The 55,330-nt window shown below is 72.0% G+C and carries 52 protein-coding genes, 1 pseudogene and 1 riboswitch; of the genes and pseudogenes, 14 read left to right on the top strand and 39 right to left on the bottom strand.

The features are described from left to right. Window positions 1–147: 147 nt before the first annotated feature. The 6 genes from M878_RS84535 to M878_RS84510 form a co-directional block, all read right to left on the bottom strand. On the bottom strand, window positions 148–837 hold the full coding sequence (locus M878_RS84535) for a GntR family transcriptional regulator (protein ID WP_023552185.1): 690 nt from the start codon (window positions 835–837) through the stop codon (window positions 148–150). 118 nt (window positions 838–955) lie between these two features. Next, window positions 956–1,990, bottom strand: a complete 1,035-nt coding sequence (locus M878_RS84530) for an SGNH/GDSL hydrolase family protein (protein WP_023552184.1) — start codon at window positions 1,988–1,990, stop codon at window positions 956–958. 23 nt (window positions 1,991–2,013) lie between these two features. Further along, the gene (locus M878_RS84525) at window positions 2,014–3,198 is read right to left on the bottom strand and encodes a glycosyltransferase (protein ID WP_023552183.1); all 1,185 of its coding nucleotides are present in this window, start codon (window positions 3,196–3,198) and stop codon (window positions 2,014–2,016) included. Beyond that, entirely contained in the window at window positions 3,195–4,322 is a 1,128-nt protein-coding gene (locus tag M878_RS84520) for a glycosyltransferase family 4 protein (protein ID WP_023552182.1), read from the bottom strand. The genes M878_RS84525 and M878_RS84520 overlap by 4 nt, the downstream gene beginning before the upstream one ends. Before the next feature lie 183 nt (window positions 4,323–4,505). After that, window positions 4,506–5,924: a HEAT repeat domain-containing protein gene (locus tag M878_RS84515; RefSeq protein ID WP_023552181.1), complete on the bottom strand. Its 1,419-nt coding sequence runs from the start codon at window positions 5,922–5,924 to the stop codon at window positions 4,506–4,508. Between the two features lie 298 nt (window positions 5,925–6,222). Continuing rightward, window positions 6,223–6,615, bottom strand: coding sequence for an ankyrin repeat domain-containing protein (locus tag M878_RS84510; protein ID WP_023552180.1), 393 nt, complete (start codon window positions 6,613–6,615; stop codon window positions 6,223–6,225). Between the two features lie 311 nt (window positions 6,616–6,926). Here M878_RS84510 and M878_RS84505 point away from each other — a divergent pair, with 311 nt between their 5' ends. Together M878_RS84505 and M878_RS84500 are read left to right on the top strand one after the other, a co-directional pair. Continuing rightward, window positions 6,927–7,121: a hypothetical protein gene (locus tag M878_RS84505; protein ID WP_031226700.1), complete on the top strand. Its 195-nt coding sequence runs from the start codon at window positions 6,927–6,929 to the stop codon at window positions 7,119–7,121. A gap of 31 nt (window positions 7,122–7,152) precedes the next feature. Continuing rightward, the gene (locus M878_RS84500) at window positions 7,153–8,757 is read left to right on the top strand and encodes a membrane protein (RefSeq protein ID WP_023552177.1); all 1,605 of its coding nucleotides are present in this window, start codon (window positions 7,153–7,155) and stop codon (window positions 8,755–8,757) included. 279 nt (window positions 8,758–9,036) lie between these two features. Here the strand turns inward: M878_RS84500 and M878_RS84495 are convergent, their stop codons facing one another. Next, entirely contained in the window at window positions 9,037–10,542 is a 1,506-nt protein-coding gene (locus M878_RS84495; RefSeq protein WP_031226699.1) for an SCO1417 family PLP biosynthesis transcription factor, read from the bottom strand. Between the two features lie 102 nt (window positions 10,543–10,644). Here M878_RS84495 and yczE point away from each other — a divergent pair, with 102 nt between their 5' ends. The 4 genes from yczE to M878_RS84475 all read left to right on the top strand — a co-directional run bounded on the left by yczE (window position 10,645) and on the right by M878_RS84475 (window position 14,137). Beyond that, window positions 10,645–11,298, top strand: coding sequence for a membrane protein YczE (yczE, locus tag M878_RS84490; RefSeq protein ID WP_023552175.1), 654 nt, complete (start codon window positions 10,645–10,647; stop codon window positions 11,296–11,298). Then, on the top strand, window positions 11,295–12,071 hold the full coding sequence (locus M878_RS84485; RefSeq protein ID WP_023552174.1) for a glycerophosphodiester phosphodiesterase family protein: 777 nt from the start codon (window positions 11,295–11,297) through the stop codon (window positions 12,069–12,071). Before yczE ends, M878_RS84485 begins: the two co-directional genes overlap by 4 nt. 55 nt (window positions 12,072–12,126) lie before the next feature. Then, complete coding sequence (locus tag M878_RS84480) at window positions 12,127–13,473, top strand: MFS transporter (RefSeq protein ID WP_023552173.1); 1,347 nt, start codon at window positions 12,127–12,129, stop codon at window positions 13,471–13,473. Window positions 13,474–13,762: 289 nt separating this feature from the next. Next, complete coding sequence (locus M878_RS84475) at window positions 13,763–14,137, top strand: RNA polymerase-binding protein RbpA (RefSeq protein ID WP_003977404.1); 375 nt, start codon at window positions 13,763–13,765, stop codon at window positions 14,135–14,137. Between the two features lie 99 nt (window positions 14,138–14,236). Here M878_RS84475 and fxsA read toward each other — a convergent pair whose 3' ends face one another. The 4 genes from fxsA to M878_RS84455 all read right to left on the bottom strand — a co-directional run bounded on the left by fxsA (window position 14,237) and on the right by M878_RS84455 (window position 18,511). Beyond that, a complete protein-coding gene (gene fxsA / locus M878_RS84470) occupies window positions 14,237–14,794 on the bottom strand; it encodes an FxsA family membrane protein (protein WP_023552172.1) in 558 nt (185 codons plus the stop codon). A 206-nt stretch (window positions 14,795–15,000) separates the two neighbouring features. Further along, window positions 15,001–15,810 carry a polyprenol monophosphomannose synthase gene (locus M878_RS84465; RefSeq protein ID WP_023552171.1) on the bottom strand — a complete coding sequence of 270 codons (810 nt, stop codon included), beginning with the start codon at window positions 15,808–15,810 and terminating at the stop codon, window positions 15,001–15,003. 555 nt (window positions 15,811–16,365) lie between these two features. Continuing rightward, the gene (locus tag M878_RS84460) at window positions 16,366–17,988 is read right to left on the bottom strand and encodes an amidohydrolase (protein WP_023552170.1); all 1,623 of its coding nucleotides are present in this window, start codon (window positions 17,986–17,988) and stop codon (window positions 16,366–16,368) included. Between the two features lie 82 nt (window positions 17,989–18,070). Then, window positions 18,071–18,511, bottom strand: a complete 441-nt coding sequence (locus M878_RS84455) for an Lrp/AsnC family transcriptional regulator (protein WP_018548954.1) — start codon at window positions 18,509–18,511, stop codon at window positions 18,071–18,073. Between the two features lie 244 nt (window positions 18,512–18,755). Here M878_RS84455 and M878_RS84450 point away from each other — a divergent pair, with 244 nt between their 5' ends. Further along, window positions 18,756–19,193 carry a hypothetical protein gene (locus M878_RS84450; protein ID WP_023552169.1) on the top strand — a complete coding sequence of 146 codons (438 nt, stop codon included), beginning with the start codon at window positions 18,756–18,758 and terminating at the stop codon, window positions 19,191–19,193. A 22-nt stretch (window positions 19,194–19,215) separates the two neighbouring features. On the opposite strand, the gene M878_RS84445 is transcribed toward M878_RS84450, so the two are convergent. From M878_RS84445 to M878_RS84435, 3 genes are all read right to left on the bottom strand, one after another. Continuing rightward, window positions 19,216–20,310: a phosphotransferase family protein gene (locus M878_RS84445; RefSeq protein ID WP_023552168.1), complete on the bottom strand. Its 1,095-nt coding sequence runs from the start codon at window positions 20,308–20,310 to the stop codon at window positions 19,216–19,218. Window positions 20,311–20,343: 33 nt separating this feature from the next. Next, entirely contained in the window at window positions 20,344–21,444 is a 1,101-nt protein-coding gene (locus M878_RS84440) for an Rv3169 family protein (RefSeq protein ID WP_023552167.1), read from the bottom strand. 342 nt (window positions 21,445–21,786) lie between these two features. Next, on the bottom strand, window positions 21,787–22,959 hold the full coding sequence (locus tag M878_RS84435; RefSeq protein ID WP_023552166.1) for an acyl-CoA dehydrogenase family protein: 1,173 nt from the start codon (window positions 22,957–22,959) through the stop codon (window positions 21,787–21,789). 381 nt (window positions 22,960–23,340) lie between these two features. Between M878_RS84435 and M878_RS84430 the strand changes: the two genes are divergently transcribed. Beyond that, complete coding sequence (locus M878_RS84430; RefSeq protein WP_023552165.1) at window positions 23,341–24,573, top strand: glycoside hydrolase family 18 protein; 1,233 nt, start codon at window positions 23,341–23,343, stop codon at window positions 24,571–24,573. A gap of 186 nt (window positions 24,574–24,759) precedes the next feature. Here the strand turns inward: M878_RS84430 and M878_RS84425 are convergent, their stop codons facing one another. From M878_RS84425 to M878_RS84410, 5 genes are all read right to left on the bottom strand, one after another. Then, on the bottom strand, window positions 24,760–25,413 hold the full coding sequence (locus M878_RS84425; protein WP_031226696.1) for a TetR/AcrR family transcriptional regulator: 654 nt from the start codon (window positions 25,411–25,413) through the stop codon (window positions 24,760–24,762). A gap of 92 nt (window positions 25,414–25,505) precedes the next feature. Then, complete coding sequence (locus M878_RS96865; protein ID WP_023552163.1) at window positions 25,506–25,646, bottom strand: SCO1431 family membrane protein; 141 nt, start codon at window positions 25,644–25,646, stop codon at window positions 25,506–25,508. A gap of 165 nt (window positions 25,647–25,811) precedes the next feature. Then, a complete protein-coding gene (locus M878_RS84420; RefSeq protein ID WP_023552162.1) occupies window positions 25,812–27,182 on the bottom strand; it encodes a peptidase C39 family protein in 1,371 nt (456 codons plus the stop codon). Between the two features lie 320 nt (window positions 27,183–27,502). Next, window positions 27,503–29,044: an amino acid permease gene (locus M878_RS84415; RefSeq protein WP_031226695.1), complete on the bottom strand. Its 1,542-nt coding sequence runs from the start codon at window positions 29,042–29,044 to the stop codon at window positions 27,503–27,505. 46 nt (window positions 29,045–29,090) lie between these two features. Further along, window positions 29,091–30,047, bottom strand: a complete 957-nt coding sequence (locus M878_RS84410; RefSeq protein ID WP_023552160.1) for a hypothetical protein — start codon at window positions 30,045–30,047, stop codon at window positions 29,091–29,093. Window positions 30,048–30,244: 197 nt separating this feature from the next. Between M878_RS84410 and M878_RS84405 the strand changes: the two genes are divergently transcribed. Next, the gene (locus M878_RS84405; protein WP_023552159.1) at window positions 30,245–30,928 is read left to right on the top strand and encodes a uridine kinase family protein; all 684 of its coding nucleotides are present in this window, start codon (window positions 30,245–30,247) and stop codon (window positions 30,926–30,928) included. 426 nt (window positions 30,929–31,354) lie between these two features. Beyond that, window positions 31,355–33,217: an AAA family ATPase gene (locus M878_RS84400; protein WP_023552158.1), complete on the top strand. Its 1,863-nt coding sequence runs from the start codon at window positions 31,355–31,357 to the stop codon at window positions 33,215–33,217. Between the two features lie 90 nt (window positions 33,218–33,307). Here the strand turns inward: M878_RS84400 and M878_RS84395 are convergent, their stop codons facing one another. The 9 genes from M878_RS84395 to M878_RS84355 all read right to left on the bottom strand — a co-directional run bounded on the left by M878_RS84395 (window position 33,308) and on the right by M878_RS84355 (window position 40,730). Continuing rightward, window positions 33,308–34,402 (bottom strand): hemolysin family protein, encoded by a 1,095-nt coding sequence (locus M878_RS84395; RefSeq protein WP_023552157.1) that lies wholly within the window; start codon window positions 34,400–34,402, stop codon window positions 33,308–33,310. Beyond that, a complete protein-coding gene (locus M878_RS84390; protein ID WP_023552156.1) occupies window positions 34,399–35,733 on the bottom strand; it encodes a hemolysin family protein in 1,335 nt (444 codons plus the stop codon). Before M878_RS84390 ends, M878_RS84395 begins: the two co-directional genes overlap by 4 nt. A gap of 203 nt (window positions 35,734–35,936) precedes the next feature. Continuing rightward, the gene (locus M878_RS84385) at window positions 35,937–36,392 is read right to left on the bottom strand and encodes a PH domain-containing protein (protein ID WP_023552155.1); all 456 of its coding nucleotides are present in this window, start codon (window positions 36,390–36,392) and stop codon (window positions 35,937–35,939) included. A 14-nt stretch (window positions 36,393–36,406) separates the two neighbouring features. After that, a complete protein-coding gene (gene hisG / locus M878_RS84380; protein ID WP_023552154.1) occupies window positions 36,407–37,264 on the bottom strand; it encodes an ATP phosphoribosyltransferase in 858 nt (285 codons plus the stop codon). Between the two features lie 62 nt (window positions 37,265–37,326). Further along, window positions 37,327–37,599 carry a phosphoribosyl-ATP diphosphatase gene (locus tag M878_RS84375; protein WP_023552153.1) on the bottom strand — a complete coding sequence of 91 codons (273 nt, stop codon included), beginning with the start codon at window positions 37,597–37,599 and terminating at the stop codon, window positions 37,327–37,329. 34 nt (window positions 37,600–37,633) lie between these two features. Further along, window positions 37,634–38,119: a 6,7-dimethyl-8-ribityllumazine synthase gene (gene ribH, locus M878_RS84370; protein ID WP_023552152.1), complete on the bottom strand. Its 486-nt coding sequence runs from the start codon at window positions 38,117–38,119 to the stop codon at window positions 37,634–37,636. A gap of 54 nt (window positions 38,120–38,173) precedes the next feature. Further along, complete coding sequence (locus M878_RS84365; RefSeq protein ID WP_023552151.1) at window positions 38,174–39,481, bottom strand: bifunctional 3,4-dihydroxy-2-butanone-4-phosphate synthase/GTP cyclohydrolase II; 1,308 nt, start codon at window positions 39,479–39,481, stop codon at window positions 38,174–38,176. Beyond that, window positions 39,478–40,125, bottom strand: coding sequence for a nicotinamide mononucleotide transporter family protein (locus M878_RS84360; protein WP_023552150.1), 648 nt, complete (start codon window positions 40,123–40,125; stop codon window positions 39,478–39,480). The genes M878_RS84365 and M878_RS84360 overlap by 4 nt, the downstream gene beginning before the upstream one ends. Next, a complete protein-coding gene (locus M878_RS84355; protein ID WP_023552149.1) occupies window positions 40,122–40,730 on the bottom strand; it encodes a riboflavin synthase in 609 nt (202 codons plus the stop codon). Before M878_RS84355 ends, M878_RS84360 begins: the two co-directional genes overlap by 4 nt. Window positions 40,731–40,892: 162 nt before the next feature. Beyond that, a riboswitch (FMN riboswitch) is annotated at window positions 40,893–41,023 on the bottom strand. Window positions 41,024–41,396: 373 nt separating this feature from the next. Here M878_RS84355 and M878_RS84350 point away from each other — a divergent pair. After that, window positions 41,397–42,140 (top strand): SDR family oxidoreductase, encoded by a 744-nt coding sequence (locus M878_RS84350; RefSeq protein ID WP_023552148.1) that lies wholly within the window; start codon window positions 41,397–41,399, stop codon window positions 42,138–42,140. Between the two features lie 62 nt (window positions 42,141–42,202). On the opposite strand, the gene M878_RS84345 is transcribed toward M878_RS84350, so the two are convergent. Continuing rightward, on the bottom strand, window positions 42,203–43,471 hold the full coding sequence (locus M878_RS84345) for an ROK family transcriptional regulator (RefSeq protein WP_023552147.1): 1,269 nt from the start codon (window positions 43,469–43,471) through the stop codon (window positions 42,203–42,205). Window positions 43,472–43,594: 123 nt separating this feature from the next. On the opposite strand from M878_RS84345, the gene M878_RS84340 reads away from it, so the two are divergent. After that, a complete protein-coding gene (locus M878_RS84340) occupies window positions 43,595–44,809 on the top strand; it encodes an MFS transporter (protein ID WP_023552146.1) in 1,215 nt (404 codons plus the stop codon). On the opposite strand, the pseudogene M878_RS000000100460 reads toward M878_RS84340, so the two are convergent. Continuing rightward, window positions 44,769–44,942: pseudogene (locus M878_RS000000100460) on the bottom strand (acyl-CoA thioesterase); the annotation flags it as partial. The gene M878_RS84340 and the pseudogene M878_RS000000100460 overlap by 41 nt on opposite strands. Window positions 44,943–44,981: 39 nt before the next feature. Further along, the gene (locus M878_RS000000101515; RefSeq protein ID WP_023552145.1) at window positions 44,982–45,641 is read right to left on the bottom strand and encodes a glycoside hydrolase family 6 protein; all 660 of its coding nucleotides are present in this window, start codon (window positions 45,639–45,641) and stop codon (window positions 44,982–44,984) included. 109 nt (window positions 45,642–45,750) lie between these two features. Between M878_RS000000101515 and M878_RS84330 the strand changes: the two genes are divergently transcribed. Next, complete coding sequence (locus M878_RS84330; RefSeq protein ID WP_023552144.1) at window positions 45,751–46,437, top strand: DUF5995 family protein; 687 nt, start codon at window positions 45,751–45,753, stop codon at window positions 46,435–46,437. A 2-nt stretch (window positions 46,438–46,439) separates the two neighbouring features. Here M878_RS84330 and M878_RS84325 read toward each other — a convergent pair whose 3' ends face one another. From M878_RS84325 to M878_RS84315, 3 genes are all read right to left on the bottom strand, one after another. Continuing rightward, window positions 46,440–46,631, bottom strand: a complete 192-nt coding sequence (locus M878_RS84325; RefSeq protein ID WP_023552143.1) for a hypothetical protein — start codon at window positions 46,629–46,631, stop codon at window positions 46,440–46,442. Between the two features lie 76 nt (window positions 46,632–46,707). Further along, on the bottom strand, window positions 46,708–48,405 hold the full coding sequence (locus M878_RS84320; RefSeq protein WP_023552142.1) for a flavin monoamine oxidase family protein: 1,698 nt from the start codon (window positions 48,403–48,405) through the stop codon (window positions 46,708–46,710). Window positions 48,406–48,478: 73 nt separating this feature from the next. Further along, window positions 48,479–49,267 (bottom strand): carbon-nitrogen hydrolase family protein, encoded by a 789-nt coding sequence (locus M878_RS84315; RefSeq protein ID WP_023552141.1) that lies wholly within the window; start codon window positions 49,265–49,267, stop codon window positions 48,479–48,481. Between the two features lie 306 nt (window positions 49,268–49,573). On the opposite strand from M878_RS84315, the gene M878_RS84310 reads away from it, so the two are divergent. Next, entirely contained in the window at window positions 49,574–50,125 is a 552-nt protein-coding gene (locus tag M878_RS84310; protein ID WP_023552140.1) for a hypothetical protein, read from the top strand. 12 nt (window positions 50,126–50,137) lie between these two features. Here M878_RS84310 and M878_RS84305 read toward each other — a convergent pair whose 3' ends face one another. The 5 genes from M878_RS84305 to M878_RS84285 form a co-directional block, all read right to left on the bottom strand. Then, window positions 50,138–50,776, bottom strand: a complete 639-nt coding sequence (locus M878_RS84305) for a DUF4232 domain-containing protein (protein WP_023552139.1) — start codon at window positions 50,774–50,776, stop codon at window positions 50,138–50,140. A 105-nt stretch (window positions 50,777–50,881) separates the two neighbouring features. Further along, on the bottom strand, window positions 50,882–51,262 hold the full coding sequence (locus M878_RS84300; protein WP_023552138.1) for a DUF742 domain-containing protein: 381 nt from the start codon (window positions 51,260–51,262) through the stop codon (window positions 50,882–50,884). Between the two features lie 7 nt (window positions 51,263–51,269). Then, a complete protein-coding gene (locus tag M878_RS84295) occupies window positions 51,270–51,692 on the bottom strand; it encodes a roadblock/LC7 domain-containing protein (protein ID WP_023552137.1) in 423 nt (140 codons plus the stop codon). Then, window positions 51,682–54,144: a sensor histidine kinase gene (locus M878_RS84290; protein WP_023552136.1), complete on the bottom strand. Its 2,463-nt coding sequence runs from the start codon at window positions 54,142–54,144 to the stop codon at window positions 51,682–51,684. Before M878_RS84290 ends, M878_RS84295 begins: the two co-directional genes overlap by 11 nt. Window positions 54,145–54,265: 121 nt before the next feature. Then, window positions 54,266–55,330, bottom strand: a 1,065-nt coding sequence (locus M878_RS84285; protein ID WP_023552135.1) for an HAD-IA family hydrolase, incomplete at its 5' end; no start/stop codon positions are given.

The following is a 55,330-nucleotide window of genomic DNA, read 5'->3' as shown; positions in this document are numbered from 1 at the left end:
AGCTGGGGCGGAACACTGTCCGTCGATGCAGGCGAAGTCACGGTGCACAGACTAGGTCCTCGGTCTGACATCGACCCAAACGAGCGGCTCCGCCGTGTTTGGCCGGCGCAGCCGCGGGTCGTTGTCGCCGGTACGGCACCGCGCCGCTCACGGGGCGACCCGTCGCCGGTACACCTCCACGACCCGCTCCAGCGAGTCCCTGAGGTACATCTCCAGCAGTCGCTCGGCCCCGCGCTTGTCGCCGGCCCGCAGCGCGCCCAGGATCTCGCGGTTGCGGGCGAGGTAGGGCTCGTGCAGCCGGCGCGGGTCGTCGACGACGTGGAAGGCGAGCCGCAGCTCGGCGAAGACGCTGCGCATCAGTTCGTCGGTGCGTTCGCTGCCGGCGAGGGCGACCAGTTCCCGGTGGAAGTGGATGTTGGCGGTGCCCAGCACCTTCCAGTCGTTCTCGGCGGTAGCCGACTCGCCCTCGGCCACCGCCGCGGCCACCCCCTCCAGCCGGTACGGCGGCTCGCCGAGCCCACGGACGACGGCGCACTCGACCAGGGAGCGCGTGCGGTAGATGTCCTCGACGTCCTCGACGGTCAGGACCCGCACGAACACACCGCGGTTGAGTTCATGGACCAGCAGGCGTTCGTGCGTGAGCAGCCGGAACGCCTCGCGCAGGGTGTTGCGGGACACCCCGAGCGCCCCGCCGATGCCGTCCTCCGACAGCCGGGTGCCGGGCGGGAAGTACCCGTCGGCGATACGGGTCCGGAGGATGTCCGACACCCGCTCCGCCGTGCTCGTGCGCCCCAGGAGCGCACGGTCGTGGGCCAGTGCCGCCAACTGCTCTGCCATGCCCGGAATTCAATCGCACGCACCGGGACGAGACAACAAGCATATTGAAGGATCGTTGAACGATTCACGAGTACCGGCCGGCCGGCGGTCTCGGCTGCGGACCTCCGGCCGCCGGACGCTACCCGGTGATCGCGGAGGTCGGCGCCGCCGGCGTCCCGACGCCCGCGCAGGCCGTGTCCGGCACGGTGGACTCGCGGGCCGTGTCCACCTGCGCGGCAGCGCGGACGGAGCCTCCCGTCGCGGCCGCTCGCGCGGGAGCCGGGATCACCGTCGGGTTCGTTCCGGCAGGGCGCCGCTGAGCCTCGGCGTCCTCCCTGGTGCCCTCCGTCAGAGCGGCCAGGGCCGCGGACACCGCTGCCGAGGCACTCACGTCGAGGCGGGCACTGGTGCCCCGGGCCCGGTGGCGCATTTCGTCGGCCGCCAGGCGGAACAGCTGCGGCAGCAGATCGTGGCAGCGCCGGACCACCCAGCCGGTGCCGGCCGTGGCCAGCCACAGCAGGCTCGCCGCCTTGGTCGGCGCGGGGAACTCCGGCTCGGGCGAGGGCGGCAGCCCCGTCGCACGGCCCGCCTCGGTGAGCAGGGCGTGGAAGCGGACGGCGAGCTGCCGGTGCCCGCGCTCGCCCGGGTGCAGCCGGTCCGCGCTCCACAGGGCCCGGTCGGTGATCCAGGTTCCGTCCGCGGCGTGCAGGTGGAGGGCGCCGTAGCGTTCGGACAGCGCGTGGACGATCGTGTTGACGGCCCGTTGCCGGCGGGCCAGCGGGCGAGCCAGGGCGCCCGGCAGGCCCAGCATCGCGCCGGGGTCGGGCAGACAGGCTGTGAGCACGGTGGCGCCCGCGCGCGTGAAGGTCGCGTAGACCTGGTCGAGATGGGCGGCCACCGCCTGGATGTCGAAGGTGCGGCGCAGTGTGTCGTTGACGCCGATCACCACCGAGACCACGTCGGGACGGAGTTCGAGGGCGGCCGGCGTCTGCCGCTCCATGACGTCACGGGTCTGTGCGCCGCTGACCGCGAGGTTGGTGAACCGCACACCGTCGGCGGTGTCGGCGAGGGAGGGCGCGAGCAGCGCGGCCCAGCCCCGCCAGCCGTCCCCGGCGGGGTCGCCCACGCCCTGGGTGAGCGAGTCCCCGAGGGCGACGAAGCGGACGGGTCTCATGCCACGCCCTGCGGCACCGTGCGTCATGCCACGCCCTCCGCCACGGAGCGCCGGACGCCGGTGGGGCGGAGCGGGCGGAGCACCTCGGCATCGTGGGCCGCCAGGAACGATTCCACGGCCGTTCCCCAGCCGAAGCACTCGGCACGCGCGCGGGCCGCCTCGCGCCGCTCGGGTTCGCCGCGATCGAGGAGCATTTCCACGGCGTCGGCGAACGCCTCGCCGCGGTCGGCGGCCGTGGCCCCGGCGGAGCCGATGACCTCGGGCAGCGCGGACGACGCGCTCGCCACGACGGGCGTGCCGCACGCCATGGCCTCCAGGGCGGCGAGCCCGAAGGTCTCGGCGGGCCCGGGCGCGAGGGCGACGTCCGCGGTGGCCTGGAGGGCGCCGAGCGCGGCCCGGTCGGCGACGTGCCCGAGGAACGTCACCGGCAGCCCGAGCTCCCGCGCACGCTGCTCCAGGCGGGCCTTGAGCGGCCCGTCCCCGGCCACCACGAGCACTGCCCGCCGCCCGCGGCGCAGCAGCGCCTCCAAGGCGTCCAGAGCCGTGCCCGGCCGCTTCTCCACGGACAGCCGCGAGCACATGACGAGCAGCGCCTCGCCACCGCGCGCGTGGAGGGTGCGCAGGCCCGGGTCGTGCAGTGCGGGGTGCCGTTCCATCAGGTCGACGCCGAGGGGGGCGCGTACGACGTTGCGCGCGCCGATGCGCACGAACTCGCGCTCGGCGAACTCGGTCGTGCACACCACCCGCGAGTAGACGTGCGCGGTGCGGGTGTTGAGGGCATCGGCGGCCCGGCGGGAGAGGTTCTCGGACAGACCCCAGGTGCGCAGCACGCCGTCGGCGGTCTCGTGGGAGACCATCACGGCGGGCACACGCGCGCGGCGGGCCCAGCGGCCGGTCCAGCGCAGGGTCGTACGGTCGGAGACCTCCAGGCGGTCCGGAGCCAGCTCCTCCAGGAGGGCGGCCACCCGGCGCTTGTCGGTGAGGACGCGGTAGCCGCCGGTGCCGGGCAGCAGCGGGCCGGGCAGGGTGATGACCCGGCCCTGCTCGGTGTCGCGGTCGGTGTGCCGTTCGCCGGGCACGATGAGCACCGGTTCGTGGCCGGCTGCCTGGAAGCCCTTGCCCAGCTCGCGCAGGGCGGTGCGCAGCCCGCCGGAGGCCGGGGCGACGAAGTTGGCGAGCCGGACGATGCGCAGGGACTGGCCGGTCATGCCGCCACCGCCGTCCTGCGGGCCGCGAGGACGTCGCCGTAGTGGGCGATCAGCTGGTCGCCGACGGCGGCCCAGGTGCGGCCCTCGACCATGGTGCGCGCGGCGGTGCCGAACGCGGTCCGCCGCGCCGGGTCGGCGGCCAGTTCGCGGACGGCGTCCGTCACGGCGGTGACGTCGCGCGGCGGGACGAGCAGTCCGGTGCGGCCGTGGGCGACCAGATCGAGCGGGCCGCCGGCGGCGGGTGCGACGACCGGGATCCCGCTGGCCATGGCCTCCTGGACGGTCTGGCAGAACGTCTCGAAGGGGCCGGTGTGCGCGAACACGTCCAGCGAGGCGAAGATCCGCGCGAGGTCGCCTCCGGTGCGGCGGCCGAGGAAGGCGGCGCCGGGCAGAGCCTCGGTGAGGTGGGCGTGGCTGGGCCCGTCGCCGACGATCACGACCTTGACGCCGGGCAGGCCGCAGGCTCCGGCGAGGAGTTCGACGTGTTTCTCGGGGGCGAGCCGGCCGACGTAACCGACGATGACCTCGCCGTTGGGGGCGAGTTCGCGGCGCAGGGCCTCGTCACGGAGATCTGGCCGGAAACGTACGGTGTCCACGCCTCGCGGCCACAGCCGGACCCGGGGCACGCCGTGCGCCTCCAGGTCGCCGAGGGCGGCGCTGGACGGGGCAAGGGTGCGGTCGGCGGCGGCGTGCACGGAGCGGATCCGCCGCCAGGCAGCCGCCTCGCCCGCACCCATGTAGGTGCGGGCGTATCCGGCCAGGTCGGTCTGATAGACGGCGACGGCGGGGATGCCGAGCCTGGCGGCGGCGGCCATGCCGCGGACGCCGAGGACGAAGGGGCTGGCGAGATGGACCAGGTCGGCGCGGTGCTCGACGAGCGCCGCGGCGAGGCGCCGGCTGGGCAGGGCGACGCGGACCTGGGGGTAGCCGGGGAGCGGGAGGGAGGGGATCCGGACGACCGGGCACGGGGCGTCCGTGTCCGGTCCGCTGCCCGGAGCGGGGGCGGGGGCGACGACTATCGGATGGTGACCGCGATCTACGAGGTGCCGGGCGGTCTGGAGCGCGCAGTGAGCCACGCCGTTCACATCGGGGGGAAAGGATTCGGTCACGATGACGACACGCATACGGGTGTTGTCGCCGTGCAGGACGTGGCCGCGTCGACTTCGATCTTTCCGCTCGGGGAACGTCCCATGAGCGTTGGGCTGCACACCCGAGCAGGTCAGACGACGGTCATGACCGCCTGACCTGCGGGACACCCGCTGTTCACCCGGCGGGCGGTCGTCCGCCCGCCGGGTGCGTGCACGGGGTCAGCCGAGGGCGGCGTCGGGTCCGAAGCGGCTGCGGACCGCCGTCTGCACCTCCGCCTCCTCGGCCGGATCGGCCGCCAGGCGGCGCAGGCGCTCCACGACCCGGGCGTCGCCGGTCTCGGCGTGCCGGGCGGCGAGTTCGCGGGTGGTCTCCTCGCAGTCCCACAGGCATTCGACGGCGAAGCCGGTGGCGAAGGAGGGGTCGGTGGCGGCCAGGGCGCGGGCGGCGCGGCCGCGGAGATGGGAAGAGGCCGTCTCGCGGTAGATGTGGCGCAGGACGGGGGCGGCGCAGGCGATGCCGAGGCGGCCGGTGCCGTCGACGAGGGTCCACAGCGTGGGCGCGTCGGGTCCTTCGCCGCGTACGGCCTCACGGAGGGCGCCGAGGACGAGGTCGCGGTCCTGGACGCCGCCGCGGCAGGCGAGCATGCGTCCGGCGGCGGCCCCGAGCACGTCGGGGCGCTGGGCCCAGCGGCGCGCGCGGTCGACGGCGGCGATACTGCGCATCCGTTCGAAGGCGTCGACGGCGGCCTCCACGACGACGGTCGTGCCGTCGATCACGGCGGCTTCGATCAGGTCGAGCGCGTCCGGGTCGTTGCTCTCGGCGAGGTAGCGCAGCGCGGTGCAGCGGGCCCCGTCGATGCCGGTCCGGGCGGCCTGGACGATCTCCGGCCGGTCCTCGGGCCCGGCCACGGCGACCAGACAGCGCGCGGCCGGTACATGGAGGGCGGCGCCGCGCTCGATGCCCTGCTGGGCCCATTCGAAGACGGCGCGCACGCTCCAGCCGGGCCGTGGGCCGGTGGGCCGCATCTGGCGCTGCCAGCGGTCGAAACAGCCGGTCTCCTGTGCGGCACGCACGCGCGTGGCGATCGATGCGCGCGGATCCTCGGCCCACAGGCGCCAGGGCCTCGGCTCGAAGGCGTCGCGTACGGCGACGGCCAGCTCGGCCTCGCCCTCGGGGTCGGTGGCGAAGCGGGCCAGGACGGGCGCGGCGAGAGCGCGCAGGCCCGCGTCGTCGTCCCTGAGGGCCAGCTCGTCCAGGGCCCAGGCCCAGTTGGAGCCATGGGCGGCGTACCTGCGCAGCAGGTCGAGCGCGTCCTGCCTGCCGTAGGAGGCGAGGTGCCCGAGCACGGCCAGCGCGAGGCCGGTGCGGGACTCGTCGGTGTCGAGGACGTCCTCGGGGTCGAAGAGGTGCGCCTCGATCGCGTCCAGCTCGCCGTTCAGGTCCAGGTAGAGCCGGGCGTAGTAGAGGGAGCGGTTCTCCACCTGCCAGTCGTGGCGGGGATCGCGCAGCACACAGTGGTTCAGGGCCGCGAGCGCCTCGGCGCGCGGGGCGGTGAGCGCGTGCAGCGTGCCGTCGCCGCGGCCCCGCTGGAGCAGGCCGAGCAGCGTACCGCTGGGCGCTATGACCGGATCGAACATGGGAAACAGCCTCACATCAAGCGTCGACGCAACCGGAGAACACGCACTACCTGGCCGCGTGACACAACGTCGGAGCGCCCGCCGTCTCTTGCTTGCTGTAGACCATCTCTCTGCCTCTCGTCTGTGGCCCATGCGGACCGCATCACGGCCCGCGCGGCGCGGCAACACCTGCCCAGCCATCGCGTCCGTGAATCACGTCGTCATGATGACCCGCGGTGTGTGCTGCCGCGACCGTATTTCCGGCGGCCCTTTACCGCCTCCCCCGTTTTCCGTGTCGTACCTGCTCAGGACATGCGCGTCAGTGCGCGCCGAACAGCTCCAGGAGTTCCGTCTTGCCGAACATCCGGGCGGTGTCGACGGCCGACGGCGTCCCCGCCGCGGGGTCGGCACCACCCTCCAGGAGTGCCTTGATCACTTCGGTCTCGCCCTTGAAGACCGCGCCCGCGAGCGGGGTCTGGCCCCGGTCGTTGATCTGGTCCGCCGCGGCGCCCCGGGCGAGCAGGGCGCGCACCGCCTCGGCGTGGCCGTGGTAGGCGGCGAGCATCACCAGGGAGTCACCGCGGTCGTTCGTGAGGTTGGCCGGAACGCCGGCGTCGATGTACGCCACCAGCGCTTCGGTCTGCCCCTGCCGGGCCAGATCGAAGATCTTGGTCGCCAGCTCCACGACCTCGGGGTCGGGGGCTTCGCTCATCGGCCGGACCACCTCTCCTGGAAACTTCGGGGACTTCGGGGAGCGTACGGCACCGAGCGGAACACGGCCGTACGAGTGAATCGCCAGCGTACTGGCTCGCGCGGCACATGACCCGATGTGCCCGAGGTAAAGATCAGCATCAGCGGCCGCCAGAGGCAAGACCGCGTCACGACCGGGCCGGAACCACTACGCAAACTGAGTGGAATAGAACGAAATTCACCCAGTTGCACCTTTAATAGTATGGATACATCCTGTGATCCTGGAAGAACTCATGGTGACTGTCCCCCACCTTCGACACCAGGAGGCCCGAAATGATCCTCTCCGTCTCAGGCGTCATGCTGCTCGGCGTCGTCGTCTTCCTCTTCTTTCGCAAGGACGGCCTCAAGGGCACACACGCCTGCACTTCGGCCCTGTTCGGCTTCTACCTGGCCAGCACGGGCATCGCCCCCAGCATCAAGGCCGGCGGCGAGAGCCTGGCGAGCCTCCTCGGCGGCATCAAGTTCTGACCCCGCCCACACGCATCACCAGGAGACAGCAGTGGCCCGGCGTCCCCTCCCCCGCATCCTGAGCAAGGACAGCGCCCAGATCGCCCGGATGCAGATCGCCCGGAGCCGGGAACTGGCCCGGACCGCGGCCGACAGCGCCACCGACGTCCTCCACCCGCTGATCACCGTCACACGCGGGCTGCGCCTGCTGGCTGCGGCCGGGCGGCGCAGATGGGCGGACACGCCCAAAGACAAGCGCGGGCCGCTGCTGTTCCTGGTGGCCTCCCTGATCCTGGCCGTGGCACTGCTGCCGTACGGGCCGCTGCTCGCCGTCATCGCCGTGATGGGGACGGCGGCCTGGCAAGGCCGCGACCGCACCCCGCCGGCCCCCGAAGGGCCCGACGAGTCCCAGACCGAACGGCTCCAGACCCTCTACGAGGCCCTGGTGCCGTACTTCTCCAACCCCGAGGACCCGGCGCCGCTCTACACACACGGCGGGGAGTGGGAGAAGGCCGTTCCCGCCCACGAGTTCGACGACGACGGCCGCGTCGCTCATCTCGTCATCCGCTACCCCGCCTACTTCCCGGACGGCGAGCACGAGGCCCGCGCGCGGATCGAGCAGCTGCTCACCGCGAAGGCCGGGCGGGGCCGCGAGTACCGCTTCGCGTGGGACGAGGAGGGCAACCAGCTCACCGTCACCGTGCTTCCCCCGCTGCCCGCGGACATCCCGGCCCAGCACTTCGTCACCGCGCCCGGCGAGACCGTCCTCGGCTTCACCGACCCGAGCGAGATCCAGCGCACGCTCCCCCTCTCCTACGGAGAGGAAGAGATCGACGTGCCGCCGGTCGTCTGGCGCACCGGCGTCCGCTCCACCGAACCGCACCTGCTGGCCATGGGCCACCCCGGCACCGGCACCTCGACCCTGCTGCGCTCCATCGCCCTGCAGGCCCTCCAGTACGGCGATGTGCTGATCGTCGACGGCGGCGGCACCGGCGAGTACGCCTGTCTGACCGGCCGGAACGGGGTGCTGGCCGTGGAGTGCGCGCTGCCCGGGGCGCTGGCGAGCCTGGAGTGGGCCGCGCAGGAGACCGAGCGGCGGCTCATCGCCATCAACCTGGCCCGGCAGGCGGGCGATCCGCCGCCGGCCGACGCCCGGCGCGCGCTGTGGATCCTGGTGGACCGCCCGTCCGTCTTCACCCACCTCGCTGCGGCGGACGGCCGCAGGGACCCGCAGGAGCTGCTCCAGGTGCCGCTGCGGCACGGGCGCGCGGCGAACGTGACGGTCGTGGTGGCCGAGCAGTTCGACGGCGCGGAAGGGCTCGGCGACGCGGTGCGGCAGCACACACGCGCGCGTGTCGTGCTCGGGCCCGCGACAACCAGGCAGGTGGAGGCGGTGCTCGGGGCTCCGCCGCACACCACGCCGCTGGGGCAGGTGCCGCCGGGGCGGGGGTATGCGCGGCTGGGGGCCGGGCCGGTGCACCGGCTTCAGGTGCCGCGTACGCCGGATCCGTACGACGACGCGACGAGCGACGCGGACCGGCAGGCGGTGCTGGAGTTGCTGCCGGCTCGGGCGGCTCCGGTGGAGGCGGAGCCGCAGCGGACGGATCTGACGAAGCCGACGGTGTCCGCGGAGGCTGGGGTTGCCGAGAGTTCGTGAGGCGCGCGGTGTGCTGGTGCGGGGCGGGTGTTGGGACGCTCGCCGGCGCTCGCCGGGTGCCGCTGTCTGTGGGTCTGGCGCCGCCCCAGTGGCAGGACTGCCCGCGGCTACGGCGGCACCGCAGCTCCCTGAGGGGCGCGGGGCCGTGTTTGATATGCGGCTCCGCGGCGATGAGGGTCCCCGGGTTCGAGCGAAGCCGAGAACCTGTGGGAGCGACCAGCCCACCACGCACCCGCAGTCGCCGGACCGCCACGCGCCCCGAGCTGCTAGGCGCGCCGTCTAAGCCACAAACGTACGCGGCGCCTCAGTCCCCCCCGTACCCCCCGTCTCCACCAGCCGAGCCGCCGCGGCCAGCCGGACCGCCGCCTCCTCCGCCACCGCTCCCCCCACCGTGAACGGAAGCCGCACATAGCCCTCGAAGGCGCCGTCCACACCGAAGCGGGGCCCGGAAGGGACGCGGACGCCGGTTCGCTCGCCGGCTTCGGCGAGCCGGGAGCCGGACAGGCCGCCGGCCCGGACCCACAGGGTCAGCCCGCCCTTCGGGATCTCGAACTCCCAGGTGGGCAGTTCGCGCCGGATCGCCGCCACCAGCGCGTCCCGGTTCTCGCGGGCCTGGGCCCGGCGCAACTCGACCGCCTGCTCCCAACCACCCGTGCTGAAGAGCCAGTTGACGGCGAGCTGCTCCAGCACCGGCGTACCGAGATCGGCGTACGCCCGCGCGGCGACCAGACTGCGGATGACGTCCGGCGCCGCCCGCACCCAGCCGATGCGCATGCCCGCCCAGAACGCCTTGCTGGCCGAGCCGACCGTGATGACGGTCGAGCCGGCCGGGTCGAAGGCGCAGACCCGGCGCGGCATGGCGCCCGCGTACTCCTCGTCCACCCACAGCTCGGTCATCGTCTCGTCGGCGACGAGCACCGTGCCGGCCGAGCGTGCCGCGTCCACCAGCCGGCGCCGCTGGTCCTCGTCGGCGAGCGCACCGGTGGGGTTGTGGAAGTCGGCGACCACGTAGGCGAGCCGGGGTGCGGCCTCGCGCAGGACCTGGCGCCAGCGGTCCATGTCCCAGCCGGACAGGCCCTCGGCCATCGCGACGGGGACCAGACGCGCGCCGGCCTCGCGCATCAGCTGCAGGATGTTGGCGTAGGACGGCGATTCGACGGCGATGCGTTCGCCGCGGCCCGCGAAGAGGTGACAGATCGCGTCGATGGCGCCCATCGCACCGGTCGTCACCATGATCTGCTCGGGCATGGTGGAGATCCCGGCCGCGGTGTAGCGCTCGGCGATCATCGAGCGCAGCGCGGGCAGGCCGGCCGGGTAGTCGCCGTGCGTGTGGGCGTACGGCGGCAGCTCCTCCAGGGCGCCCTGCACGGCGCGGGTGAGCCACGGCTCGGGGGCCGGCAGCGAGGCGCAGCCCAGGTCGATCATCGAGCCAAGGGCCTCGGGAGGCAGGGGTTCGAGGCCCCGGGCGGGCAGCGGGTTGCCCGCCGGTACGGCGGTCCAGCTGCCGGCTCCGCGCCGGGACTCCAGGAAGCCCTCGGTGCGCAGCGCCTCGTACGCGGCCGCGACGGTGGTGCGGCTCACGGAGAGGGCGAGGGCGAGTTCGCGTTCGGCGGGCAGCCGCGCGGCCACCGGGACGCGCCCCTCGAGCACCAGTAGCCGGATGCCGTCGGCGAGGGCGCGATAGGCGGGCGGACGGCGGGTCCCGGGGCCGGCCGGGCGCTCCTGCTGGGAGTTGAGGAGCCGGGCCAGCTGGGCGGCCCCCATCGCTGAGGTCCACTGCGCCATGACGATCAGTCCACCTTCCCCGAATTGGCCATGGATGGCATTCCATCCCAAGCCACAGAGTGACATGCGTCAGGCCACTGTCACCACCCAGGGGGGTACCTCATGTCCGTTCGCAGCCATCTCGTACGACGGCTGATCCAGCTGTACGCCGGGCTCGCGCTCTACGGTGCGAGTGCCGCGCTGCTCCTGCGGGCGGGCCTGGGCATGGAGCCCTGGGGCGTACTGCACCAGGGGCTCGCGGAGCTGACGGGGCTGACCATCGGGGTCGTGTCGATCATCGTCGGAGCGGCGGTGCTGCTGCTGTGGATCCCGCTGCGCCAGCGCCCGGGGCTCGGCACGGTCTCGAACGTCTTCGTCGTCGGCCTCGCGATGGACGGCACGCTCGCGCTCGTCCCGGACGCGCACTCCCTGGCCGTACGCGTGCCGTTGCTGCTCGCGGGTATCGCGCTGAACGGCGTGGCGACCGGCTTGTACATCTCGGCGCGTTTCGGGCCGGGTCCGCGCGACGGGCTCATGACGGGCCTGCACCGGCGCACCGGCCGCTCGATCCGGCTGATCCGGACCGGGATCGAGGTGGCGGTCGTGGTCACCGGCTTCCTGCTGGGGGGCACGATCGGTGTCGGCACCGTGCTGTACGCCGTGTCCATCGGGCCGCTGGCGCAGCTGTTCCTGCGGGTGTTCGCCGTCCCGGCGGCATCGAGCCGCAGCACGGTCGTTGCCGAAGCGACACCGGATCGGGCGATACTGCGTTCGTGAGCCTCACGACACCGCCCAAGCGCCACCCGTACCTCGACCACCCGGGCCCCATAGCCTTCGCCCACCGGGGAGGGGCCGCCGACGGGATCGAGAACACCGTGGCGCAGTTCCGGCGCGCGGTCGACATGGGCTACCGGTACATCGAGACCGATGTGCACGCCACAGCGGACGGCCGGCTCGTCGCCTTCCACGACTCGACCCTGGACCGGGTCACCGACGGCGCGGGCCGCATCGCGGACCTGCCGTGGACGGACGTACGGCAGGCACGCGTGGGCGGCCGTGAACCGGTGCCGCTGTTCGAGGAGTTGCTGGAGACCTTCCCCGAGGTCCGCTGGAACGTCGACGTCAAGGCGGAACCCGCCCTGCGGCCCCTGCTGGACCTGATCGAGCGCACGGACGCCTGGGACCGGGTCTGCGTGGGCTCCTTCTCCGAGGCCCGGGTGCTGCGCGCCCAGCGGCTGGCCGGACCGCGGCTGGCCACCTCGTTCGGCACGCGCGGCGTACTGAGCCTGCGCCTGCGCTCATGGGGGGTGCCGGCCGCCGTGCGCCGGTCCGCCGTCGCCGCGCAGGTGCCCGAGGCCCAGTCGGGCGTCCCGGTGGTCGACCAGCGCTTCGTCCGCGCCGCCCACGCGCGCGGGCTGCAGGTGCACGTGTGGACGATCAACGAACCGGAACGGATGCACCGGCTTCTGGACCTGGGAGTCGATGGCATCATGACCGATCACATCGACACGTTGCGCAAGGTCATGGAAGACCGCGGCGTCTGGGTCTGACCACCCGGCCGCCGGGCCCGAGCCTTCGCAGTTGAACGGGGAAGCGAGGGCACGGGTGGGAACCGACACCGTGCGGACACGGGCGGCGGACGAGACCGCCGGTCTGCGCCGCGAGCAGCGCGGCTGGTACTTCTACGACTGGGCCTGCTCGGTCTATTCGACGAGCGTGTTGACGGTCTTCCTCGGGCCGTATCTCACGGCCGTCGCCGAGCGGGCCGCGGACTCCGACGGCTATGTGCATCCGCTGGGTGTCCCGGTCCGGGCGGGCTCCTTCTTCGCCTACTCGGTGTCCCTGTCGGTGATCCTGGCCGTCGTGGTGATGCCGCTCGTGGGCAGCGCGGCCGACCGGACGGGCCGCAAGAAGCCGCTGCTCGCGGCGGCGGCGTACACCGGGGCCGCCGCGACCACGGGCATGTTCTTCCTGGACGGCGACCGGTATCTGCTCGGCGGGGTGCTGCTGGTGGTGGCCAACGCCGCGCAGTCGGTCGGGATGATGCTCTACAACTCCTATCTGCCGCAGATCGCCCCGCCCGAGCAGCGCGACGCGGTCTCCTCGCGGGGCTGGGCCTTCGGCTACGCGGCGGGCTCCATGGTCCTCGTCGCCGACCTGGTCCTGTACTCGGCGCACGACTCCTTCGGCCTGACCGAGACGGCGGCGGTCCGCATCTGCCTGGCCTCGGCGGGCTTGTGGTGGGGTGCGTTCACGCTCGTGCCGCTGCGCAGGCTGCGCGACCGGCACGCGCGCGTGGAGCGCGCGACGGCACCCGGGCTCCGGCAGCTCGCGGCGACGGTCCGGGACCTGCGCCGGTACCCGCTGACGCTCGGCTTCCTGCTGGCGTACCTCATCTACAACGACGGTATCCAGACGGTGATCTCCCAGGCCTCCGTCTACGGCTCGCAGGAACTGGGCCTCGGGCAGTCGACGCTCATCGTGGCCGTGCTGCTGGTGCAGGTGCTGGCCGTGGCCGGCGCGCTGACGATGGGCCGGCTGGCCCGGACGTACGGCGCCCAGCGCACGATCCTGGGCTCGCTGGTGGCCTGGACGGTCACCTTGGCGGCCGGATACTTCCTCCCCGCGAAGGCGCCGGTGTTCTTCTTCGTGCTGGCCGCCGGGATCGGCCTGGTCCTGGGCGGCAGCCAGGCCCTGTCCCGCTCGCTGTTCTCCCACCTCGTACCGCCCGGCAAGGAGGCCGAATACTTCTCGGCGTACGAGATGAGCGACCGCGGGATGAGCTGGCTCGGGCCGCTGTTGTTCGGCGTGACCTACCAGCTGACCGGGAGCTACCGGTCCGCGATCATCTCGCTGGTGGCCTTCTTCGTCATCGGATTCGCCCTGCTCGCACGGGTCCCGGTGCGGCGGGCGATCGCCGAGGCGGGCAACCCGGTACCCGGGAAGATTTAGCATCGATTTAGCGCTCAACCCGAAAGGGCGGTAGTGTACGCCTTTGGCCTGCCAGGCGTACCGTTACTGCGCGTCAAAGATGCCGAAACGCTGGGTGACATCTGCTAGCAGATGTGACAAACCGGGCGCTGGTGGGTACGACATTTGTCAGCAAGGCTGCGGCTACGACGGCGACGCATGACCCGGAACGGGACACGGAACGGGAATCTTTACCGCCGACCGGACGTTGACCGGATGACGACGACAGCGACACCTGTCCTGTGGGCGACAAGCCCGGGAGGCACGATTCATGAGTGAGCGAGCTCTTCGCGGTACGCGCCTCGTGGTGACCAGCTACGAGACGGACCGCGGTATCGACCTGGCCCCGCGCCAGGCCGTGGAGTACGCATGTGAGAAGGGGCACCGTTTCGAGATGCCCTTCTCCGTCGAGGCGGAGATCCCGCCGGAGTGGGAGTGCAAGGTCTGCGGGGCCCAGGCACTCCTCGTCGACGGCGACGGCCCTGAGGAGAAGAAGGCCAAGCCCGCGCGTACCCACTGGGACATGCTGATGGAGCGGCGCACCCGTGAGGAGCTCGAAGAGGTCCTCGAGGAGCGCCTGGCGGTTCTGCGCTCGGGGGCGATGAACATCGCGGTTCACCCCCGGGACAGCCGCAAGTCGGCCTAGTCCCTGCGGGGCCGGGCCGGGATACAGCGCACGTTCAACAACAGCGGGCGCCGTACGTGATGCACGTACGGCGCCCGCTGTTTGTGTGTCCGAAGCGCCTCAGCGCGTCAGCGGCGGGTACTGCTCCCCCGGCTCCGGCCGGTCGTCCTCCCTGATGACCTCGCCCTGGACGACCTTGCCGTCGGGGCGGTGGATACGGGCCTGCTGGAAGGCGTCGCCGAAGCTGCCCGGGGCCGCCGTGCGCAGCCTCTTGTCCAGGGCGTTCTCGGCGTACCGGCTCACGGCCTTCTGGACCGGCGGGATGAGCAGGAGCAGGCCGGCCACGTCGGAGACCAGACCGGGGATCATCAGCAGCAGGCCGCCGAGCATCATCAGGCCGTTGCCACCGCCGCGCTTGGGCGAACCGCCCTGCTGCAGCGCCTCGTTCAGGCTCTGGAAGGCGCGGCGGCCGGCCCGCTTGATGACCACGGAGCCGGCCACGAAGCCCGCGACGAGCAGCAGAAACACGGCGAACCCGCCGGCCGCGCCCGCGACCAGGGTCAGCAGCCAGATCTCCAGCACCAGCCAGGCGGCGACCCCCAGCGGCAGATACCTGCGCAGCCGGGAGCGCTGGGGCCGGGTGGTGGGGTGCGGAGAGGTCGGAGCGCCAGTCGTCATGCTCCCAGTGTGCCTGGCGGCGGCTCAGCGCGAGATAAGCGGGACAAGGGGACCGATCAGCCCGGGCTGTGCGACGCGCCGAAGCGGGAGCGCCGACGACCGACGACAACGCGCTGAGGGCGCCCCCGCGCCCCCAAGGCAGTGAGGGAGGACGTGCCTGCCCCCGCGTCTGCGACAGGATCCGCCGGACAGGCCCTAGGCCAGCCCTAGGCCTGCTTGGCAGCCCGGCCGCCGCCCAGGCTCTTGAGCTTGGCGATACGCTCCGCGGCGCCCCAGGCGGTGACCCGCCACAGCGCCTCGACGAGGATGTTCTTGCTCATCTTGGAGTCGCCGAGTTCGCGCTCGACGAAGGTGATCGGGACCTCGACCACGTGGAAGCCCGCCTTGACCGCACGGCGGGCCAGGTCGACCTGGAAGCAGTAGCCCTGGGAAGCGACCTCGTCCAGGCCCAGACCCTGCAGGGTCTCACGGCGGAACGCGCGGTAGCCGCCGGTGATGTCGCGCAGCGGCAGGTCGAGGGCGAGCCGGGAGTAGAGGCTGCCGCCGCGGGAGATGAACTCGCGGGACTTGGGCCAGTTCACCACGCGGCCGCCGGGCACCCAGCGGGAGCCGAGCACCAGGTCGGCGCTCTTGAGGGCGGTGAGCAGCCGGGGCAGTTCCTCGGGCTGGTGGGAGCCGTCGGCGTCCATCTCGACCAGCACGCCGTAGCCGTTCTCAAGGCCCCAGCGGAAGCCCGCGAGGTAGGCGGCGCCGAGGCCCTCCTTGCCCTTGCGGTGCATGACCTGGACGTTCTCGTCCTCGGCGGCCAGTTCGTCGGCGAGCTTGCCGGTGCCGTCGGGACTGTTGTCGTCCGCGATCAGTACGTGCGCCTCGGGGACGGCCTTGCGCACTCGGCCCACGATGGTCTTGATGTTCTCCGCCTCGTTATAGGTCGGAATGATCACCAAGGCCGTGCCGAGCGGACCGAACTGCCTCCCCTGGTCGTTGGCCGCCAGGGTCCCGTCGCCGTCGTTCACTGCTGCCCCTTCTGGTCGTACGCAGGGGTCCACCATAGTGGTCGCGTCCTGGCGTCACGCACCCGGTCGTTCGTATCGCGGTGTCGATTCCGCAAGAGAGGGGTAAGAATGCGCTTTTCGGCTCCTTCACGGCGTGCCGTTGTGGTTCCCCCGCCACGGCGGATGGGGGCCCGGCGCCCTTCGGGCCGACCTGGGACCCGCTGGCTGCGGATCGACCGAAAGCCGTTGTCTACTGAGCGCACGGGCCCCACCCGGGTCACACCTTGCCGGGCCGGAACGTTCCCTCGGCGGCGCGGGCGCTGAGCCTGGCTCCCAGTGACGGTGCCCCGGTGCGGCACACCGTCCCTGACCCAGCGGCGCTGCGACGAGTTGCACGAACGCTCCCCGGTCGGGCGTCCGGTGGTGGACTCGGCCGAACCTACCGGCCCTCGGCCGTCGACTGTCAACAGCCCTCTGAGCTGCTACGACGGCCCAGAAACCGGGTTCGTCGGCGAGGATGCGCAGGTCGGGCGGCGGGGCGCCGGCGGCCGATCGCCACCGCGCCCCGCCCGTAGATCACTCGCCCGGCCCTACGAACACCGTCCGTCCGCCCACCACGGTGCGCAGACAGACCGGCAGGTCGTGGTCCGGGGTGAGGTCGGGCAGGCCGGGCGTGCCGGAGCGCGGGTCGGTCGACCAGCGGGCCACCCGGTCGTCGGGGGTCTGGACGACCAGTTCGCCGGTGCGCCAGACGGCGTAGTCGGCGGGTGCGCCCGGCACCAGGACGCCCGCGTCGTCCCGTCCCACGGCCCGCCAGCCGCCGCGCGTGTGCGCCGTGAAGGCGGCCCGCACGGAGACCCGGTGCTCGGGCGTGTGATGGAACGCGGCGGCGCGGACGGTGCCCCACGGGTCGAGCGGGGTGACCGGACTGTCGGAGCCGAAGGCGAGGGGCACGCCCGCGCGCAGCAGGGCCGCGTAGGGGTTGAGGGTACGGGCCCGCTCGGCGCCCAGCCGCTGGGCGTACATGCCGTCCTCTCCGCCCCACAGCGCGTCGAAGGCGGGCTGCACGGAGGCGGTCAGGCCCAGCTCGGCGAAGCCGGCGACCGTCTCGGGGGTCAGCATCTCGGCGTGCTCGACGCGATGGCGGGCGGCGCGGATCCGGGCGAGGCCGAGCTTCTCGGCGGCGGCGCGCACGCCGTCCACGACGGCGCTCACGGCGGCGTCGCCGATGGCGTGGAACCCGGCCTGCAGGCCCGCCTCGGTGCAGGCGACGACATGGGCCGCGACAGCCTCGGCGTCCAGGTAGGCGGTGCCGCAGTGATCGGCGTCGGCGTACGACTCGTGCAGGCAGGCGGTGTGCGAGCCGAGGGCGCCGTCGGCGAAGAGGTCGCCGGCCGCGCCTGCGGCGCCCAGTTCGCGTGCCCTGGCCACGCCTTCATCGGCTCGTTCGGCCCAGTAGCCGACCACTCGGGGGCCGGGCGCCTCGGCGGCGAGCTTCAGCAGACCGGTGAAGTCGTCCTCGGAGGAGATCTGCGGGCCGCCGCACTCGTGCACCGAGCCGATGCCCAGGGAAGCCGCGTGGGCGAGGGCGGTGCGCTGGGCCTCGGCGCGCTGGGCCGGGGTGATCGCGCCGAGCGCGGCCTGGCGTACGGCGTGGTGGGCGTCCTTGGTGAGCGGGGCGTCCGTGCGCGGGACGTCGCCGGCGACCAGGTCCAGCAGGGCGGTGGTGACGACCGCCGAATGCACGTCGATACGGGAGAGGTACAGCGGGCGGCCGCCGGTCGCCTGGTCGAGTTCGGCGCGCGTCGGCGGGCGGCCGCCGGGCCAGCGGGCGGCGTCCCAGCCGTGGCCCAGCAGGACGCGGTCGTCCGGGCGGGCGGCGGCGAAGTCCCGGACCAGAGCGAGGGCCGCGTCCAGCGAGGGGGCGGCGGAGAGGTCCAGGCCGGTCAGGGCGAGACCGGTCGCGGTGGTGTGCACATGGGCGTCGGTGAAGGCCGGGGTGACGAGGGCGCCGTCGAGGTCGATCACCTCGTCCACGCCGTCGGCGAAGGCGTCGGCGGCGCCTTCTGAACCGACCCAGGCGACTTGGCCGCGCTCCACCACCATCGCCGTGGCGAACGGGTCTGCGGGGCTGTGCACCTCTCCTCGGCGCAGGAGGACGGTCTTGGGGGGCTCGGGGTCGGCGGTGCGGTCGCTCATGGCGGACAGTTTCTCTCGCCGCCGGGAGTCGGCCGCGCCCGGGTCGTGCCGAAGAGGCACCCGGGACTGCCCGCAGCGGTGGTCAGATCCGCGGCGGGCGGGCCTCGTACGGTGTCGACAGCACGACCGTGGTACGGGTCGAGACGCCCGCCAGGGATCGCAGCCGGGCCAGCAGTTCCTCCAGCTCGTGCGGAGTCGCCACGCGCACCTTGAGGATGTAGTTCTCGTCGCCGGCGACGCTGTGGCAGGCCTCGATCTCGGGGACTCCGGCGAGGCGGTCCGCGATGTCGTCGGGGGCGCTGGGGTCGAACGGTTTCACCGAGATGAACGCGGTGAGCGGAAGCCCGACGGCCTCGGGGTCGACCACCGCGGCGTAGCCGCGGATGACGCCACGCTGTTCCAGCCGGCGCACCCGCTGGTGCACGGCCGACGTGGACAGGCCCGTGGCCTTGCCCAGGTCTGTGTAGCTCATCCGCCCGTCCTTGACGAGCAGCTGCACGATCTGTCGGTCCAGCTCCTCCATGGCGCCAAAACCTACAGTGCGCTTGATCCCCTGGGATAGCCGAGAGCGCAGGTCATAGCCGGTTCGATACAAAAAGCACCGCATAAGGCCCGCACCGCGCACCTGCATCCGGCATGTGACGAACGACACACACCCCGAGCAGGCTCCGTGATGTTCTCGTGATTACCGCCGAGAGCGGACGGGAAGTGCTTGCTGTGGTCGAGGCCGCAGCGCCTTCACGGCCCAGCCTTAGGGGGAGAATCCCATGCAGAGTGTCCATCACCCTGGTCGATCCACGTCCAAGCGGCAGCAGCAGGCCGTCGAGCCCGAACCAGAGGGTGTCGAACCCGACGTCCTCGATGACGAACTGGACGCCTACGACACCTTCGAGGGGTACCGGGTGATCTGCCCGGACTGCGCGCAGCCGATCGCGCTGCTGGCGGACGAGGAGGTCCTGCCGGAGCACGCGCTGTGCGCCTCGCCCTGGAACCCGTTCGGGCTCACGGTCTGTGCGGGCACAGGCCGTTCGGCCGCCGGGGCCCGCCCCGCGGACGAGTCCGCCGAACCGCAGGAGCAGGACACCGCCCTGCTGCTGACGCTCCCCCAGGGTCTGAACTGGCGGACGCAGCCCTTCTCGCACGTCGGCGGCCCGGGCTCGCGCCCGATGCGTGTACCGGCGATGCGCGGCCAGGCCGCCGCCTGAGCCCCTCCCGACCGGGCCCGGCTCAATCCCAGTACGTGCCCTGCACCATGGCGCGCAGGCTGTCGTGGTGCAGGATCAGCGTGTCCGGGTCCGCCGGGACGGCGGCCTCCCCGAAGTACGCCTGGCGGTAGGCGATGCGCAGCATGACGATCGCGTGCCGCAGGGCGGCGTAGAGGGTGTGGAAGTCCATGTCGCGCGGGGTGTGGCCGGTCAGGCGGGCGTAGCGGGCCTCGACGCGGTCGCGGCGCAGGAGGTCGGGCAGTCCGCGCTGTCCGGAGGCGACCGTGAGGTCGTGGAAGAAGCGGTGCAGATAGATGGCCCAGCCGAGGTCGACCTCGCGCGGGGCGAGCGCCGCCATCTCCCAGTCCAGGACGGCCACGGGGTCGAACCCGTCGTAGACGATGTTGCCGATGCGTGCGTCACCCCAGCTGAGGACGGGTGTGCCGGGATCGCTCGGCCACAGCTGTTCCAGCCGGTCGAAGGCGGCCTCGATGAGGGGTGAGCGGGGCAGTCCGTCGATCACCCAGGCGTAGTAGGCGCGTTGGGCCGTGACGTGCCGGCGCAGGGTGTCCCCGGCACCGGGCGGGGCGAGGAACTCGGCCTCGGTCGGCGGCACTTGGTCGTGCAGGCGGGCCAGCAGTGAGACGGTCGCGGCCTCCAGGTGTGCGCGCTCGGCGTCGCTCGCCGCGTGCAGCCAGCTGCCCTCGTAGGTGTACGGCATGACGTCCGGCGGCACGCGCCCGGCGACCCGCTCCATGACGAAGAACGGCACCCCGAGCGGGCCCGGATCCTCCTCCAGCCACAGCGCGCGGGGCACGGGCACGTCCGTGTGCTCGGCGACCAGCCGCAGGGTGCGGTACTGGCGGGCCATGTCGTACGCGGGGAAGACGGTGTACGCCGCCGGGTCCGCCGCCAGCCGCAACACGCAGGCCTTGCACGGCGCTCCGGGGTGCTCGATGTCGAACAGCAGGGTTTCGCTGGACATGCCGTTGGAGGCCGGGACGGTGACGCCGACGGCCTTGGCGCCGGGCAGCCGGGTGCCGAGCCAGGCGGTGAGGCGGCGCGTCAGCTCTTCGGGGTCGCGGGTGGTGGTGCGGGGACGGGGTGCCGTGGCCATGCGGGGCTCCTCCCTCGGGGTACGACCGAAGTCTCAGGACGCGACCGAGTCGAAGCCGGTGAAGCCGCTCGGGTCGTGCCGGCCGAACGAGCCGTGTTCGAAGATGCCGTGACCGGTCTGCCCGTCGAGCCGGAAGCGGGCGGAGTGGTCGGTGACGCCGTAACCGGCCAGCAGGTGGGGCAGGGTCATGTCGTAGGTACGGCGGTCGGTCCAGCCGGGCCCCCGCCACATGCCGTGCTGCCAGTCGTCCGCCGGCGGATAGCCCGCGCCGAGCGCGAGCGGCGAGGAGGCCAGGATCTCGACGTCCAGTTTCTGCGGGCCCCGGGCGTCCCCCAGATGGATGACCGCCCGTTCCGGGTGGCGGGTGCCGGAGCGGTAGTCGATCTCGGCCTGGGGCCAGCCCAGTTGGCGGTCGGGGCGGCCGGGGCGGACCAAGGTGGCGTCGTTCAGGGAGCGGTAGCCGTCGGCGTCCTCCTGGGCGATGACCATCAGGAAGCGGTCCGCGAAGCGGACCGGGCACCAGATCCAGTGGAAGCCCTCGGTGGGATGGTCGGCGGCGAGCCGCCCGCCGTCCTCGCCCGGCACCGGCCGCACACCCCAGCTGCGGTCCCGGGTGCCGGTCCAGTCGTCCGCGGTGACCCGGAACTCCGCTCCCGCGGCCCGGATCACGCCCTCGGCGGTGCCGGCCTGGACGAAGCGGCGGCCCTCCAGGGTGAGCCGGTCGCCCCGGCGCTGCAGATGGTGCGGCTCCCAGAGGGCCGGGAAGGCGGCCGTCCAGGTGAGGTCGTACGACAGCTGCTCGTCCTCGCAGATCAGGCGCAGTTCGTGGAGCGGCCGCGGGACCTCGATGCGCAGCGGGCCGACGGCGAGCCGCATCCGGTCCTCGCCCAGGGCGTCCGAGGCGCGGACTGCGTGCAGGGTGTCCCCGGTGCGCAGGGTGGCGTAGGCGTCGATCACGCCCAGGTTGGGGTAGACGCCGAGGCCGAGGATGAGCAGGGCGCGGCCGGCGTGGTCGAAGACGTGGAAGATGCAGCGGTCGTAGGCGTTGCGGTCACCGGTCGCCACGTGCTTCATGGACAGCGGTACCTGGTGCACCGGGTACTCGTCGAGCGGTACGGGACGGTCGTCGGCCACAGGCACCCCCTGAGCGATGGTCGGCTGACGGTACGTCAGATGACTTCAGGAGGCCAGAGCACGGTTGGGACGCGCCTGAACTGACGCCCGATTCCGGCAGGCGGTGACCTGTCCGACCCGTTCTGCGTTGCCCAGGTATGACCCCCACGTACTGGGCCACCGGGCGTCAGAGCCGCGTCTTCGTCCCCCGCCCCGCAGAATCGCTTCCGCCGCCCGTGCCGCAGGACCCGCCCATCTACCTCGATCTCATGCGGACCTGGGCCGACCGGGGCCGGACCCTGCCGGGCCGCCACGACCCGGAGTGGATCAGGCTGGCGGCCCCGACGGTCCGCACGGGGCAGTTCAGCGAGCTTCGGGTCCCGCCACGTGACGGGCGATGACCATCCGCTGGATCTGGTTGGTGCCCTCGACGATCTGCAGGACCTTGGCCTCGCGCATATAGCGCTCGGCTGGGAAGTCGGCGGTGTACCCGTATCCGCCGAGTATCTGCACGGCGTCCGTCGTGACCTTCATGGCCGCGTCGGTGCAGTGCAGCTTGGCCATGGCGGCTTGCTTGGCGAAGGGCTTGCCGGCGTCGCGCAGCCGGGCCGCGGCGAGGTAGAGGGCCCGGCCGGCCTCGATCTGGGTGGCCATGTCGGCGATCATGAAGCGCAGCCCCTGGAAGTCGGCGACGGGGTGGCCGAACTGCCGGCGCTGGGTGGCGTAGCCGACCGCCTCGTCCAGCGCGGCCTGGGCGAGGCCGATCGCGCAGGCGGCGATGCCGAGCCGCCCGGAGTCGAGGGCGGACAGGGCGATGAAGAAGCCCTGGCCCTCCTCGCCGATCCGCCGGTCGTCGCCGACGCGGACGCCGTCGAAGTGGACCTGGGCGGTGGGTGAGCCCTTCATGCCCATCTTCTTCTCGGGCGCCGCCCCGCTCAGACCCGGCGCGTCACCGGGGACCAGGAAGGCGGTGATCCCGCGCGGGCCGTCCTCGCCGGTGCGGGCCATGACGGTGTAGAAGTCGGCGATGCCGCCGTGCGTGATCCAGGCCTTGGTGCCGTTGATCACCCAGTCGTCGCCGTCGCGCACGGCCTTCGTCCGCAGGGAGGCCGCGTCGGAGCCGGAGGACGGCTCGGAGAGGCAGTACGCGCCGAGGAGGCCGCCGCCGAGCATGGCGGGCAGATGCTCGACCTGCTGCTGTTTGGTGCCGTAGGTGGCGAGGGCGTAGGAGGCGAGCGTGTGCACGCTGACGCCGAGGCCCACGGTGAGCCGCGCCGCGGCCAGCTCCTCCAGGACCTGGAGGTAGACCTCGTAGGGCTGGTCGCCGCCGCCGTACTCGGAGTCGTACGGCAGGCCGAGCAGGCCGGACTCGGAGAGCAGGGTGAAGACCTCGCGCGGGAAGCGGCCCGCGTCCTCCTCCTCGGCGGTCTTCGGCGCTATCTCGCGCTGCGCGATGTCCCGGACGAGGGCGAGCAGATCCCGCGCCTCCTCCGTCGGCAGCTGACGCTCCACCGGCTGCGGGTCGCGGTCGGACATGGCGTCGGGTCTCCTCCCTGGTCGGGCACCGGCGGTCTGGCCCGTCGGGTGGGGGCGGCTCCGCCTGGTCTTTCCGGTTGGCCGAAGGCGCCCGCTCCCGGGTCTCGGAGGCAGCTGACCAGCGGCTGTGCGCTGTGAGTATGCCCGATCAGCGACCTCCCGTCACCAGTTAACGACCGCTTACTTCAAGAATCCAGCCGGAACCTTCCGAGCCATCGGAATCGCCGCCGGAATCGTCACCGGACCCACCCCCGAAGCAGCCGCCAAAATTGGTCCGAACCATTGACGGAGTGGTCTAGTCCTCCTACTGTGCATGACCAACGCTTTACCGCGTTCATGCCAATCGGCGCGCGTTCCCCTCCCCCCACGAGGAGACACCCGATGCACACTCCCCACCGCTCACGGCTCCGGACGCTCCTGGCCGCCGCGTGTACCACCGCCCTCGGCGCCGGGCTGCTGGCCGGCGCGGGCACGGCCACCGCGGCCGCCCCGGCCACCCCGCAGGTCAAGGCCGGCTCGAAGGTCGTCGGCTACTTCACCGAATGGGGCACCTACGACCGCAAGTACTACGTCAGGAACATCGAGACCTCGGGCTCGGCGGCCAAGCTGACCCACATCAACTACGCCTTCGGCAACGTCACCGGCGGCAAGTGCGCCATGGGCGACTCCTACGCGGCCACCGACCGCGCCTACACCGCCGACGAGTCGGTCGACGGTGCCGCCGACACCTGGGACCAGCCGCTGCGCGGCAACTTCAACCAGTTGCTGAAGCTGAAGAAGAAGCACCCGGGCCTGAAGATCCTCTGGTCCTTCGGCGGCTGGACCTGGTCCAGCGGCTTCGGCGAGGCCGCGAAGAACCCGGCCGCCTTCGCCCAGTCCTGCTACGACCTGGTGAACAGCTCCAAGTGGGCGGGGCTGTTCGACGGCATCGACATCGACTGGGAGTACCCGAACGCCTGCGGCAACACCTGCGACGCCAGCGGCCGGGACGCGTTCCGGAACGTCATGGCCGCGCTGCGGTCGAAGTTCGGCTCCGGCAAGCTGGTCACGGCCGCGATCACGGCGGACGCCTCCAGCGGCGGCAAGATCGACGCGGCGGACTACGCGGGCGCCGCCCAGTACGCCGACTGGTACAACCCGATGACGTACGACTACTTCGGCGCCTGGGACGCGAGCGGCCCGACCGCACCGCACTCCCCGCTGACCTCCTACTCGGGCATCCCGAAGGCCGACTTCGACACCTCGTCGACCATCGCCAAGCTCAAGGGCCTCGGCATCCCGGCGTCCAAGCTGCTGCTCGGCATCGGCTTCTACGGCCGCGGCTGGACCGGGGTCACACAGGCGGCACCCGGCGGCACAGCCACCGGCCCGGCGGCGGGGACGTACGAGCAGGGCATCGACGACTACAAGGTGCTCAAGACCAAGTGCCCGGCGACCGGCACCGTGGGCGGCACGGCCTACGCCAAGTGCGGCAATGACTGGTGGAGTTACGACACCCCGGCGACCATCGCCACGAAGATGACGTACAAGAACCAGCAGGGCCTCGGCGGCACCTTCTTCTGGGAACTGAGCGGCGACACCGCGAACGGTGAGCTGATCAAGGCCGTCAACTAGGGCCTGTCCGGCGCGGAGGAGGGCGGCGAGCGGGAGCGTCGGCAACCGACGACAACGCCGCGCCCTTGGGGCAGCGAGGGAGGGCGTGCCTGCCCCGCGTCTGCGACAGGATCCGCCGGACGGGCCCCAGCCCCCTGGACGGGGGACTTGGGAGCGGGGGACCACGAGCCCCCGCTCCCAGCTGTGTCAGGCGTCCCGGCGAGCCGGCTGCGGCGCCGGGTAGGCCGGGTCCAGTTCCTCGACGGCGCGCAGGGCTCCGCCGAGTGTCTTCACCAGCAGGTCGCGCATGGTGTCGCGGGACAGCTCGGGGTGGTCGATCCAGTCCAGGGTCGCGCCCTCGACGCTGCACAACCAGGAGAGCAGGCCCATCCGGGGCAGCGGAGCGATGTCGCTGCGGCCGTAGGCACCTTCGGCGATCGTGGCGATGATCGCCTCGCGCACGCCGTCCCGGATGGAGTGCACCTCGGCGTCGAAGCCGACACCACCGCTGACGATGGTGCGGTAGGCGGCCTGGTGGTGCTCGGCGTAGCGCAGATAGCCGTCGATGGTGCGGTGGACGCGGTCCACGGCGGGCAGCTCCAGTCCGCTCGCGGCGGAGGTGACCAGATCGGCGACGGAGTCCTGGACGATCGCCAGGTAATAGCCGCGCTTGGACTGGAAGTAGTAGTAGATCAGCCCCTTGGCGACATGCGCCTGGCGGGCGATGTCGTCCATGGACAGCGCGTCGTAGGACGTGTCGGCGAACAACTTCCGCCCGATGGCGATGAGTTCGGCGCGACGTGCCATCGAGCGCTCGGTACCGCGCATCCTGGGACGGACGGCGGCACGCTGATGCGGCATATTCAATTTCGACCCTGTTCCAGGCGGTCGGCGGGACATCCGCAGTATGTCAGAACATGCCGCACACGCGAGCGGTCGCGCGAGCAGTGGAGTCAGAGCAGGCCGAGCTGGGTCACGAGCATCGCGAAGACCGCCACGAGGACCCAGCCCATGACGTGCTCAAGGATCTTCGGGCCGTCTTCCTGAGGGCCGCCGGTGCGGGCGCGGGTGGCGGTGGCCGGATGTGCGGTCATGGTGTTACTCGCAGAGGTCGGACGTACGGAACGCATGGGCGGAACGCATGCACGGATCGGAAGTACGGAGCTGACCCGCATCCGACGTTGTACGGAGTGGGCCCCACCCGTTTGTCCACCTTGCCACCCTCAGCACCTTTTACGGTGATGAGCTTGCTCACACGGTCAGCGCACACCCACCGCCGCGAGCGCCTTGCGCTGGCGCGGGCTCGGGTGGGCCGGGAAGTAGAGGTAGCAGACTCCCCCGGTGCCGGAGACGACCTTGCCGGAGGCGTTGTACCGCTTGGTGCGCAGCCAGATGTTCTCGAACTCCCGCCGCAGATAGACCCGCCGTACCGCGTCGTCGTTCGGCGAGGCCGGGTCGTTGGCGATCACATCGCCGTCCGCCGTGAAGCCGATCACGGTCATCAGATGGCCGGCGGTGCCGTAGCCGGCGCCGGTCAGCTCGGTCTTCAGGAACGACTGGGACGTTATGGCGGGGATGCCCGCAGCGACGAGCGTCTCCAGGTCGGTGAGCGAGGCGAGCCGGGTGACCACACCCTGGAGACCCTGGAACGTGGCCGCGTAGGCCGCGTTGAAGGGCCAGTTGCCGCAGCCCTCGTACTGGTAGTCGTAGGTGAAGCGAGCCGCGTTGTCGACCTGCGGGTCGGCGTAGGAGGGGTCCACCCAGGCGAGTTGCTCGGGGGTGAGCCGGCCGCCCCAGTACTCGACGATCATCTGCGAGGAGGTGGGGCTGCACCAGGCCTCGCCGCCGTTGTCGTACTGCGGGTACTGACCCTTGTGGATCTCCTGCGAGTAGCGCGGGACGGACAGTTCCTGGGCGAGGCCGGGGATGGAGGCGGGCACGGTGAAGCGGTCGGGGACGTCGGAGCCCATCGCGCCGAGCCGCCACACGGTGGGGGTCAGACGGGTGCCGGGTTTGCGGTAGAGGGTGAGGCGCAGCCGGTACGACGTCAGGCGCAGGCCGGTGCTCGCGTCGTCGATGGCGAAGGTGTCGGTCGAGATGGCGCTCTTGCCGTCAGCCTGGCCGTCCACCGAGGTCCGCTTGATGTCCTGGTCACCGGCCGCCCAGCGGCCCATCACGTACCAGGGGGTCTCGGTGCCGTCGGAGTACGTGCCCCGCAGCTCGACCTGGAGCCAGGTGCCGTCGGGGGTGCGCGCGTTCCAGGAGGCGACGACCTCGGTGGCGGGGACGGCGAGGCGGTGCACCGGGGAGGTCCAGACGGCGTACTCCCAGGTGGCGGTGGTGCCGGTGTGCGGGTCGGTGTAGTCGCTGCGGCCGACGGGGGCGCCGATGACCACGCCGGGGCGGGCGCCGGAGGCGGCGCGGGTGCCCTGGGCAGTGCCGAGGCGCCACTCGCGGTACGTGGTCCAGGCGTGGTAGTCGATCGGGCGGGCCTGCGCCGTGGCGGGGTCGTCGGCGTCGGTGGCAGGGCGCTGCGCGGTGGCGGCAGCGGGGGCCGTTCCGCCAGCCACCGCCGCGGCGACGGCGACGGCGAGGACGGTTCTGCGGGACGGCTGCTGGGCTCTGCTCATGGGCGCGAATACCCCCAGGTGTCCGGGTCGGGGCTGGGCTGCTGCACGGTTCCGCGCCAACTATGGAGCAGGCGGCATGGCCCTGCCAGCACTTCGGCGCATGCGGCGCGATGAATATTGGTCTGAGCCACTGTAAGTGCGACTGACGGCGGGTTGCGCTCGTCCGCGCCGGGCGGAGTGCCGCAGGGGCGCGGGGCTGTATCGCTGAGCGGCTCCGCCGCGATGGGGGTCCCCCGGGTTCTAGCGAAGCCGAGAACTTGGGAGAGCGACCAGCCTCCACGCACCCGCACCCGGGCCGGGCACGGCGAGCAATCACCCCGTCAGATGAGATCCATCGCCGCGACCTCGTCGGGGCGGCCATAGCTGATCGGCCCCTGGAAGCGACGGCGGGCCGTGGCGAACCACCACACCGTCGCCACGACCAGGACCGCGGCCAGTGCGATCGGCGCGTAGTTGAAGGAGTCGACGGTGATCGGCGACGCCTGCGGCAGCATGAACAGGACGCTGCTGAGCACGATCCAGATCACCGCGAGCCAGCCGACCGGCCGGCCCCAGCGGCCCAGATGCCATGGCCCGGGCTGGAACTCGTCACCGAGCCGCAGCCGCAGGAAGATCGGCACGGCGTAGGCGAGGAAGAGCCCGACCACGTTGACGCTGACGATGGCGGTGAAGGCGGTGTGGGACCACCAGCCCGGCACGACCAGGGCCAGCGAGCAGGCCACGGCGAGCCACACCGCCTTCACGGGCGTGCGGGTGCGCGGCGAGACCGAGTGCCACCAGCGGGAGCCAGGCATGGCGCCGTCGCGGGAGAACGCGAAGATCTGCCGGGTGTTGCTGGTGAGGTTGGCGAGACCGCAGAAGAGCATCGCGCCGATCACGATGAGCAGCATGGCCTTGGCCGTGCCGAGTCCGAGGCCGTCGATGAGAATCTGGACCGGCGGGGCGTCCGAACCGGCCACCTTGGCGTAGTCGCCAATGCTGTAGACCAATGCCAGCATCAGGATCAGGCCGGTGATCGCCGAATAGCCGATGGCCCGCGTGATCCCCTTGGGCGCGTTGATCGTCGCGTGAACCGTTTCCTCGGACATGTGGAAGCTGCCGTCGAACCCGGTGAACGTCCAGCTCGTGACCAGCAGGCCGAGCATGCCGCCGTAAAGTCCGCTCGTGAAGCCGGTGTTGTTCTCGAAATGGGTCACGAACGACGCCGGCTGATGGTGCTCGGGCATCACTATGAGTGTGCCCACGATCACGACGAGTCCGATCAGCAACCACCACACGGAAATGCGGTTCAGTATGGCGACGAGCTGGACGGTGTAGGTGTTGGCGAGGCCCTGCACGACGATGACCAGGGCCGTGATCAGCACCGTCTGGTGCGCGGTCGGCTGGTAGGAGGGCCACTGCAGATGGATGAAGGCCTGGATGAAGGTGGCGGCCGCATACCCGGTGGCGGCGGTGCCGCCGATCTGGCCGACGAAGTTCAGCCAGCCCGTGAACCAGGACCAGGCACCCTTGTGCCGCTTTGCAAGTTTACCGGCGGAGAAATACAGGGCGCCGCTCGTCGGAAAGGCCGAGGCGACTTCCGCCATGGCCGCACCGATGAGCAGCACCATGACACAGACACCGATCCAGCCGAATACGAGAATGCGGGGGCCGCCCGCGTTCATACCGAATCCGAAGGACGAGAAAATGCCCGAGAGGATATTGATGATGGTGAAGGAGATCGCGAAATTGTCGAACGCCTGGAAGCGCCGGGTGAGTTTTCGCGGATAGCCCATCGCATGCAGGGTCGCGTCGTCGTCGAGCACGACCGCGCCTTCTCCCGCGCGGGCCTTCGCCCGTGGGGTCGACATCCGTTCCGACACAGATCGGCCTTTCTCTCGAGGGGGTGGAAAAAGGGACGAACAGGGTTCAGTCAGGGCGCGGGACGGGCAGGCCGCAGGCACGCCGGGCCCGGGAGAGCTGCTCGGCCGGGTCACCGAAGGCGCTCCAGGGCATGCGCGAGGCGTACGGGCCCATCGCCATGAACACCGCCCGGGCCTCGAACTCGCGCTGGCCCATGACCAGCGCATGCGCCAGGTAGGCCAGGTCGAGCACCGGAGTGAAGCGATAATCGGCCACCGCGGGCAGCCAGTTCTGGTAGATCGCCAGCGCGGTGGAGCGCCACTGCGGCTGTTCCCAGATGCGGTCGGCGAGCAGCTGGGTGGGGTTGTAGCTCTCCACCAGGGCCACCAGGGGCAGCAGCCGGAGGGCGGAGTCGGCGGGCGCCCGCTGGCTGAGGAAGGCGGCCACGTCCCAGGCCGCGTTGACGGAGCCGCCGTACCGCGTGAAGAAGCACGTCAGGAAGCGGTGGTGGCCCTCGCGGTGCCACGGGTCCAGCGACAGGATGTGCGAGAACAGCCGCCAGGGGCCGGGCGGAGCGGTGAGCAGGCCGTGCGGGGCCGGGTCGCGCAGCCGGTGCAGCCGGGCCATGGCGAGCTTGGCGACCCAGGGCGTGGGGTCCTCGGGAGCCATGGCGGCGGCCCGGTCGCAGGCGGTCAGCGCGATCCGCTCCAGCGCCTCGGCGCGCTCGTCGCGCGCGTCGGCGGCCCGCAGCGCGCGCTGCACCGCGACCCGGGCCCACATCAGCGCCGCCTCGGGCGTCGGCTCCTCGGTGAGCCAGCGCTCGACGAGATCGGTGCCGGCCGCCTCGGAGGCGAGGACCAGCGAGCGATGCGCGCGCAGGGCGAAGTCGGAACGCGTCTCGGCGAGCGCCTCGTGCGCGTATCGATAACGTCCGGCGCGCACATCGACGCATACGCTCGCCAGGACACGGTCGTCGGCCGCCGGATGCCACACATAGTGCCCTTCGAATAACTCCGCGGCCATGTCCCCCTACCAGTCCCCGTACGATGCACAGCAGTTGCGCTGGAGGCACCATACTCAGCGGCGGGCAGCCCCGGAACGCCGAATTCGACATATCGGTCAAGGGATTCGCGAATGTTTATCCCTGACATCGACTGGCTGCCAGCCGATGATTCAAACCACGACCTTTCCGGCCCGCCGACCTGCACGGCCCTGCCACTATGGGCCACTACTACACTGTTTCCGGAAAACCGCCCGCATCGACCCACACCTGGGGTACCACCATTCGCGACCTCGCCGCCCGGCTGCGCGGGCTTCCCCCCTCCCTCGGGCCGGTCCGGCTGATCGGTGTCGACGGGCACGCCGGCTCGGGAAAGTCCACCTTCGCCGGGCACCTGGCCGCGGCCCTCGGCGGGGCTCCGGTGCTGCATCTCGACGACATCGCCAGCCACGAGCAGCTCTTCGCGTGGACCGACCGGCTCATGGCCCAGGTGATCCGCCCGCTCGCCCGCGGCGAGAGCGCGCACTACACGCCCTACGACTGGCGCGCCCGCCGGTTCGCCGCCCCGCGCCCGCTGCCGGCCGCACCCGTGGTCCTCGTCGAGGGCGTCGGCGCCGGCCGCCGGGCACTGCGGCCGCATCTGGCCCTGCTGCTGTGGATGGAGTTGTCCCGGGAGGAATCCTGGACGCGTGGGCAGGTGCGGGACGGGGCGGAGCAGCGGGAGTTCTGGGACGGATGGGTCGCGGCGGAGCGCGCGCACTTCTCCTCGGACCCCTCGCGCCCCCATGCCGATCTCCTGGTGCTGCAGACGCCGGCGGGGTACGAGGTGCTTCCGGGGCCAGGGTCAACCCCTGGGTTGGACCAAAGCGTGACCCAGAGTGACGGACCGTCCTCGTTGTGGTGAAGTTGTGAAGACCCTTGTGGGCGAACTTCTCAGAGTGCCCCAACTCGGCTTGACCCGGGGGCCGTACAGGTCTTACGTTCTCAATGTGCGGTGATTCGGAGCCGCCCACAGACGCGAAGCCCCCGGTTGTTCCCCCGTGATCGGGGGCTTCGTTCTGCTCATCCGCACTTTTCCGAGCGTCCCCCGCACCGATCCGCTCACCCTGGGTCACGAAGCGGCGTGCGCCCCGTCTGCTCCCACCTCGTCAAACGGCCTGTGCGGCACCCTTCGGCACGCGGTCGTCGCGCGGGTACGATGCCCTCGGTGCGACCTTCGAGAATGCCTTGCACCGGTAACTCCGGTCCGCGGCACGGTGGTTCGGCCGCGGCGGCAGCCGGGTGATCGCCCGGTGGTGAACCACGGGGGCACGGTCTGTGGGGGGACGGGATGGACTTCGGCACGCAGGGCCCCGAGGCCCCGGCCGACCTGGCCTGGCTGCGGGGGGTGGACGCCTACACGATGGGCGCCTATCCGCAGGCGGAGGAGGAGTTCCGCACCGCGGTGCGGATGGATCCGGGGATGGCGGACGGCTGGCTCGGACTGCACGCGCTGCGGGTCGACACGACGACCTCGCTGCTCAGGATGTTCCGGCATCGCGATCGCTTCGGCGAACAGCGGGCCCGGCACCGCAGGACGCTCAACTCCTGGTACTGGCTGGGCTGGTGGGTGCAGCCGGTGCTGGAGAGCCCGCGTGATCTGTTACTCGCGCACGCCTCGCACTGGCTCGACGGCCGGCACGTACCGGAGCTGGACCGGGCCCTGGCCGGACTCCCGCCCGTGGACACCGACCCCCAGGTCCGCTTTCTGCACGCCTGCCGCGCCTATCTGGTCAAGGACTGGGAGCAGCTGGTACGGCACACCGACCCGCTGCTGGACGACGCCATGCTCGGTATCGAGGCGGGTCTGTTCGGCGGCATGGCCAGAGTCCGGCTGGAGATGTACGGCCAGGCCGAGCCGCTGCTCTCGGCGGCGCTGATGCGCTGCCGCAGCGAGCAGCCGCAGCGCAAGGAACTGCGCTACTGGCTGGCCCGGGCGCACGAGGGCACGGGGCGCTCGGCGGCCGCGCTCCCCCTGTACCGGGCCGTGCACCGCGTCGACCCGGCCTTCATGGACACCTCGGCGCGGCTGGCGGCGATCGCCGAGGGCGACGGGTACGACGACAGCGCCGACCTCGCCGCGATCACCCTGGCCGGTGCCGGGCAGGACAGCGTGGACGGGCCGGACGGCTTCGATCCGGTCTTCGGCGCCGAGGGCCGTGATCTGCGGCTGCCGGAGCCGGATCTGCCGACCGGACCACTGCCGTCGGTGGCGGACCCGGCGGTGCGGCTGAAGACCGGGACCTCCTCGTCGCCGATCCCGGCCGGGCCGACCGATCCCGCCCTGCTGGAGGAGGCGCTCGCCGAGCTGGAGCGCATGGTGGGGCTGGAGCCGGTGAAACGCCAGGTCAAGGCGCTGTCCGCGCAGTTGAACATGGCCCGGTTGCGGGCCGGTCAGGGGCTGCCGGTGCAGCCGCCGAAACGGCACTTCGTCTTCTCGGGGCCGTCGGGGACGGGGAAGACCACGGTGGCCCGGATCCTCGGGCGGGTCTTCTACGCGCTGGGCCTGCTCGGCGGGGACCACCTGGTGGAGGCCCAGCGGGCCGATCTGGTCGGCGAGTATCTCGGGCAGACGGCCGTGAAGGCCAACGAGCTGATCGACTCCGCGATCGGCGGGGTGCTGTTCGTGGACGAGGCGTACTCGCTGTCCAACTCCGGGTACGGCAAGGGGGACGCGTACGGCGACGAAGCCTTGCAGGTGCTGCTGAAGCGGGCCGAGGACAACCGGGACCATCTGGTGGTGATCCTCGCCGGCTATCCGGAGGGCATGGACCGGCTGCTCGCCGCCAACCCCGGGCTGTCCTCGCGTTTCACCACCCGCGTCGACTTCCCTTCCTACCGGCCGCAGGAACTCACCGAGATCGGGAAGGTGCTGGCGGCGGAGAACGGGGACGTGTGGGACGAGGAGGCGCAGGACGAGCTGCGCTCGATCGCCGGGCATGTGGTCGAGCAGGGGTGGATCGACGAGTTGGGAAACGGGCGGTTTCTGCGGACGCTGTACGAGAAGAGCTGTGCGTATCGGGATCTTCGGCTGTCGACGTACGCGGGGGCGCTGTCGCGGGACGATCTGGCGACACTGCGGCTGCCGGATCTCATGCAGGCGTACGGGGAAGTGCTGTCGGGGCGGGGACCACAGGATCCATCGGCCATGTAGGGGTGGCGGGCTGCACCCCCCAGGGGGCGGGGAACTGCGCAACCAGCCACGACGCACCCGCAGTCGCGCAACTCCCCGCCACCACCCGAGCTATTGAGCGAATGCCTCCTCCGGCTCCCCACTGACCCTGGGTTCGGTCAGCTTCACGTCGGGGACCTGCCGGTGTGCCGGATCCCGGACCTCGCCGACGAGCATCTCCAGGACGTCCTCCAGCGCCACCAGACCCAGCACCTTGCCGGAGGCATCCGCACCGGCGACCTGCGCCAGGTGCGTGGCCGCTCGGCGCATGACGGTCAGGGCGTCGTCGAGCGGGAGCTCGGCCCGGAGGGTGGTCATGGGGCGCCAGACGTGCTGTGGGACGGCGCGGTCGGACTCCTCCAGGTCCAGGACGTCCTTGACGTGGACGTATCCCATGAACGAGCCCTTGTCCGGCGCGGCGACCGGGAAGCGGGAGTACCCCGTGCGGGCCGTCAGCGCGACGATCTCGCCCGGGGTGACCGAAGGGGTCACGGTGACCAGGGACTCGCGGCGCAGCAGAACGTCCGTCACCGGGCGGGAGCCCAGCTCCAGGGCGTCCTCCAGACGCTCCCGCTCCTCGGGGCCGAGCAGGCCCGCCTGGCCGGAGTCCTCCAGCAGACGGTTGAGCTGCTCGCTGGTGACGACAGCCTCGACCTCGTCCTTGGGCTCGACCCGGAAGACGCGCAGGATGGCCTGGGCGCAGGCGCCGAGCGCCACCGTGATCGGCTTGCACAGGCGGGCGAACGCCACCAGGCCGGGGCTCAGCCAGAGCGCCGCCTTCTCGGGCGCCGCCATCGCCAGGTTCTTCGGCACCATCTCGCCGATGACCAGGTGGAAGAAGACCACCGCTGCCAGCGCGATCACATACCCGAGCGGGTGGACCATGCCGTCCGGGAGGTGGACCGCCTCGAATGCCGGCTCCAGCAGACGCGCCACCGTCGGTTCGGCGACCGCGCCGAGCGTCAGGGAGCACACGGTGATGCCGAACTGGGCCGCGGCCATCATCTGGGGCAGGCGCTCCAGGCCGTAGAGAACCTGACGGGCCCGCGCCGTGCCCAGCGGTTCGATCTGGCTGCGGCGGACGGAGACGAGCGCGAACTCGGCGCCGACGAAGAAGCCGTTGGCGAGCACGAGCAGCGCGGCGAAGACCAGTTGGAGGACGCTCATCGGGCGGCCTCCACCACGTTCGCCGCCGGGGCCGTCCTGACCAGGCGGACCCGTTCGGCGCGGTAGTGGCCGACCTGGCGGACCGAGAGCCGCCAGCCGGGCAGTTCGGCCCGGTCGCCGGGGGCCGGGATGCGGCCCAGTACGTCGGCGACCAGCCCGGCGACCGTCTCGTACGGCCCCTCGGGCACGTCGAGGCCTATGCGCTGGAGGATGTCGACGCGGCAGCTGCCGTCGACGTCCCAGGCGGGCCTGCCGTCCTCGGGCGGGGCGGCGGCCAGCTCGGGCATGTCCGTGGCGTCGTGCTCGTCGCGGACCTCGCCGACGAGCTCTTCGACGATGTCCTCCAGGGTGACCACGCCCGCCGTGCCGCCGTACTCGTCGACGACGACGGCGATCGGCTGCTCGGAGCGGAGCCGGGCGAGCAGGGGCTGGACCGGCAGGGTCTCGGGGACCAGCAGCGCCTTACGGGCGATGCGGGTCACCGGGGTGCGCAGCCGGTCGCGCACCGGGACGGCGAGCGCGTCCTTGAGGTGGGCCATGCCGACGATGTCGTCGATCTTCTCCCGGTAGACGGGGAAGCGGGACAGTCCGGTGGCCCGGGTGAGGTTCACGACGTCCTCGGCGGTGGCCGAGTCCTGCAGGGCGCTGACCTTCACCCGCGGGGTCATGACGTGTTGCGCGGTCAGCTCGCCCAGGGACAGGGTGCGTACGAACAGGTCGGCCGTGTCCTGCTCCAGGGCGCCGGCCCGGGCGGAGTGCCGGGCGAGGGACACCAGTTCGCCGGGGGTACGGGCGGAGGCCAGTTCCTCGGCCGGCTCGACGCCGAGCGCTCGCACCAGCCGGTTGGCGACCGAGTTGAGCGCGGCGATCACCGGTCGGAACAGCCGGGAGAAGTGGTGCTGCGGGCCGGCCACGAACCGGGCGACCTGCAGTGGCTTGGACACCGCCCAGTTCTTCGGCACGAGCTCGCCGACCACCATCTGGACGGCGGAGGCCAGCAGCATGCCGACGACCACGGCTATGCCGGAGACGGCTCCGTCGGGGATGCCGAGGGCGGCGAACGGGCCGCGCAGCAGCCGGGCCAGCGCCGGTTCGGCGAGCATACCGACGACGAGGGAGGTGATGGTGATGCCGAGCTGGGTGCCGGAGAGCTGGAAGGACAGCTCCTTGAGCGACTCGGCGACCCGGCGGGCCCGTCGGTCGCCGTCGGCGGCGGCCTGCTCGGCGTCCGTCGACTCGACCGTCACCAGGCCGAACTCGGCCGCCACGAAGAAGCCGTTGGCGAGGATCAGCAGGAAAGCCGCTCCGAGGAGCAGCAGGGGGATGGTCACGCTGCCACCGCCTTCCCGGTATGTCGGGTCGGGGCGGCGCAGGTACTACAGGACGATCCGTCCATCGCTGGAGGGAGTCACTCCTCGGGTAGCAGGAACCCCTGTGCACCGGGTGGCGTCAAGGGGCGGAGGCGCAGCGAAAGGGCCTCCGCCACCAGATTAATCAAGACACCGGCCGCTCGGGCAGGGTAGGCACCCCCCAGTCAGCCCTGATCTTCCGCCGGATGGGCCGTGGAGCGGGCTTCGGCGAGGGCCCGCAGGGCCTGCGCGTCGGCGATGGCGCGCTGCTTGGCGAGGCCCGGCTGGATGCCGAGCGCGGGCAGGCTGGTGCCGTCGCTGAGGTTGAGGAACACCCAGGGATCGCCCGGACGGAGGTTCACCTGGAGGATCTCCGCCCAGTCCAGGCGCCGCTTGCTGGCGATGTTCACCACGGTGACGCCGGACTCGTCGGCGACGACCTTCACCCGGGCCAGCAGGGCCAGGACCCAGAAGATCAGCGCCCCGGTGACGGCGAAGCTCGCCCGCTCCCCCGGGCCGAGCTGCTCCAGCAGCAGCCCGACCGAGGAGATGGTCAGGAAGATCACCACACCGGCGGTGAGCAGGATGGCCCGGGTGTGGCCCGGCCGGAAGGTGACGGGAAGGGTGGGCGTGTCGGACATCTCGTGCGTGTCCCTTACAGGCGGCAGGCGTGGATGGCCGTGGTGAGGATGGCGCGGGCACCGATGGCGTACAGGTCGTCCATGATCCGCTGCGCCTCCTTGGCGGGGACCATGGCGCGGACCGCGACCCAGCCCTCGTTGTGCAGCGGGGAGACGGTCGGCGACTCCAGGCCGGGGGTGAGCGCGACGGCCTTCTCCAGCTGCTCGACGCGGCAGTCGTAATCCATCATCACGTACGTCCGGGCGACCAGGACGCCCTGGAGGCGGCGCAGGAACTGCTGAACCTTCGACTCATCAGCCTCCTCGCCGTCGGCGCCGGTGCGGCGGATGACGATCGCCTCGGACTTCATGATCGGCTCGCCGAAGACCTCCAGGCCGGCGTTGCGCAGGCTGGTGCCGGTCTCCACGACGTCGGCGATGACCTCGGCGACGCCCAGCTGGATCGCGGTCTCCACGGCGCCGTCCAGGTGGACGACGGAGGCGTCGATGCCGTGGTCGGCGAGGTGGCCCGCGACGATGCCCTCGTACGAGGTGGCGACCGTCTTGCCCTTGAGGTCCTGGATGCCGTTCGCGGCGTTCGGCTTGGCCGCGAAGCGGAAGGTGGAGCGAGCGAACCCGAGCGGCAGGATCTCCTCGGCGTCGGCGCCGGAGTCGATCAGCAGGTCGCGGCCGGTGATGCCCAGGTCGAGGCGGCCGGAGGCGACGTAGATCGCGATGTCGCGGGGGCGGAGGTAGAAGAACTCGACCTCGTTCTCCGGGTCGACGATCCGCAGCTCCTTGGACTCGCGGCGCTGCTGGTAGCCGGCCTCATGCAGCATCTCCGCCGCAGGGCCGGACAGTGAACCCTTGTTGGGGACGGCGATGCGCAGCATGAGGTCGGCTTCCTTTGCGTGAAGGGGTTTCTACGGCTCGTACGGCTTGTACAGCAGGCGGTTCACAGATGGGCGTAGACGTCGTCCAGGGAGATCCCGCGGGCGACCATCATCACCTGGACGTGGTACAGCAGCTGGGAGATCTCCTCGGCGGCCGCCTCCTTGCCCTCGTACTCGGCGGCCATCCAGACCTCGGCGGCCTCTTCGACGACCTTCTTGCCGATGGCATGGACGCCCTTGCCGACCAGCTCTGCGGTGCGGGAGGTGGCGGGGTCGCCGTGGGCGGCCTTCTGCTGGAGCTCGGTGAAGAGCTCCTCGAACGTCTTCTTGGACATGGTGCTCCTTACCCTACGCGCTCCGGCCGGTGCCTCAGTGCCAGGGTTCGGATACTGAGCGGAGCGTGGCGGCGGTCGCGACCGCGGCGGTCACCGCCTCGTGGCCCTTGTCCTCGTTCGAGCCCTCCAGGCCGGCCCGGTCCAGGGCCTGCTCCTCGGTGTCGCAGGTGAGCACGCCGAAGCCGACGGGGACACCGGTCTCGACGCTGACCTGGGTGAGGCCGTGGGTGACGCCCTGGCACACGTAGTCGAAGTGGGGAGTGCCGCCGCGGATGACCACGCCGAGGGCGACCACGGCGTCGTAGCCCCGCCCGGCCAGCGCCTTGGCGGCGACCGGAAGTTCGAAGCTGCCGGGGACCCGGATCAGGGTCGGCTCGTCGATCCCCAGGTCGTGCAGGGCGCGCAGGGCGCCGTTCACCAGACCGTCCATCACCTGCACGTGCCACTGCGCCGCGATGACGGCGACCCTGAGGTCGCTCGCGTTGCGTACGGACAGCTCCGGTGCACCCTTGCCGCTCACGTGTCTCCTTTGTGCCTTTGTGCCTTTGTGCCTTTGTGCTTTCTTGCTCACTGCTTACTTGTTGCCACAGGCGGCCGTGGCCGCGGAAGCGGCCACGGCCGGTGTGTCCAGCCAGGGCAGGTCGTGCCCCATCCGGTCGCGCTTGGTGCGCAGATACCGGAGATTGTGCTCGCCGGCCTGGATCGGCATGGGCTCGCGGCCGGTGACCTTCAGGCCGTGGCGCAGCAGCGCGTCGGTCTTGTCGGGGTTGTTGGTCATCAGCCGGACGCTGCGCACGCCGAGATCGGCGAGGATCCGCGCGCCGGCGCCGTAGTCGCGGGCGTCGGCGGGCAGGCCGAGTTCGAGGTTGGCGTCGAGGGTGTCGCGGCCCTGCTCCTGGAGTTCGTACGCCCGGAGCTTGGACAGCAGGCCGACGCCCCGGCCCTCGTGGCCGCGCAGATAGACCACCACGCCACGGCCCTCGTCCTGGATGCGCTCCAGGGCGGTGTCCAGCTGGGGACCGCAGTCGCAGCGCAGGGAGCCGAAGACGTCGCCGGTGAGGCATTCGGAGTGGACGCGGACCAGGACGTCCTCGCCGTCGCCGATCTCGCCGTGGACCAGGGCGACATGCTCGACGCCGTCGACGGTGGAGCGGTAGCCGTAGGCGGTGAACGTGCCGTGCCGGGTGGGCAGTCGGGTCTCGGCCTCGCGGCGGACGGTGGGCTCGCTGCTGCGGCGGTAGGCGATCAGGTCCTCGATGGAGATGATCGTCAGGCCGTGCTTGCGGGCGAACGGGATCAGTTCGGGCAGCCGGAGCATCCGGCCGTCCTCGCCGGCGATCTCCACGATGGCGCCGGCCGGGCGGAGCCCCGCGAGCCGGGCGAGGTCCACGGCGGCCTCGGTGTGGCCGTTGCGGACGAGGACGCCGCCGGGCTTGGCGCGCAGCGGGAAGACATGGCCGGGGCGGACGAAGTCGGCCGGCTCGGCCGCGCCGCTCGCGAGCAGCTGGAGCGTGGTGGCGCGGTCGGCGGCCGAGATGCCGGTGCTCACGCCGTGCGCGGCGGAGGCGTCGACCGACACCGTGAACGCCGTCTTCATGGACTCGGTGTTGTCCTCGACCATCTGCGGCAGCCGCAGCCGGTCCAGCTCCGGGCCCTCCATGGGGGCGCAGATGAGTCCCCGGCACTCGCTCATCATGAAGGCGACGATCTCGGGGGTCGCCTTTTCGGCGGCGACGACGAGGTCGCCCTCGTTCTCCCGGTCCTCGTCGTCCACGACGACGACCGGGCGGCCGGCCGCGATGTCGGCGATGGCCTGCTCGACGGGGTCGAGCCCGAACCTCTCGATGGTGTCCGTGGCGTACAGCGGCGGTGCCGAGGTCATGCCGGGGCTCCTTCCAGGACGGGCTGCGGGCTCCGGCGGGAGCGCAGCCACCAGTCGCGCATGCCCCACAGGACGAGTGCGCCGTAGATGACGTAGACGAAACCGGAGAAGGCGTAGCCGTTCGCGAAGTTGAGGGGTACGCCGACGAGGTCGACGAGCAGCCAGGCGATCCAGAACTCCACCATGCCCTTGGCCTGGGCATACATCGCGACGACGGTGCCGACGAAGATGTAGGCGTCGGGCCAGGGGTCCCAGGACAGGGACGGGTAGGCCGTGAAGAGCAGGGCCACCGCGACCGTGCCGGCGGCGGCCGCGCCGAGCATCGCCGCGCGCTCGCGCCAGGTGGCGAAGCGGGGGGCGATGTGGCCGTCCGCGGACCGGGTGGCGACGACGTCTCGCCGCCACTGCCACCAGCCGTACAGCGCGACGGCCATGACGACGGCCTGCTTGCCTGCGCTGCCGGTCAGATGGCCGTAGAAGGCGGCGAAGAGGACGAGGCCGGAGAGGAACTGCACGGGCCAGGTCCACAGGGAGCGGCGCCAGCCGAGGGCGAGGGTGATCAGGCCGAGGATGTTGCCCACCATGTCCGACCAGATGATGCGCTGACCGAAGAGGGTGAAGGCCTCGGAGTTCAGCCAGTTCACTTGCCCGCTCCCGGGGCGCGGTCGCCGAGGAGGCGCTCCACGTACTTGGCGATGACGTCGACCTCGAGGTTGACCGGGTCGCCGGGCTGCTTCACGCCGAGCGTGGTCAGGTCGAGGGTGGTCGGGATGAGACTGACGGAGAAGTAGTCGGGGCCCGCTTCCACGACGGTGAGGCTGATGCCGTCGACGGTGATGGAGCCCTTCTCGACCACGTACCGGGCGAGGTCCGCGGGGAGCGAGATCTTCACGATCTCCCAGTTGTCGGAGGGCTTGCGCTCCAGCACCTCGCCGGTGCCGTCGACATGGCCCTGCACGATGTGCCCGCCGAGACGCGCGCCCACGGCCATGGGCCGCTCCAGGTTGACGCGGGAGCCGACGGTGAGCGCGCCGAGGCTGGAGCGGTTCAGGGTCTCGGCCATGACATCGGCGGTGAACTCGTCGCCCTCGTGCGTCACTACGGTGAGACAGACCCCGTTCACGGCGATGGAGTCGCCGTGCTGCGCGCCCTCGGTCACGACGGGGCCACGGAGCTTGAAGCGGGAGGCGTCGCCGAGGTTCTCGACGGCGGTGACCTCACCCAGCTCTTCGACGATTCCGGTGAACACTTCCCGGGTCCTCCTGCCTCTTCGGGCACGGACTCCGGGGCCTGTCGATGACGACAGAATGTACGGGTGAGCACTGAGCACACCGGGGCGACGCCGAAAGAGGGACCCGTCCCGCAGGGACGAGTCCAGAGTCGGCGGCGCGCATGTGTGCATGCTCGCCCGCCGCGCACTGCCTCCCATCCGGACTTTAACCGTCGGTCCAGGAATTTCACCTGGTCAACCGGCCGCTGGAAGCGACCGGGTCGCGGACTGTAACCGCCGGTTCGGACTTTCACCGACCCCGGAGTGCGCTGCTTCTGGTACGGAGCCAGTGTGCCACGCCGGGTGGCCAGAGAGAGAGGCGAGGGGTGTGGGCTCCCTCACAGTGCGTGTCACGGGCCTTGCGCGGCGCAGTCATGGCATACAACTTCCCTACTGCCAGGGAGGATTGACCGTGGTCCGGACCCATTGACCGCACTGGTCTAGTCCTTTTAGGGTGCGGACGGGTCCGGTGGCGGTGACGACGGCCCTTGCCCGCCGCCGGACCGCCAGCCCGCGCTCGGCGAGGCCGTCACCGATGCGCTGTGTGCGGCATTCGGCCGATGTCACATTTCCCGGGGGCTGCGCGGTCTCAGTGGACGAGGGTGCTCCGATCGGGGGCACACGGAGTCCGAAGGGACGGACAGCATGACCACGATCCTGGTGACCGGCGGGACCGGCACGCTCGGCCGGCGGGTGACCGAGCGGCTGCGGGCGGACGGACACGAGGTGCGGGTGCTCAGTCGGCACACACAGCCGTACGCCGTCGATCTGCGCGTGGGCGGGAGCGGGCTGGACGCCGCGCTCGCCGGAGTGCAGACCGTGGTGCACTGCGCGAGCTCCCCGCGAGGCGGGGACGAGGAAGCCGCCGAACGGCTGATCGCGGCGGCCGGGCAAGCCGGAGTGGGCCATCTGGTCTACATCTCCATCGTCGGCATCGACCGGGTGCCCCTCGGCTACTACAAGGCGAAGCTGGCCGTGGAGCGGCGGATCGAGGCGTCGGGGCTCGGCTGGACCGTCCTGCGTACGACCCAGTTCCACGACCTGTTGGTCACGATCCTCGGCGGGCTGGCCAAGCCGCCCGTCATGCTGGTCCCGGCCGGGGTCCCGGACCAGCCGGTGGAGGTCCGCGAAGTCGCCGACCGCCTGGCCGAGTTGGCGCTCGCCGCTCCGGCCGGCCGGGTGCCGGACATGGGCGGCCCGGAAGTCCGGACCCTCGACTCGCTGGCCCGCGCCTACCTCCACGCGACCGGCCGACGCCGGGCCGTGGCACAGGTTCCGCTGTTCGGCCGGACCTACCGCGCCGCCCGCGCGGGCGGACTGCTGACACCCGAACAGGCCGTGGGGAAGACGACGTTCGAGGAGTATCTGGGGCGGCGGTTCGAGGGCTGACGGGGAGGGGGCAGAGGGAAGGGGGGCGACGGGCTCGGCCGAGCCCCGCGTGCGGCAGTCGGTCAGTTCCGGTCCGGGGGTGCGAAGAGTTCGTCCTGGGCGTGGTCGCGGGCCGTCAGCAGGGCGCCGCGCAGGACCGCCGTGCCGCCCAGGGTGCTTGCCCGTACCTCCGTGCGCAGGGGTGACATGCGGCGGAGCCGCTTCTCGACGAGCCGGGCGAGCGTAGGGCCGCCGGCCTGGCCGGCCTCTCCGCCGAGCACCACGCAGCCGGGGTCGAGTACGGCCACCACGGACGCGGCCCCGACGGCGATCCGGTCGGCGAGGGTGTGGAGGAAGCGGTCGGCGGGCCGTTCGGCATCGGAGCGCGCCGCGTCCGCGGGGTCGTCCTCGCCCGCCGCTTGCGCCACGGCCTCGCGGATCACCTCCGCCGCGCCCGGTCCGTCCATCGTGGCCGGGACCGGCAGGCCGTACCCCGCCGCCAGGGAGCCGATGGCCGCCGCACCGGCCAGCGAGTGGAAGCCTCCGTCGCAGTCCCGCGCCGAGGGAAGGGAGCCGGTGCCCGGGACCGGCAGGAAGCCGATCTCGCCGGTGCCGCCCGAGGCGCCCCGGCGGAGCGTGCCGTCCAGGACGACCGCCGCGCCGACGCCGTGCCCCAGCCAGAGCAGCACGAAGGTGTCGCGGTCCCGGGCGGCGCCCTCGCGCTGTTCGGCCAGGGCGGCGAGGTTGGTCTCGTTCTCCACGGTGACGCGGGCCCCGGGCAGCCGTTCCTGAAGGGCGGCGGCCAGGCTGCGGTGCCAGGCGGGCAGGCCGCCGGAGTCACGCAGATCGCCGGTGGCCGGGTCGACGAGGCCCGGCGCGCCGATGCCGACGGTGTGCAGCCTCCCCCACGCGCGCACACCCTCGCGCGAGGGCGCCCCCATGGCCCCGGCCTCCTTCGCCGTCCGCTCCACCGCGGCCACCGCCTGCTCCACGGCCGGTCCGGTCCCGGTGTCCCCGCCGATCGGCACGGACGTCTCGGCGAGCACCCGCCCGACCAGGTCGGAGACCAGCACGTCGACACCCCCGGTACGGACGTCGAGCGCGGCCAGATGAGCCCGGTCGGCGACGATGCCGTACAGCCGGGCATTGGGGCCCCGGCGCTGTTCGCCGGACTCACCGACCACCGTGATCAGCCCGGCGGCGCCGAGCCGTTCCACGAGGTCGGCGACCGTCGGCCGGGACAGACCCGTCAGCTGCTTCAACTGGCCTGCCGTGAGCGGGCCTTCCTGCTGGAGCAGGCTCAGGGCGAGCCGGTCGTTGATGGCCCGGGCGGTGCTGGGTGATGCGGGCATGACGGGAATCCTCCCAGATCCACGCGGCACGGAACGGCCACAAAACTCCCTATCCATCAGGCAGGCTCCCTGATAATTTACGGCGCGTCAGCGGGCGGCAGCCACCCGGGGAGGGGCAGGACCATGAAGGACGTGGGCTACGAGCGCCGCGAGGTGAAACGCGCCCGGTACGCCGTGGCGGCGGTGTTCACCGTGCACGGTGCCGTCACCGGCTCGTTCGCGACCCGGGTGCCGTGGATCCAGGACCATGCCTCGCTGGGCGCGGGACAGCTCGGCTTCGCGCTCGCCTTCGGGGCGTTCGGCGCGTCATGCGCCATGCCGCTGGCGGGCCGGATCAGCCATCGCTTCGGCAGCCGTACGGCGCTGCGCGGCCTGATCGCGCTGTGGACGCTGTCACTGATCCTGCCGTCCCTCGCACCGAACCTGTACACACTGTGCCTGGCGATCTTCATGTATGGCGCGAGCTCGGGCATGGCCGACGTCGCCATGAACGCGCTCGGCGTGGAGGTCGAGCGGCTGCTCGGAAAGTCGATCATGTCGGGGCTGCACGGCATGTGGAGCACGGGCGCCCTGATCGGCTCGGCGGCGGGCACCCTGGCCGCACACCTCGGCGCGGACGCCCGCCTGCACTTCACGCTGGCGGCGGCCACCCTCACCGCCCTCGGAGTCCTGGCCGCCGGCTGGGTCCTGGACGTGCAGCCGGCCGACGACGAGGAGCCGCCGCCGAGGTTCGCGCTGCCGCCCCGGTCGGCGCTGCTGATCGGCGCGGTGGGCTTCTGCGCGGTGTTCGCGGAGGGGGCGAGTCTGGACTGGTCCGCGGTGTTCCTGCGGGACCGGATGGACACGTCGGCCGCTCTCGCGGCGGCCACGACCACCGGATTCATGCTGACCATGGCCATAGCCCGGATCAGCGGAGACGCGGTGGTGAACCGCTTCGGCGCGGTACGCACCGTGCGCGCCGGAGGTGTGCTGGCCGCGTTCGGCGGGCTGCTGATCGTCCTCGCGGGGTATCCGGCGGTGGCGATGACCGGGTTCGCGCTGATGGGCCTCGGCATCGCGGTCGTCGTACCGCTGTGCTTCGCGGCGGCCGGGCACGCCGGACCGAACCCCAGTCAGGCCATAGCGGGCGTGGCGACGATCACGTACACCTCGGGGCTGATCGCGCCCAGCCTGATCGGCGGGGTGGCCCAGGCGACCAGTCTGGTGGTGTCGTTCTGTGTGGTGACGGCGCTTGCCTGCGGGCTCGCGGTGTGCGCGGGCGTGCTGCGCACGGCCGAGCGCGGCGGCCGGACCGAGGTCAGCCGGCCTGCCGCAGCAGTTCCCGGCCCACGGCCCTGAAGGCGTCGGTCCACGGCGTGGGCCGCAGGGTCGACGCGTCCAGCCGGACCAGCACGCGGGTGCCCTGGGCGTAGGTCCGCGCCCCGTCCGCCGAGCAGAAGCGGAAGCCGTAGGTGAGTCCGGTGGTGCCGACAGCCGGACGTGACGATCGAGTCCGGCTCCACGATGACGATCACCTCACCCGAGCCCAGCCCCCGGGCGAAGGCGTCGATCCAGGCGTCGTAGACGGCGAGGTCCGGCGCGTCGCCCTTGGAGGCGCCGCCGCAGAGTCCCGGTCCGGGATCGCGTACGGCACGAGCACCGGGACCTGGCGCAGCGCACCCGCGCCCTCGGTGCCCTCGCGCGCCCGAGCGGCGATGGTGCCCGGGTCCGGGTCGGCGAACCACACGGCAGCCGGCCGGTCCGCGATCCGGGAGGTGATGACGGCGGTGCGCGGATCGCCGGGGTGGGGGTGGACCCAGTCCAGCGCCTGGGAGTCGGGGTGGCGGTACGGCAGCGGTGACACGGGGGCGGTCCGCTGCTCTCTGTCGGTCGGGGCGGGTGCGCTGCCGGGCGGGGTCAGCTGGGGCGTCGGCGTGCGGGCGACCGGCGCGTCCGGCGGAGACGAAGGCGACGGCGACGGTGTGCCCGGCATGAGCGCCGGCGCGGATGTGCCCGTCGCCTCGGTCCGGGCCCGGTCGGAGCCGTGGCCGGTGCCGAGCGCCGAGATCACCCCGGTGCCGGAGCCGACCAGGGTCACCACCGGGGCCGCCGTGACCATCAGCCCGCGCCGTACGGCACGCCGGCGCGTGGCCCGGCGTTCGGCCAGTCGCCGGGCGCGTAGGCCTGACACGGTGCGCCTCCCCTCTCACCACCGCACCGGGGCGGTCCGTTCCCCCGTTCCGGCGAAGCGCCGGGCCGGTCGGGCCCGCCGGTCGGCCCAGGGCTGGGACCCTTCCCCCATGGCGCAGCTGGAACACTTCACCACCCCCGTCGACGCGGTCGTCTCCCGGATGCGCGCCCTCGACGCGGCCCTGCCCGAGCGGGACGGTGTCGCCGTGTTCAACCGCGTCTACCTCACCGTCACCGAGGAGGTGGACCGGCGCCTGGACGCCGGGGAGTTCCCGGACCGACGGGCGGCGATCGCGCTGGACGTACGGTTCGCCGAGCGCTATCTGGCGGCGGTCGACGCGGTGGCCGCGGACCGCCGTCCGCCCGCCTGCTGGCGCCCGCTGTTCCAGCTCCGCCGCCATCCCGGGGTACGGCCGCTGCAGTTCGCGCTGGCGGGCATCAACGCGCACATCGGGCACGATCTGGCGCTCGCTGTGGTGGACGCCTGTCGTACGCTCGGCTGCGAACCGCCGGAGCTGGAGGACGAGTTCGACCGCGTGGGCGATCTCCTCGGCTCGCTGGAGGAGCGCGTCCGCGAGGAACTGATGCCGGGTCCCGATCTGCTCCAGATCGCCGACCCGCTCACCCATCTGCTGGCCTCGTGGAGCCTGGAGCGGGCCCGCGACGCGGCCTGGGCCGCGGCCCGGGCCCTGTGGGCGCTGCGCCACTGCGGCGATGTCGCCGAGGAGTTCACCGAACGTCTGGACGCGGCGGTGGGGTTCGCGGGACGGATGCTGCTCACGCCTCTCGGGGACTGACGTTACAGCAGCATGAGATAGCAGGACCCGGCGCATCTCCCGGTACAGGAGGGCGGCTTGATGTTCGGCGCCGTGGCGGGCCCGCGCATGCCGAAGGCGTCGACGCCCTCGGGCTCGGGGAGTTCCGGAGCGACGCGGACGATCTCCGCCGCTCCGGCCTTCCCGGCAACGGTCTTTCCGTTCGGCCGACCCATACGCGCCAGGGCCCGCCGTGTCCCAGACGGACATGGCGGGCCCTGGTACGCGCCGGGGGTACCGGGATGAGGCCGGTCAGTCCTCGGGGAGTTCGACCGGGGCGATCTCGTCGTAGACGTCACCGGGGCCCGGGTTGGCCGGGTCGGTCTCGCCGCCGAAGTGGTGCATGACGCCCCAGACCGCGTTCAGCGCGGTCTGGATCGCGCCCTCGGCCCAGCCGGCGGTCCAGGAGATGTCGTCGCCGGCGAGGAAGATGCCCCGCTTGTCCTCGGGCAGCCGGTCCTGCATGAAGTGGGTGAACAGGCGCCGCTGGTAGCGGTAGTGGCCGGGCAGGTTGGCCTTGAACGCGCCCATGAAGTAGGGCTCGTTCTCCCAGGAGACCGTCACCGGGTTGCCGATGATGTGCTTCCGGATGTCGACCTTCGGGTAGATCTCGCCGAGCGACTTCAGCATGACCTCCATCCGCTCGTTCGCGGACAGCGGCAGCCACTTCAGGCTGTCGTCGCACCAGGTGTAGGAGAGGCAGATCACGGCGGGCTGGTCCGGGCCGTTGTCCAGCAGGTAGGTGCCGCGGGTCATGCGGTCGGTCAGCGTCATCGACATGACGTCCCGGCCCGTGTCCTCGTCCTTGTCCAGCCAGAACGGCCGGTCCACGGGCACGAAGAGCTTGCTGGACTCCATGTAGTGGGTGCGCTCGATCGCCGTCCAGTGGTCGATCGGGAAGAGCGAGTCGTCGCAGGCGATCTTGGACAGCAGCATCCAGGACTGGGCGGTGAAGATCGCCGCCTGGTAGGTCCGGATGTCGCCGTTCGCGTCCGTCACCGTGATCTGGTTGCCCGCGGTGCGGTGCAGCCGGGTCACGGCCGGGCGCGGCTCGCCGTCCACGTGCAGGGACTTCAGCGAGGTGCCGTACGGCCAGTGGACGATCTTCTCCGGTTCGCGCTCCCACAGGCGCAGCGGCAGCTGCTGGGAGCCGCCGACGATGCCGCGGTGGTGGTCGTCGGCCTCGGTGTAGACGACGCGCAGGATCTCCAGGATGGAGTTCGGGAAGTCGGTGTCCCAGCCGCCGGTGCCGAAGCCGACCTGGCCGAAGATCTCGCGGTGCCGGAAGGACTTGAAGGCCTCGGAGTCGCACAGGAAGCCGTAGAAGGTCTGGTTGTCGAGCTTCTCGACCAGCTGCGCCCAGATCTCGCGGATGCGCGGGACGTCGCGCTCGCGCATGGCGCGGTTCATGTCGGAGAAGTCGGCGCCCTCGTCGAGGCACTTGTTCCAGGCCTCGGCGACGTCCCGGTACACCTGGGGCAGGTCGGCGATGGTCTCGGCGTAGTGCGACTCGCCCTTGAGGTCCACGACGGTCGAGGGGGTGGCCTCGGCCAGCGGGTTCGGGAACGGCCTGGTCTCCAGGCCCACCATGTCGATGTAGTGCTGCAGGGCGGTGGAGGACGGCGGGAAGCGCATCGCGCCCATCTCGGCGGTCAGCGACTCCTCGCAGCCCTCGAAGCCGACCGTGCGCAGCCGGCCGCCGATCTGGTCGGCCTCGTAGACGACGGGCTTGAGGCCCATCTTCATCAGCTCGTACGCGGCCACGATGCCGGACAGACCGCCGCCGACGACGGCGACCTCGGTGCCGTGCTCGGTCGCGGGTATCTGACCGAGGCCCGCCGGGTGGGCGAGGAAGTCGTCGTAGGCGTAGGGGAAGTCCGGGCCGAACATGGTGATCGGCGGCTGCTGCTCGTCGGTGTGCTCGACGGCGTTGGGCACCGTGGACGTCATGGGGTACGGACTCCTTGCGCGGGGGTTACTCGGGGAAGGCTCGGGTGGGGCAATACGGCGAGGGCTCAGGGGTTCAGCTCAGGGACCCGTACAGACCGGGGCGGCGGTCCTGAAGGTACGGGTTGGCCTCGCGGGAGGCGGCCAGGAAGGCGGGGTCGGCGTCCGCGAGGACCAGCTGCTCGCTGCGTCCAGCCCGGGCGCGGGCGACTCCGTCGGGACCGGCGAGGACCGAGAGTCCGACGAACTCGAACTCCCCTTCCTGGCCGACCCGGTTGACGTAGGCGACGTACATCTGGTTCTCCCAGGCGCGCACCGGGATCATCGACTCGGCGACGAACTGGAAGGGATGCATCTGCGCGGTCGGGACGACGAGGAGGTCGGTGCCGGCCAGGGCGTGGGCTCGGACGTTCTCCGGGAACTCGACGTCGTAGCAGATCATCAGGCCGACGGTGAGGCCGTTCAGCGTGGCCTGGACGACCGGCTGCTCGCCCGGTGTGAAGTGGTCGCGCTCGAAGCAGCCGAAGAGGTGGGTCTTGCGGTAGTTCGCGAGCCGGGTGCCGTCGGCGGAGATCAGCTGGGCGGAGTTGTAGACGGTCTCGCCGTCGCGCTCCGGGTAGCCGTAGGCGATCGCGATGCCGTGCCGGGTGGCGGTCTCGGCGATCGCGTCGGCCCAGTCGCCGTCGGCGGGCTCGGCGAGGCGGCCGATGGCGTCGCCGATCGCGTACCCGGTCAGGAACATCTCCGGTGCGGCGAGCAGCGCGGCGCCCGCGGCGGCGGCCCGGCCCGCGGCCTCGTCGAGGACCTTGAGGTTCTCGGCGATGGAGCCGGGGCGGCCGGAGCTCTGGAGCAGGGCGGTGCGCATGCGTGTTCCTCACCGGACGCAGGGGGTTAGGAGGTCATTAAGAAGGTACGGTCGGCGCGCTCGGCCGGACAAGAAGGAGCCGTTGCGTGCCTGTGCGCGGTTCGTTGCGTGGAGTGCGGGCCGGGCGGCGATTCGTTGCGCGCTCCCATGGCCGGTTCCCGTCCTCCCTGAGGCGCAGGTCACCCAGGTGGTTCCCCGCCGGATGGCGGAGGTGGGGTGCCGCCTCGGGAGCGATGTGCGGGCGGCCCGCTGCCGGGAGAGTGGTGATCGTTCAGTTCACGCGCTTGACCTGCGGAAAGGACCGCCATGAAGCGTCGTACGAAGATCGCCGCCGTCACCCTCACCGCCGCCCTGCTGATCACCGCCGGTACGGCCGGGGCGGCGCTGGCCTCGGGCGGCGGGGCGCCTCGCCCCGAGCGTGAGGCCGCGGCGCTGACCGGTACGGCCAAGCTGTACCGCTCGGCCGGGGACGACATCACCTTCTCCTTCGACGCGCATCTGGCGAAGAAGGACACCGTGGACCCGCGCAAGGCCACCGGCACCTTCGAGTTCAGCCACTACCTGCACGGTCAGGGGGCCTGGGCCAAGGCCAAGGTCGACTGCCTGGTCACCGGCGGCCCGGTCGCCGTCGTCTCCGGTGTGATCACCGCGTCCGACCTGCCGGGAGCCAAGGGCAAGCGGGTCGGTGTCACGGTCCACGACCTCGGCCGGCACGACCGGCTGGGCTACAGCTGGGCGGGGGTCGGCAGCCCCAGGGACACCAAGGACCTGCCGCCGTGCGTGTCGTCGGCTCCCTTCGAGAAGGTGAAGCAGGGCACGGGTGACTTCAAGGTCGTGCCCTGGCAGCCCAAGCTCTAGCTCTACGGTGGGCTACTTGCCGGTGCCGACCGGGTCGACGGTGATGGCGGGGCCGCTGCCGTCCGAGACGGGCACGTTGATGCCGACGGGCAGCGTGTGGGAGTGGGTCTCGTTCGGCGGGGTGACGACGAGGCTGGTGAAGGTCTCGCCGGTGCCGCCGGAGTGGTTCGGCGGGTAGTGCAGGGTGAAGCGGGTCTCCGCACCCGGCTTGACGCTCACCGGCGCCGCGGCGAGCTTGCTGCGCTTCGCGCTGAGGCTGCCGTCCTTGCTCTTGAGGTCGACGCCGGGGAAGCCCTTCAGGGTGCACGCCGTGGAGCCGGTGTTCTTCAGGTTCACGATCAGCTCGCCCTCCGCCATGCCACCGGAGGTGCTGAAGGCGAGCTGGGCGGTCTTGCAGGCGCCGGAACCGCTGGTGCCGGACTGACCGGTGCCGGTGCCGGTGCCGGTGCCCTTGCCTGAGGACACGCCGCCGCCCGTGCTGGAAGAACCCGAGCCCTGGGAGGAGGAACCGGAGTCCTGGGAGGCGGCGCTCTGGCTCGGGGTGGAGGAGCCGCTCGCGTCGGAGGAGTCCTTGTCACCGCTGTTGCAGGCGGTCAGCGACAGACCGGCTACGGCGGCGATGGCGAGCAGCGAGAGCTTCTGGACGCGCATGGGTTCCCCTTCAGGACGTACGGGTGACGTGGCGTTTCATGAGACCCCGACGGCGATTGACGCGTTCCGACCCACACCGCCCTCGTACGTGGCTGTTACAAACACCTAGATCTCCCGCAGCCGCTGCACGATCTCGCGCAGCAGCCCCGGATCGGTGGCCGGGCCCCCGGCCGGGAGCTTGCGCGGCTCGTCGATACGGATCAGCCCCGCCTCGGCCAGGTCGCCGAGCAGGACCCGGAGGACGGTCAGGGGCAGGTCGGCGTCCGCGGCCAGCTCGACCACGGGACGGGGGCCGCGCCGGATCACGCCGAGCAGGGCGGCGCGGGCGTGGTCGATGTCCGGCCCCTGCGCGTCCGTCTCCAGCGCGGTGACGCGGGACATCAGGTCGATGGCGTGCGCGCCCGAGGGCCGGGTGCGGCCCCGGGTCACCATGTAGGGGCGGACCATCGGCCCGGTCTCGTCCTCGTACCAGTGCTCGTCGCTCACCGCGGGATCATCTGGTCGTGCGGGCGGCCGCGTCCAGGTGACGACCGAGGCGGCGGACGAGCAGGGCCATCTCGTGGGCGAGCTGCCCGACGTCGGTGCCGGCCTCGCTGAGGACGGCGAGCCGGCTGCCGTGGCCGGCCGGGGTGATGAAGAGGTAGGCGTCGTCGAGCATCACCATGGTCTGCCGCACCTGGCCCGCGTCGAACCGCTCGCCCGCCGAGCGGGCCAGGCTGTGGAAACCGGAGCAGACGGCGGCCAGATGCTCGATGTCCCGTCGGCGCATCCCGTCCGAGCTGCTGAGCGGGAGGCCGTCGGCGGTCAGCAGCACGGCCTGGCGGACATGGTCGGTACGCGCGACGAGGTCATCGAGCAGCCAGTCGACTCCGCTGGGCTCGGCGGGCTGCTCGGGCCTGTCTTCGTCACCGGGCATCGTCGGTGTCCGTCCCTTCGTGGGCGTGGCTGGTCAGGGGGTCGGGAGCTGCGTCGGTGACCGGAGGGTCCGCCTGGTCGGGTGCGGGGGCGTGTTCGGGTGCGGGTGCGTGGGGGCTGGTCGCGCCCACGCCGCGGAGCGGCATATTCGAATGCAGCCCCGCGCCCCTTGGGAACTGCGGTTCCGTCGGCTTCGTCGTATCGGTCGCCGGCAGGCCCCTGCGGCCGCGGTCGAGGCCCCGCTGGAAGGCGCCGAAGATCGCCCGCATTTCCTCGGCGTCCACCTCCGGACCGGCCCTGTTCTCCCGAGGCGGCGGCTCGTCCCGCAGCTCCGGCACGAGAGAGGCCTGGCGGGTCCGGGTGGGCAGGAGGGGCGGGGGCGTCGGTGAGTCGGGTACGGCGGCCGGGCCGGGGGTGGGCGACGGTGCAGCCGATCGCCTCCTGGACGGCAACTCGTGTACGACGGCCCCCTGTTCGCGCTGCCCGGGCGCGGTCGGCTCAGGCACCAGCGGCACAGGTCCCGCGTGCTCAGGGCGTGCCGGTTCCACCTCCGCCAGCACCCCCTCCGGCAGCAGCACCACCGCCGTCGTACCGCCGTACGGCGAATCGCGCAGGGTGATCTCGATGCCGTGCCGGGCGGCGAGGCGGCCGACGACGTAGAGGCCGAGGCGGTCATGGCGGGTGGGGTCGAAGGCGTCGGGGTCGGTGAGGGTGCTGTGGGCCCGGGCGCGCGCGTCGGTGTCGAGGCCGAGCCCCCGGTCGTCGATCTCCAGCACGAACCCGCTGCCGACCCGCCCGGTGCGCAGGGTGACCTGGGTGTGCGGCGGCGAGAACACCGTGGCGTTCTCCAGGAGTTCCGCCATCAGATGGACGACGTCGGCGACGGCGTCGGCCGCGACGCCGACCGCGGGCATCGGTGGCACGACCACACGCGCGTAGTCCTCGATCTCGCTGACGGCCGAGGCGACCACGTCCGCGACCGGGACGGGCCGCCGCCAGCGCCGGCCGGGCGCCGCGCCGGAGAGGATGATCAGGCTCTCCGCGTGCCGGCGCATGCGTGTGGTCAGGTGGTCGATGCGGAACAGCTCGCGCAGCACGTCGGGGTCGTCCGTGCGCCGTTCCAGGGTGTCGACCAGCTTCAACTGCCGGTGTACGAGAGCCTGGTTGCGGCGTGCGATGTTGAGCAGCACCGCGAACAGGCCCCGGCGCAGGCCGGCCTGTTTGACGGCGGCCTCGACGGCGGCGAGCCGCGCGGTGTTGAAGGACCGGCCGACCTGCCCGATCTCGTCGTCGCGCACCTCGTCGGCGGGCAGTGGCGGCGCCTCGACAGCTGCGTCCACCTCGTCACCGGCGCTCAGTCTGCGCATGACATCGGGTAGTTGGTCCCTCGTCAGGACGTCTGCCGCGTCCCGCAGGGCCTCCAGGCGCCGAGAGATGCGCCGCGCCCCGCGCACCGCGAACCACAGCGACAGCCCGGCCGCGGCGAGGCCCACCGCGCCGACGACGGCCGCCTTGGTCAGCTCCCGGTAGGCGAAGGCCCGGCCGCGGGCGGCGGAGTTCTCGGCGGACGTGGTGCACAGCTCGCGGTAGCGGACGACGGCCCGGTCGGTGGTGGACCGCCAGGTGCCCGCCGCTACGGCCTTTCCGGCGCCGGCCGCCCCGGCCCGCAGCAGCGCGTCCTCGCCGTGCACCAGCGAGCCGTACAAGTCCCCGTGCTGGAAGTCCTCGAACAGCCCGCGCGAGTCGGCGGGCAGGTCCGGCACATATGTCCGCTCGAACACCCGCCGGTCCTCGATGGTCGCGGTCAGGGTGTCGTACTGCCGGTCGGTCAGCGTGCCGGCCGCCCGCGCCCCGGCGACCAGCGCGTCCTCCCGCGACACGAACTCCCGCACCCGCACCAGCTCGATGACGACCTGTGCCTCGCGGGCGAGCTGTCCGGCCTGGAGGGCGGTGAGCGTGGACTGCACGTCGAAGCCCGGCTCCACGAGCGCGCTGTAGTCCTCCACGGCCCGGTCCCAGGTGAGGTGCCGGGACAGCACCTGCGCGCGCAGTCCGTCCAGCTTGCCGGTGGCCGTGACCATGGTGTCCAGCGCCTGCCGCTGACGGTCCGTGAGCCGGCTGCGGTCGCCGTGCTGGACCGCCTGCCGCAGGGCGTCGACGGCCCGGTCGGTACGGCGTTGCTGCCCGAGCAGGTCGCTCGCGGTGGCCGTGTCGAGCGGGGCGCCCAGGTAGGCGGCGGACATCCGGCGCTCGATCTGGATCTGCCCGATCGCGGTGTCCACGGGGGTGCCGAAGTCCTCGTACACCCCCTGGACCCGGATCAGCGCGCGCAGTTCGCCGGTGACGGACCACATGGCGAAGCTCCACAGCCCCATCAGCGCGACGGCCGGGGCGAGCGCGAGCGCCACGATCCGCGCGCGGACGGTGGTGGGACGGCCGAGGGGCCAGCGCATGAGGTACCTGCCGGTGTTACCTGTCAGTATTGAGCGTGAGCGCGGCACAACCTACGGGATGGTCACCACGGACCGCAATGGTGACCTGCGGTAACCCGGGGTCACCTCGGAGCCGGCTCGGTCATCGCGCGGGCAGCGCAAAGGTCGTGACGACCGCCGCGTGGTCGGAGGGCCAGTCGTTGTCCGCGACGTCCGGCCAGGGGCGCGGGGTGCCCGTGACGAGGGTTCGCGCGTCCCGCACGGTCAGGCCCCGGTGCAGGACGTAGTCGATCCGGTCCTGTGGCTCGGGCCGCCCGCTGCCGTCCTCGTGCACCGGGTGGATCGGCGACCAGGTGTGGCCGGGCTCGGCGGCGGGGTCCGGGTGAGCCTCGCGGAACGAGTCGGCGAAGCCGGCGTCCTCGGCGGCCTTCGTCACCGGCCAGACCACGTCCGGCCAGTCCAGGTGCGAGGGGCAGTTGAAGTCGCCGACGAGGACGACCGGGACGCCCGCGCCGCCGGCCTCGTCGATGCGGCCCAGCGCCTCCCGCAGCTGCGCCAGCCGCAGCTCCTCGTGGGCGATCAGCTCCGCCGCGTCCAGCCCGTCGAAGACGGCCTCGTAGGGACCGTACGGCGTGTAGTGCAGATGTGCGGTCCACACGTCGACCTCGCGGCCGGGCGCCACGGCGATCCGGACACCCGCGGCGCCGTAGAAGCCGACGTCCGGGTCGCCGAAGCGGGCGGTGACCGGGTGGCGGCTGATGACGCCGAGGTTCTCGCCGGCCCGGTGGTGGTGCCAGCCGAGCGCCTCGGCCAGTTCCTGCGCGGCCGTGCCGCCCGTCTCCTGGAGCCCTACGACGTCGGCGCCGCTCTCCAGGATGACCTTGAGCTGCTTGGCACGGTGGCCGTCGACCTCGCTGCCGCCCAGCCACAGGTTCCAGCTCATGACGCGGAGTTCAGGTGCATCGGGTGCGACCATCCGGCGCAGGTCCTGGACCGTGACGCCGGTGAGGCTGTCCCGCAGGGTCCGGCCGGGCGCGGTGCCGATCGGCGCGAGGGACGGTACGGCGAGGACGGCGCAGCCGGCGGCCTCGGCGGAGGCGACCCCGGTCTCGGTGTCCTCGACGGCCACACAGGCGGCGGGGTCGACGACCAGGGCGCGGCAGGCGGCCCGGTAGGGGTCGGGGGCCGGCTTGGTGCGGGCGGTGTC

The sequence above is a fragment of the Streptomyces roseochromogenus subsp. oscitans DS 12.976 genome (genome assembly GCF_000497445.1).
Lineage (GTDB): Bacteria > Actinomycetota > Actinomycetes > Streptomycetales > Streptomycetaceae > Streptomyces > Streptomyces oscitans.
This window is presented reverse-complemented; position numbering and strand designations above follow the sequence as displayed.

Excerpts from the sequence above, each read along its gene's own strand:
- M878_RS84345 (WP_023552147.1), bottom strand. The coding sequence starts at position 43,471 with ATGCCCGCATCACCCAGCACCGCCCGGGCCATCAACGACCGGCTCGCC.
- M878_RS84515 (WP_023552181.1), bottom strand. The coding sequence starts at position 5,924 with ATGTTCGATCCGGTCATAGCGCCCAGCGGTACGCTGCTCGGCCTGCTC.
- M878_RS84495 (WP_031226699.1), bottom strand. The coding sequence starts at position 10,542 with ATGGCGCAGTGGACCTCAGCGATGGGGGCCGCCCAGCTGGCCCGGCTC.
- M878_RS84375 (WP_023552153.1), bottom strand. The coding sequence starts at position 37,599 with ATGTCCAAGAAGACGTTCGAGGAGCTCTTCACCGAGCTCCAGCAGAAG.
- M878_RS84290 (WP_023552136.1), bottom strand. The coding sequence starts at position 54,144 with ATGCGCTGGCCCCTCGGCCGTCCCACCACCGTCCGCGCGCGGATCGTG.
- M878_RS84450 (WP_023552169.1), top strand. The coding sequence starts at position 18,756 with ATGCAGAGTGTCCATCACCCTGGTCGATCCACGTCCAAGCGGCAGCAG.
- M878_RS84420 (WP_023552162.1), bottom strand. The coding sequence starts at position 27,182 with ATGAGCAGAGCCCAGCAGCCGTCCCGCAGAACCGTCCTCGCCGTCGCC.
- hisG (WP_023552154.1), bottom strand. The coding sequence starts at position 37,264 with ATGCTGCGCATCGCCGTCCCCAACAAGGGTTCACTGTCCGGCCCTGCG.
- M878_RS84295 (WP_023552137.1), bottom strand. The coding sequence starts at position 51,692 with ATGCCCGGTGACGAAGACAGGCCCGAGCAGCCCGCCGAGCCCAGCGGA.
- M878_RS84510 (WP_023552180.1), bottom strand. The coding sequence starts at position 6,615 with ATGAGCGAAGCCCCCGACCCCGAGGTCGTGGAGCTGGCGACCAAGATC.
- M878_RS84325 (WP_023552143.1), bottom strand. The coding sequence starts at position 46,631 with ATGGGTCGGCCGAACGGAAAGACCGTTGCCGGGAAGGCCGGAGCGGCG.
- M878_RS84365 (WP_023552151.1), bottom strand. The coding sequence starts at position 39,481 with ATGACCTCGGCACCGCCGCTGTACGCCACGGACACCATCGAGAGGTTC.
- M878_RS84505 (WP_031226700.1), top strand. The coding sequence starts at position 6,927 with ATGATCCTCTCCGTCTCAGGCGTCATGCTGCTCGGCGTCGTCGTCTTC.
- M878_RS84320 (WP_023552142.1), bottom strand. The coding sequence starts at position 48,405 with ATGACGTCCACGGTGCCCAACGCCGTCGAGCACACCGACGAGCAGCAG.
- M878_RS96865 (WP_023552163.1), bottom strand. The coding sequence starts at position 25,646 with ATGACCGCACATCCGGCCACCGCCACCCGCGCCCGCACCGGCGGCCCT.
- M878_RS84330 (WP_023552144.1), top strand. The coding sequence starts at position 45,751 with ATGGCGCAGCTGGAACACTTCACCACCCCCGTCGACGCGGTCGTCTCC.
- yczE (WP_023552175.1), top strand. The coding sequence starts at position 10,645 with ATGTCCGTTCGCAGCCATCTCGTACGACGGCTGATCCAGCTGTACGCC.
- M878_RS84305 (WP_023552139.1), bottom strand. The coding sequence starts at position 50,776 with ATGCGCGTCCAGAAGCTCTCGCTGCTCGCCATCGCCGCCGTAGCCGGT.
- M878_RS84535 (WP_023552185.1), bottom strand. The coding sequence starts at position 837 with ATGGCAGAGCAGTTGGCGGCACTGGCCCACGACCGTGCGCTCCTGGGG.
- M878_RS84405 (WP_023552159.1), top strand. The coding sequence starts at position 30,245 with ATGGGCCACTACTACACTGTTTCCGGAAAACCGCCCGCATCGACCCAC.
- M878_RS84385 (WP_023552155.1), bottom strand. The coding sequence starts at position 36,392 with ATGTCCGACACGCCCACCCTTCCCGTCACCTTCCGGCCGGGCCACACC.
- M878_RS84340 (WP_023552146.1), top strand. The coding sequence starts at position 43,595 with ATGAAGGACGTGGGCTACGAGCGCCGCGAGGTGAAACGCGCCCGGTAC.
- M878_RS84460 (WP_023552170.1), bottom strand. The coding sequence starts at position 17,988 with ATGAGCGACCGCACCGCCGACCCCGAGCCCCCCAAGACCGTCCTCCTG.
- M878_RS84315 (WP_023552141.1), bottom strand. The coding sequence starts at position 49,267 with ATGCGCACCGCCCTGCTCCAGAGCTCCGGCCGCCCCGGCTCCATCGCC.
- M878_RS84310 (WP_023552140.1), top strand. The coding sequence starts at position 49,574 with ATGAAGCGTCGTACGAAGATCGCCGCCGTCACCCTCACCGCCGCCCTG.
- M878_RS84475 (WP_003977404.1), top strand. The coding sequence starts at position 13,763 with ATGAGTGAGCGAGCTCTTCGCGGTACGCGCCTCGTGGTGACCAGCTAC.
- M878_RS84435 (WP_023552166.1), bottom strand. The coding sequence starts at position 22,959 with ATGTCCGACCGCGACCCGCAGCCGGTGGAGCGTCAGCTGCCGACGGAG.
- fxsA (WP_023552172.1), bottom strand. The coding sequence starts at position 14,794 with ATGACGACTGGCGCTCCGACCTCTCCGCACCCCACCACCCGGCCCCAG.
- M878_RS84525 (WP_023552183.1), bottom strand. The coding sequence starts at position 3,198 with ATGACCGGCCAGTCCCTGCGCATCGTCCGGCTCGCCAACTTCGTCGCC.
- M878_RS84445 (WP_023552168.1), bottom strand. The coding sequence starts at position 20,310 with ATGGCCACGGCACCCCGTCCCCGCACCACCACCCGCGACCCCGAAGAG.
- M878_RS84430 (WP_023552165.1), top strand. The coding sequence starts at position 23,341 with ATGCACACTCCCCACCGCTCACGGCTCCGGACGCTCCTGGCCGCCGCG.
- M878_RS84395 (WP_023552157.1), bottom strand. The coding sequence starts at position 34,402 with ATGAGCGTCCTCCAACTGGTCTTCGCCGCGCTGCTCGTGCTCGCCAAC.
- M878_RS84530 (WP_023552184.1), bottom strand. The coding sequence starts at position 1,990 with ATGAGACCCGTCCGCTTCGTCGCCCTCGGGGACTCGCTCACCCAGGGC.
- M878_RS84520 (WP_023552182.1), bottom strand. The coding sequence starts at position 4,322 with ATGCGTGTCGTCATCGTGACCGAATCCTTTCCCCCCGATGTGAACGGC.
- M878_RS84410 (WP_023552160.1), bottom strand. The coding sequence starts at position 30,047 with ATGGCCGCGGAGTTATTCGAAGGGCACTATGTGTGGCATCCGGCGGCC.
- M878_RS84425 (WP_031226696.1), bottom strand. The coding sequence starts at position 25,413 with ATGCCGCATCAGCGTGCCGCCGTCCGTCCCAGGATGCGCGGTACCGAG.
- M878_RS84455 (WP_018548954.1), bottom strand. The coding sequence starts at position 18,511 with ATGGAGGAGCTGGACCGACAGATCGTGCAGCTGCTCGTCAAGGACGGG.
- M878_RS84350 (WP_023552148.1), top strand. The coding sequence starts at position 41,397 with ATGACCACGATCCTGGTGACCGGCGGGACCGGCACGCTCGGCCGGCGG.
- M878_RS84400 (WP_023552158.1), top strand. The coding sequence starts at position 31,355 with ATGGACTTCGGCACGCAGGGCCCCGAGGCCCCGGCCGACCTGGCCTGG.